The 44,434-nt window shown below is 61.8% G+C and carries 34 protein-coding genes, 1 tRNA gene and 2 rRNA genes (1 of these 37 cut by a window edge); 11 read left to right on the top strand and 26 right to left on the bottom strand.

From position 1 onward, the window contains the following. The 3 genes from ACSQ8R_RS18975 to ACSQ8R_RS18965 all read left to right on the top strand — a co-directional run. Nucleotides 1-2,555 (top strand): 23S ribosomal RNA (locus ACSQ8R_RS18975); it begins 246 nt to the left of the window's first position. A 243-nt stretch (nucleotides 2,556-2,798) separates the two neighbouring features. Further along, nucleotides 2,799-2,913 (top strand): 5S ribosomal RNA (gene rrf / locus ACSQ8R_RS18970). Between the two features lie 239 nt (nucleotides 2,914-3,152). Next, nucleotides 3,153-3,229: transfer RNA gene (locus ACSQ8R_RS18965), tRNA-Met, on the top strand. Between the two features lie 311 nt (nucleotides 3,230-3,540). On the opposite strand, the gene ACSQ8R_RS18960 is transcribed toward ACSQ8R_RS18965, so the two are convergent. Next, nucleotides 3,541-4,143, bottom strand: coding sequence for a TetR/AcrR family transcriptional regulator (locus tag ACSQ8R_RS18960; RefSeq protein WP_436254801.1), 603 nt, complete (start codon nucleotides 4,141-4,143; stop codon nucleotides 3,541-3,543). 77 nt (nucleotides 4,144-4,220) lie between these two features. On the opposite strand from ACSQ8R_RS18960, the gene ACSQ8R_RS18955 reads away from it, so the two are divergent. Continuing rightward, on the top strand, nucleotides 4,221-5,192 hold the full coding sequence (locus tag ACSQ8R_RS18955; RefSeq protein ID WP_436254800.1) for an alpha/beta fold hydrolase: 972 nt from the start codon (nucleotides 4,221-4,223) through the stop codon (nucleotides 5,190-5,192). A 398-nt stretch (nucleotides 5,193-5,590) separates the two neighbouring features. Here the strand turns inward: ACSQ8R_RS18955 and ACSQ8R_RS18950 are convergent, their stop codons facing one another. From ACSQ8R_RS18950 to ACSQ8R_RS18915, 8 genes are all read right to left on the bottom strand, one after another. Beyond that, nucleotides 5,591-6,001, bottom strand: a complete 411-nt coding sequence (locus ACSQ8R_RS18950) for a DUF3830 family protein (RefSeq protein ID WP_436254799.1) — start codon at nucleotides 5,999-6,001, stop codon at nucleotides 5,591-5,593. Between the two features lie 20 nt (nucleotides 6,002-6,021). After that, complete coding sequence (gene hydA / locus ACSQ8R_RS18945; protein WP_436254798.1) at nucleotides 6,022-7,431, bottom strand: dihydropyrimidinase; 1,410 nt, start codon at nucleotides 7,429-7,431, stop codon at nucleotides 6,022-6,024. Nucleotides 7,432-7,440: 9 nt separating this feature from the next. Next, complete coding sequence (locus ACSQ8R_RS18940) at nucleotides 7,441-8,169, bottom strand: amino acid ABC transporter ATP-binding protein (RefSeq protein WP_436254797.1); 729 nt, start codon at nucleotides 8,167-8,169, stop codon at nucleotides 7,441-7,443. Next, entirely contained in the window at nucleotides 8,166-11,066 is a 2,901-nt protein-coding gene (locus tag ACSQ8R_RS18935) for an FAD-dependent oxidoreductase (RefSeq protein ID WP_436254796.1), read from the bottom strand. Before ACSQ8R_RS18935 ends, ACSQ8R_RS18940 begins: the two co-directional genes overlap by 4 nt. A 15-nt stretch (nucleotides 11,067-11,081) precedes the next feature. Continuing rightward, complete coding sequence (locus ACSQ8R_RS18930) at nucleotides 11,082-11,975, bottom strand: dihydrodipicolinate synthase family protein (protein WP_436254795.1); 894 nt, start codon at nucleotides 11,973-11,975, stop codon at nucleotides 11,082-11,084. Between the two features lie 22 nt (nucleotides 11,976-11,997). Continuing rightward, nucleotides 11,998-12,690 carry an amino acid ABC transporter permease gene (locus ACSQ8R_RS18925; protein WP_436254794.1) on the bottom strand — a complete coding sequence of 231 codons (693 nt, stop codon included), beginning with the start codon at nucleotides 12,688-12,690 and terminating at the stop codon, nucleotides 11,998-12,000. 70 nt (nucleotides 12,691-12,760) lie between these two features. After that, nucleotides 12,761-13,585 carry an ABC transporter substrate-binding protein gene (locus ACSQ8R_RS18920; protein ID WP_436254793.1) on the bottom strand — a complete coding sequence of 275 codons (825 nt, stop codon included), beginning with the start codon at nucleotides 13,583-13,585 and terminating at the stop codon, nucleotides 12,761-12,763. Between the two features lie 173 nt (nucleotides 13,586-13,758). Further along, nucleotides 13,759-14,400, bottom strand: a complete 642-nt coding sequence (locus tag ACSQ8R_RS18915; RefSeq protein WP_436254792.1) for a GntR family transcriptional regulator — start codon at nucleotides 14,398-14,400, stop codon at nucleotides 13,759-13,761. Between the two features lie 125 nt (nucleotides 14,401-14,525). Here ACSQ8R_RS18915 and ACSQ8R_RS18910 point away from each other — a divergent pair, with 125 nt between their 5' ends. The 3 genes from ACSQ8R_RS18910 to ACSQ8R_RS18900 all read left to right on the top strand — a co-directional run bounded on the left by ACSQ8R_RS18910 (nucleotide 14,526) and on the right by ACSQ8R_RS18900 (nucleotide 16,809). Further along, nucleotides 14,526-15,209, top strand: coding sequence for a GntR family transcriptional regulator (locus ACSQ8R_RS18910; RefSeq protein WP_436254791.1), 684 nt, complete (start codon nucleotides 14,526-14,528; stop codon nucleotides 15,207-15,209). Nucleotides 15,210-15,553: 344 nt separating this feature from the next. Next, the gene (locus tag ACSQ8R_RS18905; protein ID WP_436254790.1) at nucleotides 15,554-16,096 is read left to right on the top strand and encodes a sigma-70 family RNA polymerase sigma factor; all 543 of its coding nucleotides are present in this window, start codon (nucleotides 15,554-15,556) and stop codon (nucleotides 16,094-16,096) included. Further along, nucleotides 16,093-16,809: an anti-sigma factor gene (locus tag ACSQ8R_RS18900; RefSeq protein ID WP_436254789.1), complete on the top strand. Its 717-nt coding sequence runs from the start codon at nucleotides 16,093-16,095 to the stop codon at nucleotides 16,807-16,809. The genes ACSQ8R_RS18905 and ACSQ8R_RS18900 overlap by 4 nt, the downstream gene beginning before the upstream one ends. Nucleotides 16,810-16,825: 16 nt before the next feature. On the opposite strand, the gene ACSQ8R_RS18895 is transcribed toward ACSQ8R_RS18900, so the two are convergent. The 14 genes from ACSQ8R_RS18895 to ACSQ8R_RS18830 all read right to left on the bottom strand — a co-directional run bounded on the left by ACSQ8R_RS18895 (nucleotide 16,826) and on the right by ACSQ8R_RS18830 (nucleotide 33,185). After that, nucleotides 16,826-18,214: a M20 family metallopeptidase gene (locus tag ACSQ8R_RS18895; protein WP_436254788.1), complete on the bottom strand. Its 1,389-nt coding sequence runs from the start codon at nucleotides 18,212-18,214 to the stop codon at nucleotides 16,826-16,828. A gap of 18 nt (nucleotides 18,215-18,232) precedes the next feature. Continuing rightward, nucleotides 18,233-19,240 (bottom strand): ABC transporter ATP-binding protein, encoded by a 1,008-nt coding sequence (locus ACSQ8R_RS18890; RefSeq protein WP_436254787.1) that lies wholly within the window; start codon nucleotides 19,238-19,240, stop codon nucleotides 18,233-18,235. Further along, nucleotides 19,237-20,226, bottom strand: a complete 990-nt coding sequence (locus tag ACSQ8R_RS18885) for an ABC transporter ATP-binding protein (RefSeq protein WP_436254786.1) — start codon at nucleotides 20,224-20,226, stop codon at nucleotides 19,237-19,239. Before ACSQ8R_RS18885 ends, ACSQ8R_RS18890 begins: the two co-directional genes overlap by 4 nt. Then, nucleotides 20,223-21,167, bottom strand: a complete 945-nt coding sequence (locus ACSQ8R_RS18880; RefSeq protein ID WP_436254785.1) for an ABC transporter permease — start codon at nucleotides 21,165-21,167, stop codon at nucleotides 20,223-20,225. Before ACSQ8R_RS18880 ends, ACSQ8R_RS18885 begins: the two co-directional genes overlap by 4 nt. Continuing rightward, nucleotides 21,164-22,135 carry an ABC transporter permease gene (locus tag ACSQ8R_RS18875; protein WP_436254784.1) on the bottom strand — a complete coding sequence of 324 codons (972 nt, stop codon included), beginning with the start codon at nucleotides 22,133-22,135 and terminating at the stop codon, nucleotides 21,164-21,166. The genes ACSQ8R_RS18880 and ACSQ8R_RS18875 overlap by 4 nt, the downstream gene beginning before the upstream one ends. 10 nt (nucleotides 22,136-22,145) lie before the next feature. Then, nucleotides 22,146-23,300 carry an acetylornithine deacetylase gene (argE, locus tag ACSQ8R_RS18870; RefSeq protein ID WP_436254783.1) on the bottom strand — a complete coding sequence of 385 codons (1,155 nt, stop codon included), beginning with the start codon at nucleotides 23,298-23,300 and terminating at the stop codon, nucleotides 22,146-22,148. Then, complete coding sequence (locus ACSQ8R_RS18865) at nucleotides 23,300-24,907, bottom strand: ABC transporter substrate-binding protein (protein WP_436254782.1); 1,608 nt, start codon at nucleotides 24,905-24,907, stop codon at nucleotides 23,300-23,302. Before ACSQ8R_RS18865 ends, argE begins: the two co-directional genes overlap by 1 nt. Before the next feature lie 319 nt (nucleotides 24,908-25,226). After that, nucleotides 25,227-27,188, bottom strand: a complete 1,962-nt coding sequence (locus tag ACSQ8R_RS18860) for a 3-hydroxyacyl-CoA dehydrogenase NAD-binding domain-containing protein (protein ID WP_436254781.1) — start codon at nucleotides 27,186-27,188, stop codon at nucleotides 25,227-25,229. A gap of 7 nt (nucleotides 27,189-27,195) precedes the next feature. Then, the gene (locus ACSQ8R_RS18855; RefSeq protein WP_436255518.1) at nucleotides 27,196-27,591 is read right to left on the bottom strand and encodes a RidA family protein; all 396 of its coding nucleotides are present in this window, start codon (nucleotides 27,589-27,591) and stop codon (nucleotides 27,196-27,198) included. After that, on the bottom strand, nucleotides 27,569-28,000 hold the full coding sequence (locus ACSQ8R_RS18850; protein WP_436254780.1) for an acyl-CoA thioesterase: 432 nt from the start codon (nucleotides 27,998-28,000) through the stop codon (nucleotides 27,569-27,571). The genes ACSQ8R_RS18855 and ACSQ8R_RS18850 overlap by 23 nt, the downstream gene beginning before the upstream one ends. Before the next feature lie 8 nt (nucleotides 28,001-28,008). Next, nucleotides 28,009-29,184 (bottom strand): acyl-CoA dehydrogenase family protein, encoded by a 1,176-nt coding sequence (locus ACSQ8R_RS18845; RefSeq protein WP_436254779.1) that lies wholly within the window; start codon nucleotides 29,182-29,184, stop codon nucleotides 28,009-28,011. Beyond that, a complete protein-coding gene (locus ACSQ8R_RS18840; protein ID WP_436254778.1) occupies nucleotides 29,184-30,032 on the bottom strand; it encodes an enoyl-CoA hydratase family protein in 849 nt (282 codons plus the stop codon). The genes ACSQ8R_RS18845 and ACSQ8R_RS18840 overlap by 1 nt, the downstream gene beginning before the upstream one ends. After that, complete coding sequence (locus ACSQ8R_RS18835; RefSeq protein ID WP_436254777.1) at nucleotides 30,029-30,826, bottom strand: SDR family NAD(P)-dependent oxidoreductase; 798 nt, start codon at nucleotides 30,824-30,826, stop codon at nucleotides 30,029-30,031. Before ACSQ8R_RS18835 ends, ACSQ8R_RS18840 begins: the two co-directional genes overlap by 4 nt. A 10-nt stretch (nucleotides 30,827-30,836) precedes the next feature. Then, nucleotides 30,837-33,185 carry a bifunctional salicylyl-CoA 5-hydroxylase/oxidoreductase gene (locus ACSQ8R_RS18830; protein WP_436254776.1) on the bottom strand — a complete coding sequence of 783 codons (2,349 nt, stop codon included), beginning with the start codon at nucleotides 33,183-33,185 and terminating at the stop codon, nucleotides 30,837-30,839. Nucleotides 33,186-33,572: 387 nt separating this feature from the next. On the opposite strand from ACSQ8R_RS18830, the gene ACSQ8R_RS18825 reads away from it, so the two are divergent. Both ACSQ8R_RS18825 and ACSQ8R_RS18820 read left to right on the top strand, forming a co-directional pair. Continuing rightward, nucleotides 33,573-35,729: a thiamine pyrophosphate-dependent enzyme gene (locus ACSQ8R_RS18825; RefSeq protein ID WP_436254775.1), complete on the top strand. Its 2,157-nt coding sequence runs from the start codon at nucleotides 33,573-33,575 to the stop codon at nucleotides 35,727-35,729. 3 nt (nucleotides 35,730-35,732) lie between these two features. Beyond that, on the top strand, nucleotides 35,733-37,280 hold the full coding sequence (locus tag ACSQ8R_RS18820) for an indolepyruvate oxidoreductase subunit beta family protein (RefSeq protein ID WP_436254774.1): 1,548 nt from the start codon (nucleotides 35,733-35,735) through the stop codon (nucleotides 37,278-37,280). A gap of 81 nt (nucleotides 37,281-37,361) precedes the next feature. On the opposite strand, the gene ACSQ8R_RS18815 is transcribed toward ACSQ8R_RS18820, so the two are convergent. Next, nucleotides 37,362-38,009 carry a hypothetical protein gene (locus ACSQ8R_RS18815; protein ID WP_436254773.1) on the bottom strand — a complete coding sequence of 216 codons (648 nt, stop codon included), beginning with the start codon at nucleotides 38,007-38,009 and terminating at the stop codon, nucleotides 37,362-37,364. 317 nt (nucleotides 38,010-38,326) lie between these two features. Here ACSQ8R_RS18815 and mprF point away from each other — a divergent pair, with 317 nt between their 5' ends. Continuing rightward, nucleotides 38,327-40,909, top strand: coding sequence for a bifunctional lysylphosphatidylglycerol flippase/synthetase MprF (gene mprF / locus ACSQ8R_RS18810; protein ID WP_436254772.1), 2,583 nt, complete (start codon nucleotides 38,327-38,329; stop codon nucleotides 40,907-40,909). Then, nucleotides 40,906-42,276 (top strand): AcvB/VirJ family lysyl-phosphatidylglycerol hydrolase, encoded by a 1,371-nt coding sequence (locus ACSQ8R_RS18805; protein WP_436254771.1) that lies wholly within the window; start codon nucleotides 40,906-40,908, stop codon nucleotides 42,274-42,276. The genes mprF and ACSQ8R_RS18805 overlap by 4 nt, the downstream gene beginning before the upstream one ends. A 5-nt stretch (nucleotides 42,277-42,281) precedes the next feature. On the opposite strand, the gene ACSQ8R_RS18800 is transcribed toward ACSQ8R_RS18805, so the two are convergent. Both ACSQ8R_RS18800 and ACSQ8R_RS18795 read right to left on the bottom strand, forming a co-directional pair. Then, nucleotides 42,282-42,791 carry a MarR family winged helix-turn-helix transcriptional regulator gene (locus ACSQ8R_RS18800; RefSeq protein WP_436254770.1) on the bottom strand — a complete coding sequence of 170 codons (510 nt, stop codon included), beginning with the start codon at nucleotides 42,789-42,791 and terminating at the stop codon, nucleotides 42,282-42,284. A gap of 29 nt (nucleotides 42,792-42,820) precedes the next feature. Further along, the gene (locus ACSQ8R_RS18795; protein WP_436254769.1) at nucleotides 42,821-44,410 is read right to left on the bottom strand and encodes a phytoene desaturase family protein; all 1,590 of its coding nucleotides are present in this window, start codon (nucleotides 44,408-44,410) and stop codon (nucleotides 42,821-42,823) included. Between the last annotated feature and the right edge of the window lie 24 nt (nucleotides 44,411-44,434).

The following is a 44,434-nucleotide window of genomic DNA, read 5'->3' as shown; positions in this document are numbered from 1 at the left end:
AAACATCTAAGTACCCGAAGGAAAGGACATCAACCGAGACTCCGCAAGTAGTGGCGAGCGAACGCGGACCAGGCCAGTGGCAATCAGGAATAAAGCCGAACGCTTTGGAAAAGGCGGCCGCAGCGGGTGATAGCCCCGTAGGCGTAGAACACTGATTGTCCTAGAGTAGGGCGGGACACGTGAAATCCTGTCTGAACATGGGGAGACCACTCTCCAAGCCTAAGTACTCGTGCATGACCGATAGCGAACAAGTACCGTGAGGGAAAGGTGAAAAGCACCCCGACAAGGGGAGTGAAATAGAACCTGAAACCGGATGCCTACAAACAGTCGGAGGGCGCAAGCCTGACGGCGTACCTTTTGTATAATGGGTCAACGACTTAGTGTAACTAGCAAGCTTAAGCCGGTAGGTGTAGGCGCAGCGAAAGCGAGTCTGAACAGGGCGTTCAGTTAGTTGCATTAGACCCGAAACCGAGTGATCTAGCCATGAGCAGGTTGAAGGTTGGGTAACACCAACTGGAGGACCGAACCCGCATCTGTTGCAATAGATTGGGATGACTTGTGGCTAGGGGTGAAAGGCCAATCAAACTCGGAAATAGCTGGTTCTCCGCGAAAACTATTTAGGTAGTGCGTCGATCGAATACCCCGGGGGGTAGAGCACTGGATGGGCTATGGGGACTCACCGTCTTACTGATCCTAACCAAACTCCGAATACCCGGGAGTACTAATCGGCAGACACACGGCGGGTGCTAACGTCCGTCGTGAAAAGGGAAACAACCCTGACCTCCAGCTAAGGTCCCCAAGTCATGGCTAAGTGGGAAAGGATGTGAGGATCCCAAAACAACCAGGATGTTGGCTTAGAAGCAGCCATCATTTAAAGAAAGCGTAACAGCTCACTGGTCTAATCAAGGGTCTTTGCGCCGAAAATGTAACGGGGCTAAAGCCATGCACCGAAGCTGAGGATGTGCGACTTGTCGCACGTGGTAGCGGAGCGTTCCGTAAGTCTGTGAAGGAGGACCCGTGAGGGCCTCTGGAGATATCGGAAGTGCGAATGTTGACATGAGTAACGATAAAGAGGGTGAGAGACCCTCTCGCCGAAAGACCAAGGGTTCCTGCTTAAAGTTAATCTGAGCAGGGTTAGCCGGCCCCTAAGCCGAGGCAGAAATGCGTAGGTGATGGGAACCACGTTAATATTCGTGGGCCTGGTGGTAGTGACGGATCGCAAAAATTGTTCAACCTTATTGGATTGGTTGGGCAGTGGGGCGGTTCCAGGAAATAGCTCCACCATTATAGACCGTACCCGAAACCGACACAGGTGGTCAGGTAGAGTATACCAAGGCGCTTGAGAGAACTATGTTGAAGGAACTCGGCAAATTGCACGCGTAACTTCGGAAGAAGCGTGACCCCAATTTGGGCAACCATATTGGGGTGGCACAGACCAGGGGGTAGCGACTGTTTATCAAAAACACAGGGCTCTGCGAAGTCTAAAGACGACGTATAGGGTCTGACGCCTGCCCGGTGCTGGAAGGTTAAGAGGAGAGGTGCAAGCTTTGAATCGAAGCCCCAGTAAACGGCGGCCGTAACTATAACGGTCCTAAGGTAGCGAAATTCCTTGTCGGGTAAGTTCCGACCTGCACGAATGGCGTAACGACTTCCCCGCTGTCTCCAACATAGACTCAGTGAAATTGAATTCCCCGTGAAGATGCGGGGTTCCTGCGGTTAGACGGAAAGACCCCGTGCACCTTTACTATAGCTTTACACTGGCATTCGTGTCGGCATGTGTAGGATAGGTGGTAGGCTTTGAAGCGGGGACGCCAGTCTTCGTGGAGCCATCCTTGAAATACCACCCTTATCGTCATGGATGTCTAACCGCGGTCCGTCATCCGGATCCGGGACAGTGTATGGTGGGTAGTTTGACTGGGGCGGTCGCCTCCGAAAGAGTAACGGAGGCGCGCGATGGTGGGCTCAGACCGGTCGGAAATCGGTCGTCGAGTGCAATGGCATAAGCCCGCCTGACTGCGAGACTGACAAGTCGAGCAGAGACGAAAGTCGGTCATAGTGATCCGGTGGTCCCGCGTGGAAGGGCCATCGCTCAACGGATAAAAGGTACGCCGGGGATAACAGGCTGATGACCCCCAAGAGTCCATATCGACGGGGTTGTTTGGCACCTCGATGTCGGCTCATCGCATCCTGGGGCTGGAGCAGGTCCCAAGGGTTTGGCTGTTCGCCAATTAAAGCGGTACGTGAGCTGGGTTCAGAACGTCGTGAGACAGTTCGGTCCCTATCTGCCGTGGGTGTAGGAATATTGACAGGATCTGTCCCTAGTACGAGAGGACCGGGATGGACATATCTCTGGTGGACCTGTTGTCCTGCCAAGGGCATAGCAGGGTAGCTATATATGGAATGGATAACCGCTGAAGGCATCTAAGCGGGAAACCAACCTGAAAACGAGTGTTCCCTATCAGGGCCGTGGAAGACGACCACGTTGATAGGCCGGGTGTGGACGTGCAGCAATGCATGAAGCTTACCGGTACTAATAGCCCGATTGGCTTGATCGTTCTCATTGTTCATGCTCATCAAGCAAAGCTTGATGGCATCAGACCTTTGTCCTGACGCGCCGAAGGCGCTGCGGACGGCCCGCCAAACGGTATTTTGCCTGAAGGCAAAAACCGAAAGGCGACGGCCGCTGGCCTGTATGGGTGCCAAAAGCATCCTTCAGGTCTCAAAAGGTTTAAAGACGTGTTCAAAGACTAAAAATGAGGTTCGCCTCAACCAGCTTCTCAAATGTTGCGCTTCGCTGACCTGGTGGTCATTGCGGGGCGGCCGCACCCGTTCCCATTCCGAACACGGCCGTGAAACGCCCCTGCGCCAATGGTACTCCGTCTCAAGACGCGGGAGAGTAGGTCGCTGCCAGGTCTGCAAAACGCAACATATCTTCTCAACTCGAAAACTAACGGCCCCTGGCCGATCCCAAGGGCCGCTCGCAAAGCGGCCTTTCTGCTTTGCTGAACACCAAATAAGAGGATGGCTCACCGATCTTGTTCCGGTGCGCCCCTTACAGGAGACAAATCGCCTTCGGCTATTTGCTCCGGCAATACGCTTCACAGCTTCCCTGTGAAGCAGTCGCGACAAACCTCCAAGAGGTTTGCGCTTGGCGCGGGGTGGAGCAGCCCGGTAGCTCGTCAGGCTCATAACCTGAAGGCCGCAGGTTCAAATCCTGCCCCCGCAACCAACTTTACTTGCGACCCCGTAGCACAGGCTGCGGGGTTTTTGCGTTTCTGGCCCTCATATGCGCCAGCGCGGCCCAGGAGATCTTCCAGGATGGCCCTCTCGTTGAGAAAATCGGGCTTCTTCCTGCCTGATGCGAAGGTGAGGATCGCCGCAAGGTGGCCGCGCAGCACGATCACGAGTTCAGCAGGTGATGTCACGTTATTGGCGGCTTAACGGTTGGACATCGTCGAAATCGAGCATCTTGTGCTGCCGGTGTTTGCCCAGGTGCCTTGGCCCGCGAGCTCAACGTCGCCACCCACGCGTGGCTGTTGGTTATCGGGCGGGAAAACGCGCAGCGACGCCATCAACGACGTCGTCGACAATCTCCTGCAACTCAGTCGGTGTGGCCCCATCCCGCGCCTGGATCGAAATGCCCTGCATGACGGCTGACAGATGCCGAGCAAGCCGTTGCGCTGAGTCTTCGTCCAAGAAGGAGTGCAGCGCTGTCCCGATCCTGCCTCGCAAGGCATCACGCCGCGCGGCAGCGTCATGAGCCAGGGGGGCGTGATCCGGATGACATGCAATCATGCCGCTGGAGACCATGCACCCGCCCTCGCGGTCGGGATGTGTCACGGACCGGACGGCACCCTCCAGCAGCGTCCGCACAGCGTCCGCCAGCGATGAGTTTTCACCGAAGCCGAGTTCAATAGAACCGTATCCCTCCTCGTATCGGTCGATCGCCTCCCTATAGAGCCCTGCCTTGCTCCCGAAAGCGGAGTAGAGGCTCGGGGGCGCGATTCCGATCGCCTTCGTGAGGTCGCCGATCGAGACGCCCTCATAGCCGCTTCGCCAGAACAGGCGCATCGCCGTCTCGACAGCCAAGTCTCGATCGAAACTCCAAGGTCGACCGCCGCGTGATTTCTTCTCAGGTTGCATACCGATCACTAAACAAGGTTTGACAGGCGGTGTCAATGGCGTTAGCTAGCGATCACTAAACAACTCGGAGACAACACATGACCAACCCACCACGCGCGTTCCTGTCAGGCGTCGCAGGCCTCGTCGTTTTGGCGATCGGGACGGCTGCCATCGTACCGCATGCCCAGGCCACGCCCGCTTCCCCGACTGCTGCCATCATCTCAATAACGAAAAATGCAGTTGGCCGGGAGACGTTTGCCGTTCGCTCAAAGGATGGCACCAACCTCGTCGGGGAAGTGCAGGGCAATCCAGAAGCGCCGGAGATCCTGCTCATCCACGGACTACGGCAAAGCCGACTGAGTTGGGAGAAGCAACTCGGCGATCCGGCGCTCAGTGGTTTCCGGATCGTGAGCTTCGATCTGCGCGGACACGGCGATTCAGATAAGCCCGATATGCCTGAAGCCTATTCGGAAGCGGACAAGTGGGCGGACGACGTTGCGGCCGTCATCAGCGCGACGAAACTCCGGCGGCCCGTACTCGTAGGCTGGTCACTCGGTGGCTACGTGGCTGGCGCCTACCTGCGCAAATATGGCGGCGAGGCGATTGCGGGTGTCAATCTAGTGGATGCGGTCACCAAGTTGTCGCCGGATCTTTTTACCAAAGAGACAGGGGCCTTTGCAGTTGCGGGCATTTCGCATGATCTCGCGACGCGGACGGCTGCGACGGCTGACTTCCTCGCTGCCTGCTTCCATCAGCCTCCTACGGAGCTCGAGATGCAGCGGATGCTTGTCGTCAACGGCATGACGGCACGGGCGGCCAACGAAGGGTTCCTTCAATCCAACACAACCGACTTGGAACCCGCCTTCCAAGCATATGCGGGCCCGATCCTTTTGACGCATGGCGTTCATGACCGCCTAGTTCGGATTGCCATGTCGGAGCGTATCCAGTCCATCCATTCGAACAGTCGGCTGTCAGTTTATCAGGAGAGCGGTCATAGCCCGTTTTACGAAGAGCCGGGTCGCTTCGGGGAGGAACTGGCCACGTTCGTGCGTGACGCCAACAAGGACTAGTGGCGCACATCGGCAGACTGCTTCCCAGCAACTCAGCGGAGGACGACTGTCATGAACGTAGAGGGCTTTACGCACCGCATGGTGCAGAGGGCAATCGGTGGGACTGGCGGGCCGAGAGGGATCCGAACTCGTCTTACATAGAGCGGCTATGCCGCTAGCTTTGGTATGGTTCCCTCGACCAATCGCAAGAATCGGGTGTTGCGGGCTCCCGCAACCAAATCTTACCCGCGATCCCAACAACTTAACGGCCTCCCGCGGGAGGCCGACGTCGTTTTATGCCCCTAGCACACAGAAAAGGCCCCCGGCTTGAAGGGCGCTTCATCGTTCGGCAAGTCGAGGCTGTTGATTGAATCGACAGTCAAACGAATTTGGCGCTCCATGTCGCATCGATGCAGCGCTCAGGCGAGTTCGAAACGGATCGGCTGCGCTCCTTCCCAGAGGGTCTTGTTGCCAAGTTCGGCCAATCTGTCGAGGTTCGAGGTCAGCGTGATGAAGTGGTTGCCGGCGAGCTGGCCCATTTTCGAGGAGAAATCGACACCGCCATAGGCCAGCAGAATCTCGGTCTCGCTGATGCCGCCTGGATACAGAATGATATGGCCCGGCGCGGGGTGGCTGGTGTGGTTTTCGTAACCGACGCCGAAATTATAAGCACCGAGCGGGATCCACACGCCTTCACCGGACCAGCGCACATGAACGATCTGGCCATCGAAGGGCAGGCGCTCGATGAACGCCTTGCAGGTCTGGGGGGCCTTTTCGGTTTCCAGAACGGCGTCGAAAACGAAGGGGCCGGCGGTAACTTTCAGTTTCATGATCTCAGATCTCCAGTTGCTCAGATTGATTTTGTGAGGCGCGTGCGGGCGGGCCGATATACGCCGTCGCCCTTCTTCCCCATGAGTTCGCCATCTCTGACCATCACGCGCCCGCCAAGGATCACCGTTGTCGGCCATCCGGTAATATCAAGGCCTTCGTATGGTGAGTAATCGGCGCCGTCATGCAGTTCGGCATGGCGTATCGTGCGGTTGATGGATGGGTCCCATATGGCAATGTCGGCATCCGCGCCGATCGCGATCGTGCCCTTTTCCGGGTAAAGCCCGTAGGTCTTGGCGTGATTTGTCGCCGAGAGCGCGACGAAGCGCGGCAGGTCGATGCGGCCCTTCATGACACCTTCGGAAAACAGGATCGGCAGACGCGTCTCAACGCCGGGGATACCGTTCGGAATGTGCCTGAAGCTCTCCAGGCCCTTGCGGTTGCGCTTGCCACGCTCGTCGTCATAGCGGAACGGGCAGTGATCGGACGAGAAGAGATCGAACAGGCCGGTCTCGATGCCCCTCCAGCATTCGTCCTGGGCAGCCTTGTCGCGGGGCGGTGGCGAGCAGACGAATTTCGCGCCCTCCCAATCCATGCCTTCCAGATCGTCGGCCGTCAGCATCAGATATTGCGGGCAGGTTTCGCCTACCACCTTGATGCCACGGGCGCGGGCGCGGGCGATTTCAGCTATCGCCTCGCCATTCGAGACATGCACGATGACAATGGGCACGTCGACGACCTCGGCAAGCGTCAGGGCGCGATGTGTCGCTTCCCGTTCCACGGCCACGGGTCGGGTCGAGGCGTGGGCGCGCGGCGCCACATCACCCGCGGCTTCATGACGGGCGATCAGGAAACGGATCGCATCCTCGTTTTCGCAATGGACCATGACAGTCGCGCCGGTCGAGCGGGCGACATCGAGCGTTTTCAGAATGTCGGCATCGCTCAGGCGCAGATCCTCGTAGGTCATGAACACCTTGAAGGAGGAATAGCCGTCCGCGGCAAGCGCCGGAAGGTCCTGGCCAAGCAGGGCGTCGGTCGCATCACTGACGATCAGATGGAAGCTCACATCGGTGTAGCAATTGCCCTCGGCCAGCTTGTGATAGGCATTGAGCGCTTCACGCAGCGGCCGGCCTTTCTCCTGCAGGCAGAAAGGCATGATGGTGGTATTGCCGCCGAACAGGGCGGACCGCGTACCGCTTTCGAAATCGTCCGCCATCACGATACCGTCGCCCGAAGGCTGGGACACGTGGACATGGCTGTCGATGCCGCCGGGCAGCACATATTTGCCGCTTGCGTCGATGACTTGCATTGCGCCCGTCAGGTTCTCGCCGATTTGGGCGATCCTCCCATCGACGATGCCGATGTCTGCCTTAAACACATCCGAGGCGGTCACGATGGTGCCGCCTTGGACGATGAGATCAAATGTGCTCATCCCAGTCTCTCAATGATGGAGGATCTTGCTGAGGAATGCCTCAGTGCGGGGGTTGTGGCGATTGTCGAAGAACTCGTCGGTCGGTCGATCCTCGACGATTTCGCCCTGATCGATGAAGATCATTCGCGTGGCCACTTTGCGGGCAAAGCCCATTTCATGGGTGACGACCATCATCGTCATGCCGTCGCGCGCAAGGCCGGTCATCACATCAAGCACTTCGGAAATCATCTCGGGATCGAGGGCCGAGGTCGGCTCATCGAACAGCATGGCCTTCGGGTTCATGGCGAGCGCGCGGGCGATGGCGATACGCTGCTGCTGGCCGCCGGACAATTGACCGGGATATTTGTGGGCATGGCCTGTCATGCCCACCCGCTCCAGCAGATCCATCGCGCATTTCCGGGCAAAGCTCTCATTGCGGCCAAGCACGATGCGTTGCGCCAGCATGATATTGGTTTCGATGGTCAAATGCGGGAAAAGCTCGAAATTCTGGAACACCATGCCGACCCGCGAACGCAGGTCAGGCAGGTCGGTCGCGGGATCGCTGACCTCGATGCCATCCACGCGGATCGATCCTTCCTGAAACGGTTCCAGGGCATTGACGCATTTGATCAGCGTCGATTTGCCGGAGCCGGACGGACCGCACACGACGACCACTTCGCCCTTGGAAACCCGGGTCGAGCAATTCTTGAGGACGGCCAGATTGCCATAATATTTGGTGATGCCGGTGATCTCGATCATGATCGCCCTCCTTGAAAACGGGATATGGAAAATGCCGACAGGTCGCGCTGTGGATCGCGGGCACGGACGAGGTCGGCGGTGATCTGTCCGACGATTGGCCCAAGCGTATAGCCATTGGACGTAACCGCATTGAAAAAACCGGGCGCGGCGGGATGTTCGCCGAGGATCGGTGCGCCGTCGATATTGATATTCATCGCCGCCCAGCTGCGAATGACATGCAGTTTCCGCAGGCCCGGTACGACGTGCTGAGCCACCCAGAGGTTTCCCTCGATGCTGGAGAAAATCGGACGCGGGTGACTATGAACGGGGTCCAGTCCCGCCGTCCAGCCGCCGCCGATCAGGAAGTTGCCGTTGGCAGCCTGCTTGAGCGTCAGATGCCGGTCGGCATGGGCAACGAGGTGGGAAATCGCCGGCGCGGCGGCCTCGGTGACCAGCATCTGCAGCGGTGCGCCGAAGACCGGAACCTGAAGGTCGAGCATGGCGGCGATGCGCGCGGCAAAGGCACCCGCCGCATTGACGATCCGCCTTGCCCGCAATGGGCCGCGCGACGTCACGATCTCGTAGCCGGAACCCTGGCGGCTGATGGACATCACCTCGGTTCGATCGAACACGCGCGCGCCTGCCGCAACCGCGCCATCATGCACATGACGGGTCGCAACGAGCGGGTTGATCTTGCCTTCCTGGGGGCAATAAGACGCGCCGATCATGGCCGGAGACAGAGCGGGCTCGAGCTTTTGCAGGTCGTCGCGGCCGATGACATGGCAATCGATGCCGCTCTCTCGTTCGACGCGCGTCTTTTGCTCAAGGAAGCGCATATGCGCATCGGTCTCGGCGACCATAAGGCCGCCGGTAATTTTCATCTCGAAATCCCGGCCAAGCCGTCCTTCCAGTTCCTGCCACAGGGCGATGGAATCCCGCTGCAAGCTCAAGGTGCGCGCCGCGGGTCCGCCGCCGGCTTCAGCGCGGGCGCCGTGATCGAACGACAGCAGCTGGGCGTGCAGGCTGCCGGCATTGCCGCCAGAGGCGAGTCCGCCGGGGAAACCGCGCTCGAGAACGACCACCTCCTCGCCGGCTTCTGCGAGAAACAGCGCAGTAGACAACCCGGCTATTCCAGCACCGATGACGACGATCGGCGCCGCGTTCAGAGGCAATGGTTCGGAATGGGGGATCGGCGGGCGCTCCGGCAGGAGGGCACGTTTATGTCCGCCCCATTCGGGCTTCTCGACCGCGAGGGCTGCAAGTGGCACCGGGCGGAGTGGCATCTGCGGCGCGAGAACGCCGGTGGTTTCGCTGGCAGGTCGTCCCGTGAGCGCCGTCAGTGCGGCGCCGCAATAGCGGCCCTGGCAACGCCCCATGCCGGCACGCGTCAGGCGTTTCAATGTGGCAATATCCGGGGGACCCCGCCGGGCAAGCTCCCGCAACGTACCGACCGCCACGTTTTCGCAACGACAGGCGATGGCCGCGTCCGATGCTGCCGGCAGAGGAGCGGCCGGTTTGAACACTTGCCAAAGCGCGGACTGAAAGGCCTTTGCCCGGGCGAGCTTCCTTTCTGCGACAGGATCGGGGCGTGTTTCGAAATCGAGTTTGGCGGCGACCGCCAGACCGGCGAGCCTGCCTTCCGCCAGCGCGATATGAGCCCCGCCGAAACGGATGGCCTCGCCGACGATGTAGACACCGGGCAACGAGCTTTCCCCGGCTGTGCCGCACTCTGCTTTCAGCGAGCCGTCCGCGGCAACCACATGGGCGCAGCCAAGCAGGCGCGACACTTCATTGGACGAAGTGAAATCGCCGCCGAGAAGGACCGTATCGACATCGATCGCGGTTTCACCGTCAGGCCCCGACAGCACGGCCGCCTCGACACGACCGGAGCCATGGATCGCGGCGATCTGCGTCTGCCAGGCGATGGTGACACCGGCCTGTTGCAGCCGTGAGAGCTCGCGCATGCCCTTCAGCGCCAATGCCGGATCATGGCGCAGAAGGGACAGCGCTCCGATCGGCTGGCTCCATGGCGCCCGGGCGCGTTCGGCCATATAGACGACCTCTCCGCCCGCCCTCAGAATTTCGCTGGCGACCTGGATGTTGAGGGGGCCATTGCCGGCGATCAGGATGCGCCGGCCGGGCAGCGTCCCATAGCTTCTCAGCAGGGTCTGGGCTGCACCCGCCGTCGCCACGCCCGGCAAGGTCCAGCCTGGAACGGCCGGCGGCCGCTCGTAGGCGCCGGTGCCGATGACGACCATGCGCGGACGACAGTAGAAGGCACCCTCGGGGCCCAGACAGGATAGAACCGGTCCGGTATCCGCATCATGCGCAGCACCCCACACGGTCACGCCCGACAGGATGGTCACACCAAGCGAAAGTGCCTTCGCAATCAATTCCGCGCCGCTTTTCGCCTGGAAATCGCCAGCAAGAGCCCGGCGGGCCATCGCGGTGCTGGGTTGCTTGTAGAACTGGCCGCCCGGGATATGCCGCTCGTCCACTATGGTAACCGAGGCACCCGCTGCCGCGGCCGTAACCGCGGCGGAGAGACCGCCAGGCCCCGCACCGATAACGAGCAGGTCCATGCCGAGTTCGACCAAGCCTTCCGGCAACGCTCGCAGATCCGTAAGGTCGGCCGATGTCATGTCGGGCCTTGCCTGCTGGCGATCGATGCACATGCCGTCCCGCACCGGCGTCATGCAGGATCGTTGACTGGTTCTGCCATCGATCGTCACCAGGCAGTCGTGGCAGACGCCCATGCCGCAGAACACGCCGCGCCGGGAACCCGCTGCATCCGTGGAGAAATCAGAGCGCCCAAGACCGGTGAGTGCCGCCGCGACCGAAAGACCGGCATCGACGCGAAAGGGCAAGCCGTCGACATGGACGGTCGGCCTTGCATCGATCAGGGGCTCCGCGGTCATCGGCTCGGCTCCGGCTCAGTTCCGCTCGAAGCGCAGGTTGAAGCGCTCGACCAGTACCTTCATTTCCGCATCCTGTGCCTCCGGCAGTGGCAGGCGTGGCGGAAGCGGGGATCCGGCCGCAAAGCCCATGTGGTTCAATAGCGCCTTGGAGCCAGCGACATAGGCCTGTCCGCCGACCGCCTGAATGACAGGAAGCCATTCGAGATAAAGCGCGCGGGCCTCGTCGTATTTTTTCTCGTCTGCAGCCAGCGTGAAAATGCGTGCCATTGCGGCCGGTGCCACGTTGGATGCCACGGCAACCCATCCTTGCGCGCCCATGACGAAGGACTCGAACCCGAGAATGCCGCCAAATGGCGTCATGTTGTCTCCAGCCAGGCGAACGATATCGCGGATGCGGGTGACTTCAAGGGTCGATTCCTTGACGTAGTCGCAGCCGTCGATCTCGGCAATGCGGGCAAGAAGTTCCGGCTTCATGTCGACATTGGAGGTGGCGGGGTTGTTGTAGACCATGATCGGGATGGAGATGGCTGCGGCGACGGTCCGGTAATGCTCGACGAGTTCGTCGTCGGTCGGCGTCGAATAAAAGGGCGGGATGATCATGACACCGTCCGCGCCCATGGCTTCTGCCTTGCGGCTCAGACGGACAGCTTCGCGGGTGTCTTCGGCGCCGGTTCCGATCAGCACCGGAACCCGGCCGGCGGCGGTGTCGATCACGGTACGGGCAACGGCGTCCCAGTCCTCTGTTGAAAGGGACAGGAATTCACCCGTCGAACCGAGCGGGATCAGCCCGTGCACGCCTTCGCGGATCTGCCAGTCGGTAAAGGCGGCGAGCGCCGGAAGGTTAACCCTTCCCTCCGTGTCAACGGGTGTAATCATAACGGTGAAGACACCTCGAAATGTCTTGGGCATGCAATCTATTCCTTGTTGTAAATCAGCGCTGTTCTGCGAGTTTGACCGGTGCGGTGGACTGGCCGAAGCGCTTTTCGATACGCCGCTGTATGAAATCCCAGATCGTGGTGAGCAGCAGGTAGTAGATGGCCGCGACCGTGAAGAGTTCGAGCACCATGAACTTTTCCTGGATCAGGACCTGGGTGCGCCGCAGCAACTCCTCCATCGAGATCACCGAGGTCACCGACGTCGTCTTGAGGAGACCGTTTACCGAATTTCCAAGCGGCGGGATGATGACCTTGAACGCCTGTGGCATGACGATATGGCGCATGATCTGGCGCTCGGTCATTCCAAGCGCCCGGGCTGCTCGCGACTGCCCCTCCGGGACGGCTTCGATACCGGCGCGGATGATTTCGGCAAGATAGGCCGCCTCATTCAGCGCAAGTCCGATCAACGCGGCCTCCACAACCGAGAAACGGATGCCCAGTTGCGGCAGAGCGGTGTAGATCACGATCAACTGCACCAGCAGCGGCGTGCCCCGGAAGATCCAGACATAGAACCATCCGGCACTCCGGATCGGCCGCAGCTTCGACCGACGCATCAAAGCCACGACGAAGCCAAGAAACAGGCCAAACACCAACGAGACACAGGTCAACCAGATGGTGGTGACCACGCCTCCAAGGATGAACGGGTTGACGAGATAGTCGAAGAAACCGGACCAGCTCCAGAATGACATGGCAGGGCCTTTTTAGCGGTTGGGGGTGCCGACCGTAGCCGGCACCGGGGAAAGTTCGAACCGTTTCGGATCAGCGTTTCGGGCCCTTTACCGAATAGTCACCGGCAACCATCGGCATGCCGTATGTCTCGAAGAGCTTGCCGAGCGACCCATCGGCCTTCATCTCCTGGAAGACAGCGGATACCGCATCGGCGAGCGGTGCGCTCTTGAAGGCGACGGCGACCGGAGCGGGATAGAGGCCACTGACCGCGCGACGGAAGTCGCCGCGGGCGTCGTATTCCTTCGCCACGCCGTCGATCGACACCACACCTTCGACCTGACCGGCGCGAAGGGCCTGGTAGGCCAGAGCGAAATTGTCGAAAGTCTGGATGATCAGGCCTTTCTTGCCGGCATCCTTGAGCTCCTTGTCGAGCGCACGGGTCTTGGTCTCCTCGAACCCGCCGATTTCGACGCCGATGCGCATGCCGTCGAGATCTTCCTTGGTCTTGACCGCCTTGTTGCTGGTGGCCACGGAAACGCTGATAGCCTGGTCCTCATAGGGGATCATCTGCATTACGGCTGCGCGCTCAGGGGTGAAGAAAATGCCGGTATTGATCATGTCCCAGCGGCCGGCCTGAAGGCCGGGTATCATGGCGGAAAATTCGATGCGGATATATTCCGGCTTCAGGCAAAGGCGCTTGGCGATTTCCTTGCCAAGCTCGACGCGCATGCCCTTGAGCTCGCCTGTGGAATCGACGAACTGCAGCGGCGGCAGGGTCGGGTTGGTGGACATGACCAAAGTGCCGGGCTTGACCAATTCGGAGTCGGCGACCTTGGGCGTGCAGGTCTGTGCGAGGGCGGACGCTGCGGTGGACAGCAGCAGAGCGGATGCGAGAGAAATGATGCGGAATGACATGGGAACCTCTGGTGTTGATGATCTTCTTGCGGACCAACCCTTGAACGCTTGTTAACATCGCATTCATTTGGTATACCAATTTCATACACATTATTTCGCGATCCGCAACCTCTTTCCTTCAAGGGCAGAAACAAGTGAATTCGATAGACAGCGTCGCGGATGGACGTCGGCAGTCAGTACGTCGCCAACACGTTCTGGCGTACGCGCTCGAGATGCAGCGCCATGGCGGCGCGGGCTGCATCCGCATCCCGTTCGCTCAGCGCGCGCAGAATGCCCTGATGATCGGCAAGGCCCGGCTTGCGCTGGGCAAGCTTGCGCTGGCGCTCGAATATGGTCGTATATCGGCGCATCTGCACGATCGTGTCGGCCATGAAAGGATTGCCGCTGGCGGCGGCGATCCCGTTATGCAGCGCGTCGTCGAATGCCCAGATGACGGCCGGATATGGGTCTGGGTCCGCCTCTATCGCGTTCGCCATGCCGTAAAGTGCGTCGATCGTCTCTGTCGAGATGGTACTGCAAGCCTGCGCCGCAGCGCTGGGCTCGACCAGAAGACGCATGGCGATGCTGTTGAGATAATCGGCGAGGGTTATGACCTTGACGGTCAGGACACCCTTGGCATTGCGGACCAGAAGTCCCTGGCCCTCGAGGCGTCCAAGCGCGTCGCGCATGGGCGACCGCGAAACGCCGAGGCGAACCGCAAGCCGCCGTTCCTGCACCACGGCGCCGCCCGCCAGTTGCGCCGAGAGTATTTCATCAAGCAGCGATCGGTAGGTCTCGTCAGCGAGACTTCTGTCCGCCGTGACGCTTGCATCCATGGGTTATCGACTCCGATGCATTTGACAATGTTGCCCGGTATGGACCATGGCTTGATCCAAGAAAAGCCTTTGGGACAATATCAACCCGCAATAGCACAACGACGGTTTTGGAGGGCCGCTGCACCTTGACGCAGGCTGATGAACATTCCAGGATTGGCAGGACAGCGAAGGAGACCGGCCACAAGCTGGCCGCCCTGGCCTACAATGCCGTTTCGGACATGATACGGCACCGCCGACTCGGCGGGGGGCATGTCATTGTAGAGGCGAGACTGGCCGAAACGCTCGGCGTGTCGCGTACGCCCCTAAGGGAAGCGCTCCAGAGGCTCGAAGGCGAAGGACTGGTCCACAAGGGCGATGGGCGCAACTATGTCGTCCGGCATGTGGATATCGGTGAATATATCCAGAGCCTGAAGCTGCGGCTTCTCATCGAGCCGCCAGCGGCGGTTCAGGCCATGCCCAATATTCCCGGCCGCAAGCTCATCGAGGTACGCCGTGAAATCGATGAGCTGATGGGCGCCACCGCCTATCACACGGATGCGCACTGGTTTTCAGACGATCATCTCCACAACCTCATCATCGATTATTGCGGCAACGAGGTCATGGCCGGCGTTCTGCGCAACCTGCGCGCAACGACCCGCCTGTTCGAGATCGGCCAGCTCAAGGATCGGCTGAAGCCGGATTCCACCGAACATCTGACGATCATCGACGCCTTGCAGCGCAAGGATGCGCAAGCAGCCCACGAAGCCGTCGCCGCCCATATCGCAAGCCTGATCGCATTCGCCAGATTGCATATCAACATCAGCGAGTAACCCAAGCATGCGAGGGTTCCTTCGGCCTGCAAAGGGCGTCCTCGACCAGGTGCTGCCATCTATCGACGGGCCGCCTGCATTGCGTGGTTTTTGCCGGCTCGTGCCACGGTTTCGTCGCCTTCGTGATCTCCTTGATCTTGAAGCCTTTTCCGAAGGGGCAAAGGGCGGTCCCCGCCTTTGGCGCCGCCTGACGCCCCCGCGACTATCGATGATCTTAACGAAGCAGGCAGCGCGGGATAACGGCCGAGAGAAGATAGAAGACCTGCTGCGGGTTTTACGACGAACGCGCCTTGTTTTTTTGGGCCAGCCTTCTCTATAAATGGGGACGGTGAGGTTTTTTCCGAATGCAAAGCAATGAGATCGCAGTTCTGGTCAATCGCGTGGCGATGGGTGATCGCAAAGCGTTCGCGTCGTTGTATAATGCGACGAGCCCGAAACTATTTTCGATCTGCCTGCGTATCTTGAAAGACAGGGCCGACGCGGAGGAAGCGTTGCAGGAGGTCTATGTCAGGGTTTGGCAGCGTTCGAGGACGTTTTCCGTCGATGCCGGTTCGTCCTTGGCCTGGTTGGCGGCGATTGCGCGAAATCACGCGATCGACATCCTTCGGGCCAGGAAGCCTGTCGCCGAAGACCTTGATGACGCCTACGACCTTGCCGATGACGGCACGCTCGACCCCGAGCGCCAGGTGGCGAATGCGGATGAAGGCCGTCGCATCGACAGGTGCATGCAGGAGCTCGCGTCCACGCATGCCCATGCGGTTCGGCGTGCCTATGTCGAAGGTTTGAGTTATCTTGAACTGGCGGAAGAATTGAAGGTGCCTTTGAATACCGTGCGCACGTGGCTGCGCCGGAGCCTTCTGAAATTGAGAGAGTGCATGGAGCGATGACGTCGGGCGAACAAAGTCAGGGCAGGCGGCCGCAGGACGAGATCCTGGCCGGCGAGTACGTGCTCGGCGTTCTGTCGCTCGAGGCCCGCCGTGCCGTCGAGCAGCGGATGGCCAACGATCGCGCTTTTGCCCGGATCGTCGAACGGTGGCAGGCGGACCTCGCCTCATTCAACGACGATTACGAGGACGTGGCGCCGAGCCCGGCGGTCTTCGGCCGGATCGAAACGCGTCTCTTCGGCCCCGCCCGGGTTGCTCCATCCTCATGGGGTCTGTGGAATTCCGCGCTGTTCTGGCGATGGCTTTCGCTTGGCACCTCGGCGGTCGCGGTGGCTGCCGTCGTCTATGCATCGGGCGTCATCCAAGGGCCGCAGGGATCCGCGCCGCTGGTGGCGGAATTGTCCTCGACCGATAGCCAGATCAACCTTCTGGCTTCCTATAACGCGGGAAGCGGTCGTTTGCGGATCGTACCGGTCGCGGCCGGCGGACGGGAGGAGAAATCGCTGGAGCTCTGGCTGGTGCCCGGAGGCGGCCAGCCGCAGTCTCTCGGCGTCTTCGAACCCGATCAGGCCGGAGAGCTCGTGATACCTGCGGATCTGCGTCGCAACATGGCCGAGGGCGCGACGCTTGCCGTCAGCCTCGAACCCTTCGGCGGCTCGCCCACCGGTGTCGCGACCGGTCCCGTCATAGCGAGCGGCGCCGTGCACCGGCCCTGACGCCGAAAGCCGAAGGTTACGCGGCAGTCTCGCCGATATCCCAATAGAGCCCGGCCATCATCGCGAGGCCCTCCCGAACGATCGAGATCGGCAGGTGCTCGTTCGGGGCGTGCTGCAGGCAGCCCGGATAGGAATGCGGGATCCAGATGGTCGGCAGTCCGAGCAGGTCGGAAAAGATGTTGTTCGGCAGCGAGCCGCCGAGATTGGGCAGGATCGCCGGAGGGACGCCGAGCGTCTTCTCGATCGAGGCGACGACGCGCCTGACCCACGGATGATCGGGATCGAGGCGGCTGGCGAGGAAGATCGCGTCGGTCGGGTCCTTGACCACGACCCGGTCGTAACCGGCATCGATCAGCGCCTTGCGGACCGCCGGGACCACCGCATCCGGATCGACGCCGACCGGGAAACGCAGCTGCATCCGGGCGCGAGCCTTGGGCGGGATGGCGTAGAGCGGTTGGGCGAGATTGCCGCATTCCATCTCCATCACCTCGAAGGAACTCCAGGCGAAAACCTTTTCCTCCGGCGTCAGCCCGGGTTCGCCCCACCAGGGCTCGATCGGCGGATCGCCGGCGGCGGGCGTGATGTGGCAATCCTTCAAGGCGGTTCGGACGTTTTCCGGGATCGAACCCGGCGTCATCTCGGCTACCTTGATCTGGCCGGTGCGGCCGACCAGCGCGGTGATCGCGTGGCAGAGTTCGATGCCGGGATTGGAGAGGATGCCGCCCCAGTTGCCGGAATGCTGAAAACTTTCGCGGGCATTGATTTCCAGGTGGAAGGACATGCCGCCGCGGGCGCCGAGAAAGATGGTGGGACGGTCGAGGGCAAGGCGGGGACCGTCGGAGGCGATAAAGACATCCGCCTTTAGCTCGTCGCGATGCGCCGCACACATTTCCTCCAGGCCCAGCGAGCCGGATTCCTCGCCCATCTCGATCAGGTATTTGAGGTTGAAGCCGAGCGAACCTTTTGTCGCGAGCAATGCTTCGACCGCGGCGAGGTTCACCGCGTGCTGGCCCTTGTTGTCGGCCGTGCCGCGGCCATACCAGGCGCCGTTCCGTTCGGTCATCTCGAAGGGTGAGAGGCCTGTCTCCCACTGGCCGTCCAGCCCGGCGACGACATCGCCGTGGCCATATTGCAGGACGGTGGTGAAGCGTGGATCTTCGATGCGTTCGGCGAGCAGAAACGGGCCGGGCGCCGTATTGTTTTCATAGATCTTCGTCGTGAAACCGAGCCGCTTGAAAAAGGGCTGCATGTCGTCGGTGATATAGCGCCAGAGATCCGGCTTGTTGGCGGCGACGCGGCTGGCGGATGGGATCGCCACGCGTTTGCGCAAGGTTTCTTCGAAGGAACCGTCATCGAGATAGCCCACGGCCTTGTCGATCGTTGCTTGGCGGGAGGCTATCGTCATCCGGGCATCCTTGGAAATTCAGGCGGTTTTGACCTTGGCGGGCGGCGGAAAGACCGAGGCGTTCGAGAGGTCGAGATCGAAATGGCAGCGGAACATGCCGCCTGTTTCGGTGGTCTTCTGCGGCGGCACCGTATTACGACAGATATCCCGCGCAAAGGGGCAGCGGGTGTGGAAACGGCAGCCGGAGGGCGGGAAGGCCGGGTTCGGCAGTTCTCCGGCGATCGGATGCAGCGAGCGGTCGCTGGTATCCATGTCCGGTGCCGCATCGATCAGCAGGCGCGTATAGGGATGGCGCGGCTTGCGGAACAATTCTTCAGATGTCGCCTCCTCCACCAGTTCGCCGAGATACATGACGCCGATCCGGTCGGCCATGATGCGCACGACAGAGAGATTGTGGGTGATGAACAGGCTGGTGAGACGAAGGTTTTTCTGCAGGTCGCGCAGCAGGTTGAGGATTTGCGCCTGTACCGAGACGTCGAGCGCTGAGGTCGGCTCGTCGAGGATCAGGAATTCCGGTTCGCCGGCCAGCGCCCGGGCGATGCAGATGCGCTGCCGCTGGCCGCCGGAAAATTCCTGCGGATATTTTTCGGCGTCGGCGGCGGAGAGGCCGACCTGGACCAGCAGTTCATCGACGCGGGCGCGGATCGCGGCACGGCCCTGGCGCAGCTTATGCACGCGGATCGGCTCGGCGATGATGTCCTCGATCGTCCAGCGGCCGTTGAGCGAGGAATAGGGATCCTGGAAGATCATCTGCAGGCGCGGTTTGTTGCCCGCGGCATTCGACTGGAAATTGATCTCGCCTGACGTGGGCGCCATCAGACCGGAGACAAGGCGCGCCAGCGTGGACTTGCCGCAGCCGCTTTCGCCGACCAGGCCCATGGTCTCGCCATGGCGGACGGTGAGGCTGACGTCGCTGACGGCCCTGGTGCCGCCGGTCTCGTTCTTTTTCAGCCGTTCGAGAAGGCTCTGGCTGCGGCGATAGACCTTGCTGACGTGATTGAGGATGAGGAAATCGGAAGCGCTCATGCGGTCACCCTTTCCAGCGGATGGAAGCAGGAAAAGGCAGAGCTTGCCTCATGATGGAGCGGCGGAATGGTTGCGCGGCAATCGCCCTCCGCCTTGAAACAGCGCGGATTGAAGGCGCAGCCGGGGGGAACCGCGCCAAGGCTCGGCATGGCGCCTGGGATCTGGTCGAGCCGCATCTCGCCGGTGGCGGACGGCATCGGCGTCGCGCGGATCAGGCCGCGGGTATAGGGATGTTTCGGCGCGTTGAAGAGTTCGCCGACCGGGCTGATCTCGGCGACCCGGCCGGCATAAAGCACCGCTACACGATCGGCCATCTTGGCGATGACGCCGAGATCGTGGGTGATCAGCATCATGCTGACATTGCTTTCGCGATGCAGGTCGCGCAGCAGTTCGAGGATATGGGCCTGGACCGAGACATCGAGCGCTGTGGTCGGCTCGTCGGCGATGACAAGCACGGGATCGGCGCAGAGCGCGAGTGCGATCACCACCCGCTGCCGCATGCCCCCGGACAGTTGATGCGGGTAACGCTTGAACTGCACGTCCGGATTGGGGAGGCCGACGCGGTCGAGCCAGTCCAGTGCCCGCTTCCTCGTCTGGCTTCCGCCGAGTTTCAGATGCGCCTGGATGGTGTCGCAGAGCTGCTGGCCAATGGTGATGACCGGGTTGAGGCTGGTCATCGGATCCTGGAAGACGAAACCGATCCGGCCGCCGCGCACGCTGCGCATCGCTTTTGGGGAAAGCTGGTCGAGCCGGGTGCCGGCAAGGGTTATGGTGCCCCCGGTGCGCTTGAGCGGCGGTACGAGGAGATCGATGATCGCAGCGCCGGTGATCGACTTGCCGGCACCGGATTCGCCGACGATGCCGAGCACTTCGCCGGGATTGATGGAAAAGGACACCCTGTCGAGCGCGGTGACCAGCCCTCCCTCGCGGTTGATGGTGACGGTGAGGTCGCGGACCTCGAGGAGCGGAGCGGTCGCGGTGATCATGAGCGGCCTCGCAGGCGCGGATTGTAGACGTCGCGCAGGTGGTCGCCGAGGATGTTCACCGAGACGACGAAGAGGACGAGGATCAGGCAGGGCCAGACCGAGATCCACCATTCGCCGGATTGCAGAAAGTTGTTGCCGTTGCGGATCAGCGTGCCGAGCGAGGGCGAGGTGACCGGGATACCGATGCCGAGGAAACTCAGGGTCGCCTCGGTGATGATGGCGATGCCGAGATTGATGGTGGCGATGACGAGGACCGGCGCCATGACGTTCGGCAGGATATGCAGGACGATGATCGACAGGTTGCTGCGGCCGGTGATCCGGGCGGCCGAGACGTAATCCTGGTCGCGCTCGATCATCACCGACGAGCGGATGGTGCGGGCATACTGGACCCAGAAGGCGATGCCGATGGACATCACGACGATGGCGATCGCGGTGCCGACGCTGCGCTCGGTGCCGAGCACGGCGCGGGCGGCGCCATCGATGATCATCGCCAGCAGCAGGGCCGGATAGGCGAGCTGCACGTCCGCGACGCGCATGATGAAGGCATCCACCTTGCCGCCAACGAAACCGGCGATCAGGCCGAGGCTGCCGCCGAGGACGAGGCCGATGGTGACCGACAGGAAACCGACAATGATCGAGGTGCGCATGCCATAGGCCATGGCGGTGATCAGGTTGCGGCCCTGGTCGTCGGTGCCGAGCGGGAAATCGGCGACGCCATCTGTCATCCACGCCGGCGGAATGAAGCTGTCCAGCACCGACATGCCGGAGAATTCGAACGGGTTCAGCGAAAACAGCGGCACGACGAAGGCGTAGATCAGCAGCGCGAAGATCATCACGGCGCAGAGAGTGGGGCCGGGCGCCCTGCGCATCGCGCGCAGAAGCTTGCCGCCTCTGCTGCGGCGGGCGGGACCGGCCGCGGGAGTGTTGACGACAGGCGTCATGATTGCCTCCTCAACACGCGGGCGTCGATCAGCGGATAGAGCAGTTCGACGACCAGATTGATGACCATGAAAACCAGGCCGACGAAGATCAGGTAGATGGCGATGACCGGTATATCGGCGCCCTGGATCGATTGCAGGAAGAGCGAGCCGAGGCCCGGCCAGGCGAAGACGTTTTCCGTCACCACCGAGAAGGCGATGATATTGCCGAGCTGCAGGCCGAGCATGGTGATGACCGGCAGAAGCGTGTTCTTGATCGCATAGACATACCAGATGCGCGCTTCCGACAGGCCGCGGGCGCGGGCGAAGCGGATGTGCTCGCTCTGGCCGACTTCCATCAGCTGGGTGCGCAGCATGCGGATGATGAAGGCGACCTGGAAGGTGGAAAGGGTGGCGGCCGGCAGGAGGATCGCCCGCCAGCCGGAGACGGTAAGAAGCCCGGTCTTCCAGAAACCGAGATCGACAACCGTGCCGCGTCCGAACGAGGGGAGCAGGCCGAGCTGGACCGAAAACACGGCGATCAGCAGGATGCCGACGACGAAATTCGGCAGCGTGATGCCGGCGGTGGAGATCAGCATGATGAAGCGGCCGAACAGCGAGTTGGGATTGACACCGCAATAGATGCCGGCAGGCACGCCGACCACTATCGTGATCAGCAGGCTGACGAAGGCGAGCTCGACGGTCGCGGGCAGGCGTTCGGCGATCAGGTTGGCGACCGGATCCTGGGTGCGATAGGAAAAGCCGAAATCGCCCTGCAGCATGTTGCCGATGAAATGCAGGAAGCGCGTCCAGAGGGGTTGGTCGAGGCCAAGCTTGGCAACCAGTTCCAGCCGCTCGTTGACGGTCGCGTCGGCGGAGAGGAGGGCCGCCAGCGGGTCGCCGATATTGGCGACCAGCAGGAAGGCGATGAAGCTGATCACCAGCAGGACGATGATCGTCTGCACGATCCGTGACGCGGCATAATTCAGCACGACAGATCCCTCAGCAGCAGCTGTCCCCGAGCTTGTCGAGGAAGGCGGTGCATTTTTCGAGCTCGGAAATGGCGACCGACTCGTCCGGCTGATGGGCGTCGGCGATATCGCCTGGACCGATGACGACCGAAGGGACGCCGGCGATCTGGAAAATGCCCGCTTCCGTGCCATAGGAAACATAGCGGGGTTCGGTGCGGCCGAGAAGCGCCAATAATTCCGCATCGAGCGTCGGATCGTCGTTGGGCTTCAGGCCGGGAATGCTGGCCTGGACATCGAAGACGATGCCGCAGGACGGGTCGATCGCCTTCATCGCCGGCTCGAGCTTCTCAGTGGCAAAACGCTTCATGTGGTCCAGCACCTCATAGGTACTCTGACCGGGGATGAGGCGCATTTCCCAGAAGAACTCGCAGTTTTCGGAGACGATATTGCCGTGCAGGCCGCCTCTGATGACGGTCACCTGGGTCGTCGAATAGGGCGGGTCGAGCCCTTCGAATTGCGGGCCGTTGCGCATGTCCTCGCGGATGCGGTTGATCTCGGCGATCATGTCGCCGGCCACCATGACCGCGTTGACATAGCGGTCCGGTTGCGAGGAATGACCGGGCTTGCCCTTGATGCGGCACCAGCCGATGAGGCCGCCCTTGTGGGCCGCGATCATGTCCATGCTGGTCGCTTCGCCGATCACGGCAAGGCGCGGCTTCAGGTCGCTTGCGCCCACCCATTCGGCCATCGAGCCGACGCCGGTGCAGCCGACTTCTTCGTCATAGGAAAAGGCGAGATGGATCGGCTTCCTGAGGTTCTTGGCGGCAATGCCGGGCACGGCCGCGAGACAGCAGGCGAGAAAACCCTTCATGTCGGTTGCGCCGCGGCCGATCAGCCGGCCGTTTGCGTCCCGCAGCGTCCACGGATCGCCGGTCCAGGCCTGCCCTTCGGTCGGCACCACATCCGTGTGGCCGCTGAAGATGATGCCGCCGGGCGCTTCCGGGCCGATCGAGATCAGCACGTTGGCCTTGTCGCCCTCGGGACTGGCAAAGCGCCGGGCACGTCCCCCGTAGGGCGCGGTCTGGGCTTCGACATATTGGATCAGGTCGAGGTTCGAAACGGCGCTGACGGTCGGGAAGGCAACGAGGCTCGCGAGTTGCCTCGATATATCGGATGCAATGGTCATTACTTCACCGTGAAATAACGAAGCGGGTAGGCAAGGTCGGCCGGCTGGACGACGGTGACGTTGTCCTTGACGCCCCAGAGAATGTTCAACTGGTGCAGAGGAATGAAGGCGACGTCGGCTTTCATGAGCTTGAAGGCCTGGGTGATATAACCGGTGCGCTTGGCCTGGTCGGTCTCCTTGCCGATCAGGTCGATCAGCTTGTCGACTTCCGGATTGGAATAACCGCCGATGTTGAAGGCGCCGAGACCGCTCTTGGGATCGCGTGTGGCGGCGATCGAAGTCAGGAAGATGTGCGCGTCATAGGTGGCCGGCGAATAACCGAGCATGGCCATGCTGGTATTGTATTCCGGCGGGTTGACCTGGGTCGCCCACTTGGCGGTCGGCTGGGCGCGCGGATCGACCTTGATGTTGATGCGGGCAAGCGAGGCGGCAACGGCAAGGCAGGTCGCCTCGTCGTTCATGAAGCGGTCGCTGGTGCAATCAAGCGTGACGGAGAAGCCGTTTTCGTAGCCGGCTTCCTTCATCAGCGCCTTGGCCTTGTCGACATCCGGCTTCACCGGCGCGCCAAGCGTCGCGTCGAAACCGTTGACTTCCTTGCCGATCGGCAGGCCGACCGGGACCGAGAAATTGCGCATGATCCGCTTCTGGATCGCGCCGGTATCGATCGCCAGTTCCATCGCCTGGCGGACCTTCAGCTCCTTGAAGGGGTTCTTGGTCTTTTCGCTGCCGAAGATCAGGCTGTCGCGGGCAACGTCCGGCTGGATGTAGATGGTGCGAAGATCGGGGCCCGCCTGCATGTGCAGCTTCGGATCGTTCTCGATGCGCTCGGCATCCTGCGGCGGCACGCCGTCGATCATGTCGACTTCGCCGGAGATGAGGGCCGAGACGCGGGTCGACGGGTTGGGGATCACGAAGAACGTCGCATTGTCGACATTGCCGGTCTTCTTGTCCCACCAGCCCGGGTTCGGTGCAAAGACCGTCTTCACGCCCGGATCACGTTCCTTGATGACATAGGGGCCGGTGCCCATGGCGTTACGGTTTGCGAAGGTTTCGGTGGCGTTGTTGGCGGCACCCGGCTGTACGGTGTTGTTCGCCTCGGCCCATTCCTTGTCCATGATGTACCAGTTGGTGATCTGGTTCGGCAGGATCGGGTTGATGGCGCGGGTCTTGATGCGGACCTTGTAGTCATCAACCTTCTCGATCGAGGCGATCGAATTCAGGTTTGCCTTGATGCCGCCGGCCTGGCCGCGGGTCAGCGAGAAGACCACATCATCGGCGGTAAAGGCGTTGCCGTTCGAAAATTTCACGTCCTTGCGGAGGTTGAATTCCCAGGTCGTGCCATCGATCTGTTTCCAGTCGGTTGCAAGTGCTCCCTCGATCTTCTGCTCGGCGTTACGGCGCACAAGCGGCTCGTAGACATTGGCAAGAACGGCGAAGATCAGCGTGTTGGAAACCGCATGCGGATCGAGCGTATAGGCATCGAGCGGGCCGGCGAACTTGAAATCCGCTGCCTCGGCCATGCCGCCAAGCGGGGCGGCCAGCGCGGCTGCGGCGATCGTACCCAGCAGCATCTTGCGTTTGAATGCAGAAAACGAAAAAGGCATCATGATCTCCTAAGCGCGCCACGAGACAGTCGGAATACGGGACAACGATGCGGCAGATATTTTATGGTTAAAATATCTCTGCGGATTGAGCTCGGAAAGTGTGAGCATGCAGCGTTCCCTGTCGTTGTTTTTGGTGCCTACTTGCGAGGCTTGGGCAAACAATAGGCGATTTAAGGAAACATGCAAGCATGTTTGATCAAATGAGCGCAACTCTTTTGAGCGGGCAAATAACCGGTCACACGGAAGCGCTCCCGAGGCGCCAACCACGCCAGGATACACAATAGATTTCAATATATTAGGCGTTAATTCCGCTTCAGGGCGGTCAGCTTCGCGAGAACATCGGGCCACCTTTGTGGGCCGGAAAACCGTAGCCGTTGATCATCACCAGATCGATATCGCTGGCTCGCGCAGCAATTCCTTCCGCCAGTAGCGCCTCGCCTTCCAAGCCCATCGCGCCGAGCATCCTTTCGACGATCTCCGTCTTCGAGAATGTACGGGGTGTGATGCCTTTCTTGGTCCGGGCAGCTTCTATGATCGTAGTCACCTCGGGATCGATCGTCCGCCTGCCATCCGGATAGGCGTACCAGCCGCGGCCGGCCTTCTGGCCCAGACGACCCGCTTCGCAGAGCGTATCGGCAATCTCGACATAACGCGCCGAAGGATCGCGGGTGGCGGCCTGCCGCTTGCGGCGGGCCCAGGCGATTTCAAGGCCGGCCATGTCATAGACGGCGAACAGGCCCATCGGGAAACCGTAGTCCTCCAGCGCAGCGTCGATCTCGTGCGGCAGGGCGCCGTCTTCCAGCAGGAACTCAGCCTCCCGGCGATAGGCGGAAAAGATGCGGTTGCCGATGAAGCCTTCGGTGACGCCGGTCACGACCGGCAGTTTGCGCAGTTTCTTGGCAACCGCCAGACCCGTTGCGAGCACATCCGGCGCCGTCTTGGCGCAGCGCACGACTTCCAGCAGCCGCATCACATGGGCAGGCGAGAAGAAATGCAGGCCGAGCACCCGTTCGGGATGGACGGTCGCGGCGGCGATCTCTTCCGGGTTCAGGTAGCTGGTATTGGTTGCAAGCACCGCGTCCGGGCGGATGACCTTGTCGAGACGCTGGAAGAGGCTGGTCTTGACGGCGAGATCGTCGAACACGGCTTCGACGACGAGATCGCAGGGAGCGAGATCGGCGTCCGTCGCCGTCACGGAAAGCCTTGCCTTCTGGGCTTCGAAGCCGGTCTGGTCGAGGCGGCCCGAGGCGACGTTGCGTTCCAGGAGGCCGATGATGCGCTCTTTGCCTTTTTCGGCGGCTTCGGCGGTCTGGTCGAGGCCGATCACCGAATAACCGGCCCCAAGGGCCGCAACGGCGATGCCGCTGCCCATAAGGCCCAGGCCGCAGATGCCGATCGTCCTGACCGGGCGAGGTTCGACGCCTTCCAGACCTTCGACCTTGGAGGACTCCCGTTCCGCGAAAAATACATGGCGAAGAGCCGCGGCCTCGCGGCTGTCGCGGAGTATGAGGAATGTGGCGCGTTCGTCCGCCAGGCCTTCGGCAAGGGGGCGATTGGACGACGTGACTAGCCGGACCGCTTCGGCCGGCGCCTTCTGGCCGCGTGCCTTGGCAAGGATCCTGGCCGAGGTTTTTTCGATCTCGGCCGTATCGGAGAGCGCGATCGTGAGTTCGCCTGTGCGGCGGAGTGGCTTGCCAGCCAGTACCGACGCTGCGGATATAGCGGCCTCGACGAGATCGCCTGCGGCCAGTTCATCGACGATCCCGAGCTTCAGGGCTTCCGCGGCTTTGACCGAGCGCCCGGACGTGATCAGGTCGAGTGCCGCCGGGATGCCGATCAGGCGCGGCAGGCGTTGGGTGCCGCCGGCGCCGGGCACGATGCCGAGTTTGACTTCGGGCAGGCCGACCTGGGCAGCCGGCGCGGCGACGCGGTAGTGGCAGGCAAGTGCTACTTCGAGACCGCCGCCGAGTGCGGCGCCGTTCAATGCAGCAACGACCGGCTTCGACAGGTTCTCGATCTTCTCGATGACAGCCGGCAGGGTAGGATCCATGGCCGGTTTGCCGAATTCCTTGATGTCGGCGCCGCCGATGAAGGTCTTTCCCGCGCCGGTGATGACGACGCCGGTCAAACCGGCGGCAGCTTCGGCATGGGCGAGCGTTTTCTCAAGCCCGTCGCGGACATCGACGGAGGTCGCATTGACCGGCGCGTTGTCGATCGTGACGACCAGAACTCCGTTGCGGGTCGTGGCTGAAACCGTGGCGGAAAATTCGATCGTCTCGCTCATGATTGCCTCAGGCCGGAATGACGGCGGTCGCCTGGATTTCGATCTTGGCGCGGTCTTCCACCAGCGCCACCACCTGCATGGCGGCCATGGCGGGGAAATGTTTGCCGATGATCTCGCGATAGACCTGGCCGATGCCCTTGAGGTTGCCGAGATATTCGGCCTTGTCGGTAAAATACCAGGTCATGGTGGTGATGTGCTGGGGGCCGGCGCCGGCTTCCGCCAGGACATCGACGACGTTCTGCAGCGTCTGCCTGACCTGGCCGACGAAATCGTCGGTCTCGAACTGGCATTGGCCGTTCCAGCCGATCTGCCCGCCGACGAAGATCTGGCGGCCGCTGGCGGCAACGCCGTTGGCGTAACCGATCGGTTTTGCCCAGCCTTCAGGCTGCAGAATCGTGTGCATCATCGTTCTCCAAATGCTGTGTCAGCGCTGCGCGCATATCGTCCGGCCAGGGAAGGGCCTTGTGGGTTTCGTGCGAGGTGGCGACGAGACGCTGCTTCGCCGTCCAGAGCAGCCGATCGCCGGCCCGCACCTCGTATTCGAGATCGGCGGAACTGTTGCCGATCCGCATGACCTTGATGGTGAAATCCATCATGTCGCCGTGGTAACCGGGGCTCTTGAACGCGACGTCCAGCGTCACGGTCGGCACGCCGATCTTGTGGTCGTTGATCATCTCCGGCCATGGCGCGCCGATCGCGCCGAAAAACTCCTCGCAAACCCCGACCATGATGTTGAGGTAAGAGGGGAAATAGGCGATGCCGGAGGGGTCGCAATCTCCGAAGTTCAGGCGGCGGGATGTCGTGTAAGCCATGGTCGCCCTCACGCCTTCAGCAGTTCGCGGGCGATGATGAGCTTCTGGACCTCGGTTGCACCTTCGTAGATGCGCAGCGCCCGGATCTCGCGATAGAGGCTTTCGGTGATCTCGCCGCTCTTGACGCCGCGGCCGCCAAACATCTGCACGGCGCGGTCGATGACGCTTTGCGCATTCTCGGTCGCGACCATCTTGGCCATTGCGGCCTCCTTGGTGGTCGGCAGGCCCTGCACATCGCGGCGCCAGGCGGCGCGGTAGGTGAGGAGCGCCCCGGCATCGATCCCGGCCGCCATGTCGCCAAAGGCGGCCTGGGTCAGCTGCAGGTCGGAAAGGTGGTTGCCGAACATCGGCCGGGCCTTGGCATAGGCAACCGCCTCGTCCAGCGCGCGCTTGGCAAAACCGAGCGCCGCCGCCGCGACGGAGGCGCGAAAGATGTCGAGTGTCCGCATGGCGATCTTGAAGCCTTCGCCGGGTGACCCGAGCAGGCGCGAAGCCGGAATGCGGCAGTTCTCGAAACGGATCGTCGCCAGCGGATGCGGGGCGATCACGTCGATGCGTTCGGCGATCGAGAAGCCCGGATCGTCGGCGAAGACCACGAAGGCGGAAATGCCGCGCGTGCCGGGCGCTTCGCCGGTACGGACGAAGACCGTATAGACATCGGCGATGCCGCCGTTGGAAATCCAGGTTTTCTCGCCGTCGAGGACGTAGTGGTCACCGTCCTTGCGGGCGGCGCAGGCCATGGCGGCGACGTCCGAGCCGGCTTCCTTTTCCGACAGTGCGAAGGCGGAAATCCATTCGCCAGCCTGTGCTTTCGGCAGAACCGTGCGGCGCAGTTCCTCGGAACCGGAGAGGCCGATCGCGCCGGTGCCGAGGCCCTGCATGGCGAAGGCGAAATCTGCAAGGCCATCATGCCAGGCGAGCGTTTCGCGCGTCAGGCAGGCGGCGCGAGAATCGATCGCCCGGCTACCGCCGGCGCCGGTCGCGGCATCCAGAAGGCCTGCCTGCCCGAGCGCCCTGACGATCGCCCGACAGGCGCCGTCGGTGTCGGAATGGTCGATATGGCTGAGCGCGCCGGAAGCCGCGAAGGCATCCAGTTTTTCGGCGAGTGCCTTGTGGCTCTCGTCGAAGAACGGCCAGTCGAGGAAATCGCGCGTCGGCCCTTTAAGCGTCGTGGGGGCGGCCATCAGTTGCCCTCGAATGTCGGCTTGCGCTTTTCGGCGAAGGCCTCGAAGGCGCGGCGGAAATCCTTGGTGGCCATGCAGACCGCCTGGGCCTGCGCCTCGGATTCGATCATCTCGTCGATGCCCATGGCCCATTCCTGGTTCAGCATGGTCTTGGTCATCGTATGGGCGAACCACGGCCCATCGGCCAGCGAATGAGCGAGCTTCACGGCTTCGGCTTCCAGAACGTCACCGGGATGGATGGTGTTGAAGAAGCCCCAGGCCTCGCCTTCGCGGGCGTTCATCGTACGGCCGGTGAACAGAAGTTCGGCGGCGCGGCCCTGGCCGATGATACGCGGCAGGATCCCGCAGGCGCCCATATCGGCGCCGGCGAGGCCGACGCGGGTGAACAGGAAGGCGGTTTTGGCTTCGGGCGTCGCCAGCCGGATGTCGGAGGCCATGGCAAGGATCGCGCCGGCGCCCATGCAGATGCCATCGACCGCGGCGACGATCGGCTGCGGGCATTTCTTCATCGCCTTGACGACGTCGCCGGTCATGCGGGTGAAAGCCAGCAGATCCGGCATCGCCATGTGGGTCAGCGGCTCGATGATCTCGAAGACATCGCCGCCGGAGGAAAAATTGCCGCCGGAGCCGGTGAGCACGATCGAGCGGATATCCGAAGCGTAGACCAGATCACGGAAGAGGTCGCGCAGCTCTGCGTAACTTTCGAACGTGAGGGGATTCTTGCGCTCCGCCCGGTTCAGGCGGATGGTCGCAACGCGGCCGTTGTCGCTGACTTCCCAGAGGAAATGCTTCGGCTGATAATCCTTGAACGGGCGGAGATATCCCGCCATCGATGCCTGTTCGCTCATCCTGCCAATACCTCCCCACCGGCAACCGCGATTGCCTGTCCATTGATCGATGCCGCTCCGGGCGATGCCAGCCACAGAACCGTGTCCGCGACCTCCTCCGGCTTCACCAGCCGCCCCTGCGGATTGCTCTTCGTGAATTCCTTGAGCGCCTGTTCTTCCGTCCGTCCCGTCTTTTCGACGATCGTCTCGATCGAGCGGGCGATCAGCGGCGTATCGGTGAAGCCGGGGCAGACGGCGTTGACGGTGATGCCGGTCTTCGCCAGTTCCAGCGCCAGCGAGCGCGTGAGGCCGACGACGCCATGCTTGGCGGCGACATAGGCCGAGACATAGGCGTAACCGGTGAGCCCCGCCGTCGAGGCGATATTGATGACGCGGGCGCCCGATCCGAAAGCCTTGAGGTCCGGCAGCACGGCCTGGGTGACAAGGAAGACGCCGGTCAAATCGACCGACATGACCCGGTTCCACATCTCCAGCGAAGTCTTTTCGAAAGGCGCGCTTGGTCCTTCGCCGGCATTGTTGACCAGGATATCGACCGGGCCAAAGACGGAACGCGCCGTCTTCAAGCCGTTGCCGATCGCCATTTCGTCGGTCACGTCGAAGCCGTCCACTACGCAGACCTTGTCCCTGCCGAGCGTTTCAGCCAGCGCCTCCAGCGGCTCCGCCCGGCGGCCGGCCAGCGTCACCCGCGCGCCGGCTTCCACCAGCGCCGTCGCGATCGCGGCACCGATCCCCGAACCCGCGCCGGTGACGAGGGCGTGGCGATTGGCAAGCCTGGCGGAGGTCGCTTCGCTCATGACGCGATCCTTATTTCGCCGCTGCCGTCGGGCCGACAGCAGGAGGAGCAACGGCCGCCGCAGCACGTGCGAGGTTGGTCTCGTATTGCGCCTTGCCGGAATAATACTGCTTCGGCCACGGAATGCTGGTCAGACCGATCTTCGCCGCCTCGTGCAGCACCCAGGCCGGATCGGCGAGATGCGGGCGGGCGACGGCACAGAGATCGGCGCGGCCGGCGGCGATGATCGAGTTCGCGTGGTCAGCTTCCGAAATCGCACCGACGGCGATGGTCGGGATGCCGATCTCGTTGCGGATCTTGTCGGAGAACGGCGTCTGGAAGAGGCGGCCATAGACCGGCTTTTCTTCCTTCCACACCTGGCCGGACGAGCAGTCGATCAGGTCGGCGCCGGCATCCTTGAACATCTGCGCGTAGATCGCGGCATCTTCCGGCGTGTTGCCGCCCTCGAACCAGTCATGGCAGGAAAGGCGCACGGAAATCGGCTTGTCCTGAGGCCAGACTTCGCGGACCGCCTTGAAGACCTCAAGCGGATAACGCGCCATGTTTTCGTGGCTGCCGCCGTATTCGTCGGTGCGGATATTGGTGAGCGGCGACAGGAAGCTCGACAGAAGATAACCGTGGGCGCAATGCAGTTCCAGCCAGTCGGCACCGGCTTCCGCCGCATATTTCGCGGCGCGGACGTGGTCGGCGGTGACACGGTCCATGTCGGCGCGGTCCATTGCCTTCGGAACCTGGCTGGTCTTGAGGTAGGGCAGGGCAGAGGCCGAGATCAGATCCCAGCCGCCTTGCTCGACCGGCTGGTCGATGCCTTCCCAGGCGACCTTGGTCGAGCCCTTGCGGCCGGCATGTCCGATCTGGATGCCGACCTTTGCCGCGGAATTCTCATGAACGAAGGTGACGAAGCGCTTCCATTGCGACGCCTGTTCCGCGTTCCACAGACCAAGGCAGCCTGGGGTGATGCGGGCATCCGGCGAGACGCAGGTCATTTCCCCAAATACGAGGCCGGCGCCGCCGAGCGCACGGGAGCCGAGATGGACGAGATGGAAATCGTCGAGCATGCCGTCCTTGGCGGAATACATGGCCATCGGCGACATGACGATGCGGTTCGGCAGATGTGTTTCGCGCAGCGAATAGGGCGTGAACATCGGCGGCAGGGTGCGGCCGTTGCCGCTGACGTCGATGCCGTTTTTCCCGGCGAACCAGCGCTCGTAACCTTCCAGCCATTTCGGATCGCGCAGGCGAAGGTTTTCGTGGCTGATGCGCTGCGAGCGGGTCAACATCGAATACATGAATTGTTCCGGCTCCAGCGTATCGGCATAACGCTGGCCGACCACTTCGAACCATTCCATGGCGTTGCGGGCCGCATTCTGGATGCGGGCGACATCGACGCGGCGGATTTCCTCGTAGGTCTCGAGAACCGCCGGGATCTTGTCCTTGGAATGGCCGAGCTTGTTGAACTGGTTGGTGAGCTCGATCGCGTCGTCGATGGCGAGCTTGGTGCCGGAGCCGATCGCAAAATGGGCGGTATGGGCGGCGTCGCCCATCAGCACGACATGCGAATTGCCGTTGAAATGGCTCCACTTGCCGCAGATCAGGCGGTTGAAGTTCAGCCAGGCGCTCCCTCGCAGATGCCGCGCGTTGGTCATCAGTTCGGAGCCATCGAGGACTTCCGAAAACAGCTCCTGGCAGAAATCGATCGAGCCCTGCTGGTCCATCCGGCCGAGGCCGTGCTTTTCGTAAGCCTCTTCCGTCGTCTCCACGATGAAGGTCGAGGTCTTGTCGTCGAACTTGTAGATATGCGCCTGGAACCAGCCGTGATCCGTCTTGCGGAAATCGAAGGTGAAGGCGTCGAAGAGCTTGTTGGTGCCGAGCCAGATATAGCGGTTCGGACGCACGACGAGATCCGGTTCGAAAACCTCCGGGTAACGGTTGCGGATCTTCGAGTTGAAGCCATCCGACGCGATGATCAGGTCCGCGTCCGGATAGTCGACGTCGCCGTTGGAATCGGTTTCGAAAACAAGCTCGACGCCGAGCGCCTCGCAGCGGCGCTGCAGGATGTTCAAGAGCTTCTTGCGCCCGATGCCGACAAAGCCGTGCCCGGATGTGCGCTGGCGCGTACCCTTGAACAGCAGCTCGATATCGTCCCAGTGGTTGAACGCATCCTCGATTTCGGTGGCGCTCTCCGGGTCCCACGCCTTCATCGACACCATGGTGGCATCCGAGAAGACAACGCCCCAGCCGAACGTGTCGTAAGGTTTATTGCGTTCGACGACGGAGATGGAATGCTCGGGATGCAGCTTCTTCATCAGGAGCGCGAAATAGAGACCGGCCGGGCCGCCACCGATACAGACGATGCGCATATCCAAGTCCTCCTGACGTTCGGTCGTTCATTATTTTAAGTTTAAAGTATATGGCGTTTGAGTGACCCGTCAAGCGGATAATTCCCGTGATTTGGGTTTTATCGGGTCGCCGGTTCAAGCGTCGGTTTCAGCGTCGAGGGCCTACCTGCTCCAAGGTGGCGAGAATGATCTCCATCAACATTAGCAGTTTTCATGCCGGATCGGTCAAATAATATGCACATGCATATATATAGGTTCTTATTGTTCGCCGTTCTGCCATGCTGCTGTTCGGTTGTCGCACTTATGCGCCGTCGTAGCGGCATTTGTGAATTGACAAATGGCTGGCTGGGAAAATATGCTTTTGCAAATGATTATGGATTGAAGCCGACAAGGTGAAGGGGAACTGCCATGGCCGAGCGATCTTTTGCGCGCGAAGTCGAGGATCTCAAGCTTGGAGAGGGCGAGATTTTTCGCGGGGAAGGCATTCTTGCCATCACCAAGGCGCTGCTGCAATCGGGCGTTTCCTATGTCGGCGGTTACCAGGGCTCGCCGATCTCGCATCTGATGGACGTGCTCGCCGACGCCAAGGAGATCATGGAGGATCTCGGCGTGCATTTCGAGACGTCGGCCTCGGAGGCGGCGGCGGCGGCAATGCTGTCGGCCTCGGTGATGTATCCGGTGCGTGGCGCAGTCACCTGGAAATCGACAGCCGGCACCAATGTCGCGTCGGACGCTCTTTCCAATCTTTCCTCCGGCGGCGTCAATGGCGGTGCGCTGATCATCCTCGGCGAGGACTTTGGCGAAGGCTCTTCGATCATGCAGGAACGCAGCCATGCGTTTGCGATGAAGTCGCAGATGTGGCTCCTTGACCCGCGTCCCAACCTGCCCGCGATGGTTCAGGCCGTGGAAGATGGCTTCCAGCTGTCTGAGGCGTCGAGCACGCCTGTCATGCTGGAAGTGCGTATCCGCGCCTGTCACGTGCACGGCCAGTTCGTCGCCAAGGATAACCAGCGGCCAAAGTTCACGCTCCGCGAGGCGCTGGAAAATCCGGTCCGCGATGTCAACCGCATCGTCCTGCCGCCAGCCAATTTCGGGCAGGAGAAGGACAAGCTGGAGCGCCGCTGGCCGGCTGCCGTCAACTTCATCAAGGAAAGGAAGCTCAACGAGCATTTCGGCCCCGAGGAAGGCGAGATCGGCATCATCACGCTTGGCGGTCTCTACAATGGCGTCATGCGCGGCCTGCAGCAGCTTGGTCTGGCGGATGTCTACGGCAATTCGTCGGTGCCGATCTACGTGATGAACGTCGCCTACCCGATGATCGACGACGAGGTGGTCGATTTCTGTCTCGGCAAGAAGGCCGTGATCATGGTGGAGGAAGGCGCGCCGGAATATATCGAGCAGTCGCTGCACACGCTGATGCGCCGCCGCGATATCCAGACCCGCCTGCACGGCAAGGACATCCTGCCGCTCGGCGGCGAATATACGGCGCCGGTGATGATGAAGGGGCTGAAGACCTTCATCGAAATGTACGATCGCCTGTTGCTCGGCAACCAGCCGCCGGTGCCGGATCCGACGCCCATTCTCAACGATCCCAAGGTGAAGGCTCTGGCCGAAGTCGTGCCGGCACGCCCGGCTGGTTTCTGTACCGGCTGTCCGGAGCGGCCGATCTTTGCGGCGATGAAGCTGGTCGAAAAGGAACTCGGCGAACATCACGTCTCGGCCGATATCGGCTGTCACCTGTTCTCTATCCTGCCGCCGTTCAACATCGGCGGCACGACGATGGGTTATGGCCTCGGCCCGGCTTCCGCTTCCGCCTTCAACGTCGAGGCGGACAAGCGCTCGATCGCGGTCATGGGCGACGGCGGTTTCTGGCACAACGGCCTCGCGACCTCGGTCGGCAATGCCGTCTTCAACAAGCAGGACGGCGTCATTCTCGTCGTCGACAATTTCTATTCGGCGGCGACCGGTGGGCAGGACATCCTGTCGTCACGGGCGATCAATCCGAACCGCAAGACCAACAATTCGATCGTCAATGCGGTGAAGGGTATCGGCGCCACCTGGGTGCGCCAGATCGACCGTACCTATGACGTCGCCAAGATGCGCGATACGCTGAAGGAAGCGCTGACGAGCAAGGAGAAAGGCCCGAAGATCATCGTGGCTTCCTCAGAATGCATGCTGAACAAGCAGCGCCGCGTGAAGCCGCAGTTCAACCAGGCGGTCAAGGACGGCAAGCGCATGGTCAAGGAGCGTTTCGGGGTGGACGAAGACGTCTGCACCGGCGATCACGCCTGCATCCGGCTTTCCGGCTGCCCGTCGCTTTCCGTCAAGCACACGGACGATCCGCTGAAGGACGATCCGGTGGCGGCGATCGACAATAGCTGCGTCGGTTGCGGCAATTGCGGCGAGGTTTCCGAGGCCGCCGTTCTCTGTCCATCGTTCTACCGCGCCGATATCATCCACAATCCGACCGGCTGGGACAAGTTCCTCTCGAAATTCCGTGGCTCGGTGATCGGCTGGCTGCAGGCCCGCCGCGCCGCCGGCCGCGTCGTGTTCAAGGAGGCTTGACCCATGAACGAGACCGTGAACCTCAAGACGCTCCATGCCTCGGACAAGCCGCTGGCGCTGGCGATCATGGCCATGGGCGGCCAGGGCGGCGGCGTGCTGGCCGACTGGATCGTCGGCCTTGCCGAAGAGCAGGGCTGGATGGCGCAATCGACCTCGGTGCCCGGCGTCGCCCAACGCACCGGCGCGACGATCTATTACATCGAGATGCTGCCGGCGCGCGACGGCGTGTCGCCGATCTTTTCGCTGATGCCGACACCGGGCGATGTCGATGTCGTGCTTGCCGCCGAACTGATGGAAGCCGGGCGCTCTGTGCTGCGCGGACTGGTGACGCCGGACAAGACCACGCTGATCGCCTCGACACATCGTTCCTTCGCGGTCGGCGAGAAGGAAAAGCCGGGCGACGGCATCGGTGATCCGACCGTGGTGGTCGGGGCGACCGATTTCGCCGCCAGGCGCACCATCGCCTTCGACATGGACACGCTGGCGCTGAAGAACGGCAGCGTGATCTCCGCCTCGATGTTCGGCGCGCTTGCCGCGGCAGATGTGCTGCCTTTCCCCAAGGAGGCCTTCGAGGCGACGATCCGCGGTGGCGGCAAGGGTGTCGAGCCCAGCCTTCGGGCTTTCAATGCCGCCTACGAGCGGGCGAAAGCCAAGCCACGTGACGAAGTGGTCGCGCTGCCGCCGAAGCATTTCGACGTGATGCCGGAAACCGCCGGCCATCCGGAACTCGACCGTCTCGTCCATCGCATGCGCGCCGAGTTCCCGGAAACCGCCTGGCCGTTGCTGTTTGCAGGCGTCAAGAAGCTCACGGATTTCCAGGATACGGCTTATGCCGGCGAATATCTCGATCGGGTCGGCAAGCTTCATGCACTGGATCGTGCCAATGGCGGCGAGGATCGCGATTATACTTTCACCGTCCAGTCGGCGAAATATGTCGCCGTCGCCATGGCCTATGACGATGTGATCCGCGTCGCGGACCTGAAGACCCGCGGTACGCGCTTCAACCGCGTCGCCAAGGAAGTCGGCGTCAAGCAGGATCAGATCCTCTACATGACCGAATACATGCATCCGCGCATGGAAGAAGTCTGCGGCACCATGCCGAAGGCGCTCGGCCTCTGGATTGAAAACCGCCCCAAGGTTTTCGCCTGGCTCGACCGGCGCATCAACAAGGGCCGCCGGGTACAGACCGGCACGCTGTTCTGGTTCCTGACGCTCTACGCTCTGGCAACGCTGCGCCGCACCCGACGTGGTACCCTCCGGCATTCACGGGAAGCCGAGCATCGCGAAGCCTGGCTCGACGCGGCAACCCCGCTGCTTTCGCGAAACTACGACCTCGCCGTCGAAGTGATCAACAATCGCCGGCTGGTAAAAGGCTATTCCGACACGCATGCGCGCGGGCTTTCGAAGTTCGACCGGGTGATGTCGGCGCTGACCATTCTGACGGATCGCGACGATGGCGCAGCCTGGATGAAGCGCCTGCGTCAGGCCGCCCTGCTGGACGAAAGCGGCATTGCTCTGGATGGTGCGCTGAAGACCGTGTCGACGCTTTGAGCGAGGTTTTGAACTAGGCCGGGCCGGTCTCCGCGTCCGCGCCTCGATCCGGCTCCGGACAGCCGCCGCCTGCGCCTGCATCTATCCTCTGCTTGCGGTCGCGAGCGCCGTGTTGAGCACCTTGCTGCAGAAGTTCAAATTCAGCAAAGGGTTCTGGGATATCGGCGCTCTGGTGGGGTCCTGCCCGCTGATGCAGGCGACCACCAGTGCCGACAGCGTGGCCTGGCGTGGATTGATGGCTCCGCTCGGGGTGGCTATCGGCTTGCCGTCCGACCCGATGATGGATCGCCCGACCAGGGCGACCAGAAGATTGCCGTATTGGCTGAGGATGATGGAATAGGCATCATGGCCGATAAAGCCGTTGGCATAGGCTTCGCAGGCTCTGTAAAGGCCGTCGCGAAGGGCCAGCACGGCACCGGCGCGGCCCTCTCCTTCTTCCACGCTCTCATCCGTCTTGGCATCCGGCGCGATTTCGGTCGTCGTCCCGGTGGAACTGGTGATCTTGACAGTCGCTTTTGCAGACTTGTCGAAAGCAACCGTATAGTCCGGGCTCGGTTCGCTGCAGATAATCGGATAGCCTAGCCTTTTACGCTCCGTGACGAGCCTGAAGTTTCCGGTCATAACCAGACTTTTAGTGCCGCCGATATCGGCCTGCTGCACTTTTTCATTCGCGGAGGTACAACCTACCAATGCCGCCGCGAGTGCGGCAGCGCAGATCTTGCCAAACATGTCCCCAGTCCCCCGCGGCAACATCGCCGCCAGCGTCGGCAACTCCACCCTTTCCGGGTGACTTGGATGCCTCGGAGGTTAATGTGCGTTAAGAATTTCAGTTTTGCAATCAAAAGTTACATCACCTTGAAAGGCACCCATTGGCTGCGGTCCCATTTTTCGAGGCGCCTGCTTCGGCCGGCCCGTCCGTCCGCAGCGCCGCTCCAGGCGCTCCCATTCCGGTTTTAAGCATACAGACACATTATAGCCGCGATCCCGTTGCTTTTGCTGCGTATCTGACCACAGTAGACGCATAGTTTTCAGCACCGGCAGCACACATGGAATCCACGGATCGTCAGCCAAGTCGCTTTCGAGACATCCTTGAGACGTACCGTCCTTACCTCATCGCCTTGGCGGCGTTGGCGGTTTTCGCGTTCACGACTTTTGCGATCTACAACCTCACGACCGAGGTCAGTTATGACGATGTTGTCGAGGCGCTCGCCAATACGCGCTGGTCTTCGATCGGCCTTGCGGTTTTCTTCACGGCACTGAGTTTCGCGGCACTTGTCGGATACGACGTGAACGCGATCACCTATATCGGCCGGTCGCTGCCTTTCGTACCTGTGGCGATAACGGCCTTCAGCGCCTATGCGGTCGGCAACACGGCCGGTTTCGGAGCACTCAGCGGCGGGGCGATCCGGTTCCGGGCCTATTCGCGCCTGGGGCTTTCGCCCGACGACATCGGCCGCATCGTCGCTTTCGTGACGCTTGCCTTCGGCATCGGGCTTCTGGCAGTCACGGCGCTTGCATCGCTGGTCACGGCACCGAGGATCGGCGCGATCCTCGACATCGACGGCACATGGGTTCGGGCCGGCGCCATCGCGATCATCATCGTGCTCGCCGCTCTTCTGATCCTCGGGCGAGGGGGACGGACCGTCTCTCTCGGAAGCCTGAGCATCCGCCTGCCGGACAGCCGGACGTCCTCGCAGCAATTCCTTATCACGGCGCTTGATGTCGCCGCTTCAGCCTCCGTCCTCTACGTGCTTCTGCCGCAGACTGAAATCGGCTGGCCGTCCTTCCTGGCGATTTATGCGACTGCCGTCGGCCTCGGGGTCCTCAGCCACGTGCCGGCCGGTCTCGGCGTTTTCGAGACGGTGATCGTCGCGGCGCTGGGCAATACGGTCAGCCTCGACGAAGTGCTCGGCAGTCTCGTCCTTTACCGCGTCATCTATCATGTCCTGCCGCTGCTCATCGCCACGCTGGTGGTGATCGGCGTCGAAATTCGCCAGCTTGCCCGTCACCCTATCGCATCGACGCTTCGAAAGCTTGAATTCCGCCTCGCGCCGCCGCTTCTGGCGACCTTCTCGATGATCGCCGGCGCCATGCTGATCTTCTCGAGCGTGACGCCGACGCCGGATTCAGATATCAATTTCCTTGGCAACTACCTGCCGTTGCCGGTGTTCGAAGGCGCGCATTTCCTTTCCAGCATTCTCGGCCTGCTGCTGTTCGTCGCCGCGCGCGGCATAGGCCAACGGTTGGACGGTGCGTGGTGGACCGCCATGGTCTGCACCTCTCTGGCGCTGATTTTCGCCTTCATGCGGGCGATCGCGCTTTTCGAGGCGACGTTCCTGATCATCCTGCTGATCAGCCTGTTCCTCAGTGCCAAGCAGTTCAAACGTCGGGCGTCGCTGTTCGGGCAGGTGCTGACGCCGAGCTGGATCGCCGCCATGTTCATCGTCGTCGCCGCGGCGATCACGGTGCTGCTCTTCGTTTATCGCGAAGTGGAATACAGTCGCGAGCTCTGGTGGCAGTTCGAATTTTCCGAGGAGGCCCCGCGCGGACTGCGTGCGGTCCTCGGCCTTGCGATTTTTGCGGCGACGATCTCCGTGTTCAGCCTGTTGCGGCCGGCTGCCCGACGTTCGGCATTGTCCACGGCGGACGATCTCGAGCGGGCAATCCAGCTCGTCATGGCCCAGGACAATGCCGACGCCAACCTGGTGCGGATGGGCGACAAGCGGCTGATGTTCTCCGAGAGCGGCAATGCCTTCATCATGTACGGCATCCAGGGCCGCTCCTGGATTGCGCTTTTTGATCCGGTCGGACCGCAGGAGGAGACGGCGGATCTCGTCTGGCGTTTCGTTGAGGAAGCCCGTGCTCGAGGCGGCCGCGCCGTGCTCTACCAGATTTCACCCGGCCTCCTTTCGCATTGCGCCGATGCGGGCCTCAGGGCCTTCAAGCTCGGTGAACTGGCGATCGTCGATCTGTCCGGCTTCGACCTCAAGGGCGGCCGGCTGGCCGGGCTCCGTCAGGCCGTCAACAAGGGTGCGCGCGAGGGGCTGGAGTTTTCGGTCATAGAGCAGCCGGACGTGATGGCACATATCGAGGACCTCCGGCGCGTTTCGGATGCCTGGCTCGAAGATCACAACACGCGCGAGAAGACCTTCTCGCTCGGCGCTTTCCGGGATGACTATGTCAGTGCCCAGCCGGTCGCCATTCTCCGGAAGGGCGGGCGGATTGTCGCCTTCGCGACGCTGTCGCTGACTGACACGAAGTATGAAGGCACCGTCGACCTGATGCGCTTCATGCCGGATGCACCGAAAGGCTCTATGGATTTCCTGTTCGTGAAGATTATGGAATATCTTCGCGATGACGGTTATGCACATTTCAATCTCGGCATGGCGCCGCTTTCCGGCATGTCCACACGCGAGGCGGCACTCGCCTGGGACAGGATCGGCAGCGTTGTTTTCGAGCACGGCGAACGGTTCTACAATTTCAAAGGGTTGAAAGCTTTCAAGTCGAAGTTCCATCCCGCGTGGGAGCCGCGTTATCTGGCTGTGGCAGGGGGCGTCAGCCCCGCCATCGTCATGATGGACGCAACGCTCCTGATCGGCGGCGGCTTGAGGGGAGTGGTTGGTAAATGATGTGTCTGCGTTCTCTTGTTATCGTGTTTGCAACGCTGCTGTCCGGCGTGCCGATGGCTGCTGCCCAGGATCAGCAGGATTATCACACCGGCCTGATCCCGCAGCCGCGCATTCTTGTGCCGAACAATGGCAGCGAGCTCGAAGGCATCGTCTTCCTGATTTCGGGCGGGCAGGGCTGGGGGGCTCGGGAGGATAGCGAGGCGCAGAAGCTGCTCGCTGCCGGTGCCGCCGTGGTCGGCATCGATTTCCCCTCCTATATCAAGTCGCTTGCCGCCGATGACGGCGACTGCGTCTACATGGTTTCCGATATCGAGGACATCTCCCAGCAGGTGCAGCGGCGGATTGGCAACCCGGAATACCGCCACCCCATCGTCGCCGGTATCGGCGAGGGCGGTGCCCTGGCGCTTGCGATGATCTCCCAGAGCCCGAACGCGACGATCGACGAGGCGATTGCCGTCGATCCGCTGGCCGGCATCCCGCTCGCCAAGGAACTCTGCACGCCGGCTTCCAAACAGAAGGTCGGCGATCGCACGGTTTATGGTTTCGACGATGGCGCGCTGCCGGCCGTCGTGACGATCATTTCCACGGCTACAGCCGATACCGCCGGCAAGGCACATGCCCTTCGCCTGAAACAGGATCACCCCGAGGTCGAACTCGGAAATTCCGGCGAGACTTCCGATGTGGCGCTTTCGCAGGCGCTTGCCGCCCGCATTGCTGCCGCGGGCCGGACCAACCAGCCGCTCGACCTGCCGCTGAACGTGCTCGAGGCCAAACCGGCCATGAACACGATGGCGGTGATTTTTTCCGGCGATGGCGGGTGGCGGGATCTCGACAGCGAAGTCGGGGGCTATCTGCAATCCCAGGGGGTTCCGACGATCGGCCTGGATTCGCTGCGGTATTTCTGGTCCGAACGCACGCCGCAAGCGACCGCGGACGATCTGGCGAAGATCATCGAACATTATCGTCGTCAATGGGGCGTTCAGAACGTATTGCTGGTCGGCTATTCGTTCGGCGCGGATGTGCTGCCCGCCACCTACAACCTCCTTCCCGCCGCAGACCGGGCGCGCGTCAAGCAGATCACGCTGCTCGGCCTGTCGCATGAAGTGGACTACGAGATTTCCGTGACCGGCTGGCTTGGCGTCACCGGCGCCGGCAAGGGCGGCGACCCGATGACCGACGTCGTCAAGATCGATCCGAAGATCATCCAGTGCGTCTACGGTACCGACGAGGATGACGATCCCTGCCCGACGCTGAAGGACAAGGGCGTCGAGGTCGTGCGGATCGAGGGCGGGCATCATTTCGACGAGAATTATCAGGCGCTCGGCAAGCGCATTCGCGACAGCCTTCAGACACGGCTGACGAAATAGGCCGATCAGATCTCGTGCTTGCGGATGTTGAGGAGGATCTTGTGGAGCGTGCCGGTGAAGGCGCGGTATTCCTCCTCGTCGATGCCGTCGAACATCCGCAGCAACGAATCGTACATGGTCGGCCAGAAGCGCCCGAAGGCTGCGCGGCCTTCCTCGGTAATCGTCACATCGCGGATGCGCATATCCTCGGCGCGCGGCGTGCGGCGGATGTAGCCCTGGTCTTCGAGGGAATCGAGCGTGCGGCTCATGGTCGACTGCTCGATGACGGCGAAGACGGAAAGCTCGTTGATGGTAAGCGAAGCGGAGACGCTGAGGACCGCGAGCGTGCGCATCTTGGCGGTCGACAGGTCGTATTCGCGCAGTTCCTCCGCCATGTTGGAGTTCCAGCGGGAGATGATGCGGTTCATCAGGTAGGGTGCGAAATGGTTGAGGCCGATCTCGCCCATGGTCGGCCGATTTTCCGGATCGCCCTCCTGATGCCAGCGCAGCACCACGCCTGAAAACCGTTCTGCCATGAAATCCATGTCTCCTATGCCACGCCGTTTCAACGCAACGACGATGCGAGCAGAAAGCCGGAGCCTCCGGCAAGCCCCGGTCCCGGATGGGTCGAGGCGCCGATATGATAGAGGCCCGGCACGTGGGTGCGGTGGTTAACAGACGACTTGAAGGGTCGCCAGAGGAAAAACTGGTCGAGCCCGCAGAAGCCGCCATACGGATCGCCGCCGACGAGGTTCATGTTCAGCGATTCCAGATCGGCGGGCGAATAGGCGCGGCGCGCGAGCTTGATCTCGGCGAAGTTGTCGATATGGCGGGCAAGCAGAGCCTCGACGCGGTCGGCATAAAGTTCGCGCAGTTCATCGGTCCAGCGGCCGTCGGCAGGTGTGGCGATCTCACCAGCCGCATCGCCCTTGATGAAGCGCGGCGCTTCGGGAAGCTGCAGCCAGAGAACGGATTTGCCCTCCGGCGCTCGCGACGGGTCGAAACTGGCCGGCTGGCCGACGCAGACGGTCGGCTCGGCGGGCAGCAGGCCACGTTCGCATTCGTTGGTAGCGCGTGAGACGCCGTCGAGGCCGGGTGTGAGGTGCAGGAGCGCCACCCTGGCGAGTTCCGGATCGCCCTTCCAGCGGGGCGGGGCGGAGAGGGCATAGTGGATCTGCATATTGCCCTTGCCGTATCGATAACCGGCAACGCCCTGCTGGATCTCGGCCGGTGCCGGTTGCGGCCAGTCCTTGAGCAGGCGGTCGTAGATCTGGTTCGGCGTCGTGGAGCAGACGACGCCGGACGTGGCGTTGATCGTCTCGCCGCCTGCCAACCTTATTCCGGCGGCCTTGTTGCCCGGACCGGGAAGGATACGTTCGACATCCGCGCCGCTGCGGATCGTGCCGCCCTGATCCGCGATCAGTCGTTCAAATGCCTTGACGAGGTTGGCGACTCCGCCCTTGACGATCGGGCAACCGGCAAGCTCGACAGCAAACCCGATGACCTTGACCATCTCGGCGGAATAGGCGCTTTCCGGCGCCAGGCCGCAATGCAGGACCCAGGGCGCCCAGAGGGCATGTGCGGCTTCGGACCTATAGGTGGTTTCGAGATAACCGCGCGCCGGCGTCAGCGCATCGCCGAACCAGGCGGCAAGCTGGCGCAGGCCCTTGCCCCAGCCCTGTCTGGCGACCGTCTTCAGCGTCGTGCCGGACCAGAGCGCGCCGCCGAGCAGCGAGAACAGGAAGGCGGCATCCGCCCCGAGAGCGTTCATTTCCCGGTCAAACGCCTTGCCGTCGCCGGCGGCCAGTGTCTCGAAGGTGGCGACATTGCGCTGGCGGTCTTTCGAGAGGATGACGGAAGAACCGTCCGGCCGCAGCACGCCGGTCGGCAGGTCGGCATGGGCGAATTCCAGGCCGCGGGCTTCGAGATCCTTGCCGAGCGCGCCATAGGCGGGCGAGGTCAGGAACAGCACCATGGTGGTGGCCATCACGTCGTGGATGAAGCCCGGCGCGGTCACCTCTTCCGTGCGCAGGCAGCCGCCGATGCGGTCGCTGCGTTCGAGAACAAGGACCTTCTTGCCTTTCTTGCCGAGCGTGGCGGCGGCGACCAGTGCGTTGATGCCGCTGCCGACGATGATGTATTCGAAATCCGCCATGCCGTCCGTCTTCCCGCTGGATAC

The sequence above is a fragment of the Neorhizobium sp. LjRoot104 genome, assembly GCF_964253725.1.
Classification (GTDB): Bacteria; Pseudomonadota; Alphaproteobacteria; order Rhizobiales; family Rhizobiaceae; genus Neorhizobium.
This window is presented reverse-complemented; position numbering and strand designations above follow the sequence as displayed.

What these genes read in the sequence shown, in the direction of transcription:
- ACSQ8R_RS18925 (WP_436254794.1), bottom strand. Translation starts at nt 12,690, where the DNA reads ATGTCATTCTGGAGCTGGTCCGGTTTCTTCGACTATCTCGTCAACCCG.
- ACSQ8R_RS18860 (WP_436254781.1), bottom strand. Translation starts at nt 27,188, where the DNA reads ATGAGCGAGACGATCGAATTTTCCGCCACGGTTTCAGCCACGACCCGC.
- ACSQ8R_RS18940 (WP_436254797.1), bottom strand. Translation starts at nt 8,169, where the DNA reads ATGATCGAGATCACCGGCATCACCAAATATTATGGCAATCTGGCCGTC.
- ACSQ8R_RS18840 (WP_436254778.1), bottom strand. Translation starts at nt 30,032, where the DNA reads ATGAGCGAACAGGCATCGATGGCGGGATATCTCCGCCCGTTCAAGGAT.
- ACSQ8R_RS18885 (WP_436254786.1), bottom strand. Translation starts at nt 20,226, where the DNA reads ATGATCACCGCGACCGCTCCGCTCCTCGAGGTCCGCGACCTCACCGTC.
- ACSQ8R_RS18815 (WP_436254773.1), bottom strand. Translation starts at nt 38,009, where the DNA reads ATGTTTGGCAAGATCTGCGCTGCCGCACTCGCGGCGGCATTGGTAGGT.
- ACSQ8R_RS18930 (WP_436254795.1), bottom strand. Translation starts at nt 11,975, where the DNA reads ATGCCCAAGACATTTCGAGGTGTCTTCACCGTTATGATTACACCCGTT.
- ACSQ8R_RS18865 (WP_436254782.1), bottom strand. Translation starts at nt 24,907, where the DNA reads ATGATGCCTTTTTCGTTTTCTGCATTCAAACGCAAGATGCTGCTGGGT.
- ACSQ8R_RS18800 (WP_436254770.1), bottom strand. Translation starts at nt 42,791, where the DNA reads ATGGCAGAACGGTTTTCAGGCGTGGTGCTGCGCTGGCATCAGGAGGGC.
- ACSQ8R_RS18915 (WP_436254792.1), bottom strand. Translation starts at nt 14,400, where the DNA reads ATGGATGCAAGCGTCACGGCGGACAGAAGTCTCGCTGACGAGACCTAC.
- ACSQ8R_RS18955 (WP_436254800.1), top strand. Translation starts at nt 4,221, where the DNA reads ATGACCAACCCACCACGCGCGTTCCTGTCAGGCGTCGCAGGCCTCGTC.
- ACSQ8R_RS18795 (WP_436254769.1), bottom strand. Translation starts at nt 44,410, where the DNA reads ATGGCGGATTTCGAATACATCATCGTCGGCAGCGGCATCAACGCACTG.
- ACSQ8R_RS18830 (WP_436254776.1), bottom strand. Translation starts at nt 33,185, where the DNA reads ATGCGCATCGTCTGTATCGGTGGCGGCCCGGCCGGTCTCTATTTCGCG.
- ACSQ8R_RS18835 (WP_436254777.1), bottom strand. Translation starts at nt 30,826, where the DNA reads ATGAGCGAAGCGACCTCCGCCAGGCTTGCCAATCGCCACGCCCTCGTC.
- ACSQ8R_RS18855 (WP_436255518.1), bottom strand. Translation starts at nt 27,591, where the DNA reads ATGCACACGATTCTGCAGCCTGAAGGCTGGGCAAAACCGATCGGTTAC.
- ACSQ8R_RS18805 (WP_436254771.1), top strand. Translation starts at nt 40,906, where the DNA reads ATGATGTGTCTGCGTTCTCTTGTTATCGTGTTTGCAACGCTGCTGTCC.
- ACSQ8R_RS18905 (WP_436254790.1), top strand. Translation starts at nt 15,554, where the DNA reads ATGCAAAGCAATGAGATCGCAGTTCTGGTCAATCGCGTGGCGATGGGT.
- ACSQ8R_RS18920 (WP_436254793.1), bottom strand. Translation starts at nt 13,585, where the DNA reads ATGTCATTCCGCATCATTTCTCTCGCATCCGCTCTGCTGCTGTCCACC.
- ACSQ8R_RS18890 (WP_436254787.1), bottom strand. Translation starts at nt 19,240, where the DNA reads ATGAGCGCTTCCGATTTCCTCATCCTCAATCACGTCAGCAAGGTCTAT.
- argE (WP_436254783.1), bottom strand. Translation starts at nt 23,300, where the DNA reads ATGACCATTGCATCCGATATATCGAGGCAACTCGCGAGCCTCGTTGCC.
- ACSQ8R_RS18960 (WP_436254801.1), bottom strand. Translation starts at nt 4,143, where the DNA reads ATGCAACCTGAGAAGAAATCACGCGGCGGTCGACCTTGGAGTTTCGAT.
- ACSQ8R_RS18850 (WP_436254780.1), bottom strand. Translation starts at nt 28,000, where the DNA reads ATGGCTTACACGACATCCCGCCGCCTGAACTTCGGAGATTGCGACCCC.
- ACSQ8R_RS18880 (WP_436254785.1), bottom strand. Translation starts at nt 21,167, where the DNA reads ATGACGCCTGTCGTCAACACTCCCGCGGCCGGTCCCGCCCGCCGCAGC.
- ACSQ8R_RS18900 (WP_436254789.1), top strand. Translation starts at nt 16,093, where the DNA reads ATGACGTCGGGCGAACAAAGTCAGGGCAGGCGGCCGCAGGACGAGATC.
- hydA (WP_436254798.1), bottom strand. Translation starts at nt 7,431, where the DNA reads ATGAGCACATTTGATCTCATCGTCCAAGGCGGCACCATCGTGACCGCC.
- mprF (WP_436254772.1), top strand. Translation starts at nt 38,327, where the DNA reads ATGGAATCCACGGATCGTCAGCCAAGTCGCTTTCGAGACATCCTTGAG.
- ACSQ8R_RS18950 (WP_436254799.1), bottom strand. Translation starts at nt 6,001, where the DNA reads ATGAAACTGAAAGTTACCGCCGGCCCCTTCGTTTTCGACGCCGTTCTG.
- ACSQ8R_RS18825 (WP_436254775.1), top strand. Translation starts at nt 33,573, where the DNA reads ATGGCCGAGCGATCTTTTGCGCGCGAAGTCGAGGATCTCAAGCTTGGA.
- ACSQ8R_RS18895 (WP_436254788.1), bottom strand. Translation starts at nt 18,214, where the DNA reads ATGACGATAGCCTCCCGCCAAGCAACGATCGACAAGGCCGTGGGCTAT.
- ACSQ8R_RS18935 (WP_436254796.1), bottom strand. Translation starts at nt 11,066, where the DNA reads ATGACCGCGGAGCCCCTGATCGATGCAAGGCCGACCGTCCATGTCGAC.
- ACSQ8R_RS18820 (WP_436254774.1), top strand. Translation starts at nt 35,733, where the DNA reads ATGAACGAGACCGTGAACCTCAAGACGCTCCATGCCTCGGACAAGCCG.
- ACSQ8R_RS18845 (WP_436254779.1), bottom strand. Translation starts at nt 29,184, where the DNA reads ATGGCCGCCCCCACGACGCTTAAAGGGCCGACGCGCGATTTCCTCGAC.